The 54,042-nt window shown below is 71.6% G+C and carries 51 protein-coding genes, 2 pseudogenes and 1 riboswitch (1 of these 54 only partly in view); of the genes and pseudogenes, 11 read left to right on the top strand and 42 right to left on the bottom strand.

Translation table 11 applies throughout. From position 1 onward, the window contains the following. Positions 1-1,142: 1,142 nt before the first annotated feature. The 3 genes from GV126_RS11345 to GV126_RS11335 all read right to left on the bottom strand — a co-directional run bounded on the left by GV126_RS11345 (position 1,143) and on the right by GV126_RS11335 (position 4,260). Positions 1,143-1,811: an SCO2322 family protein gene (locus GV126_RS11345; protein WP_159665011.1), complete on the bottom strand. Its 669-nt coding sequence runs from the start codon at positions 1,809-1,811 to the stop codon at positions 1,143-1,145. Further along, entirely contained in the window at positions 1,811-3,067 is a 1,257-nt protein-coding gene (locus GV126_RS11340; RefSeq protein ID WP_159665008.1) for an SCO2321 family membrane protein, read from the bottom strand. Before GV126_RS11340 ends, GV126_RS11345 begins: the two co-directional genes overlap by 1 nt. A gap of 125 nt (positions 3,068-3,192) precedes the next feature. Then, positions 3,193-3,293, bottom strand: a riboswitch (adenosylcobalamin-variant (AdoCbl-variant) riboswitch). Between the two features lie 376 nt (positions 3,294-3,669). Beyond that, entirely contained in the window at positions 3,670-4,260 is a 591-nt protein-coding gene (locus tag GV126_RS11335; protein ID WP_159665005.1) for a TetR family transcriptional regulator, read from the bottom strand. A gap of 220 nt (positions 4,261-4,480) precedes the next feature. On the opposite strand from GV126_RS11335, the gene GV126_RS11330 reads away from it, so the two are divergent. Genes GV126_RS11330 through GV126_RS11320 form a run of 3 tightly spaced genes read left to right on the top strand, consistent with a single transcriptional unit; the run spans position 4,481 to position 7,730 of the window. Further along, positions 4,481-5,926, top strand: coding sequence for a glycosyltransferase family 4 protein (locus tag GV126_RS11330; protein WP_159665002.1), 1,446 nt, complete (start codon positions 4,481-4,483; stop codon positions 5,924-5,926). Then, a complete protein-coding gene (locus GV126_RS11325; protein ID WP_028422331.1) occupies positions 5,920-6,654 on the top strand; it encodes a class I SAM-dependent methyltransferase in 735 nt (244 codons plus the stop codon). The genes GV126_RS11330 and GV126_RS11325 overlap by 7 nt, the downstream gene beginning before the upstream one ends. Then, complete coding sequence (locus tag GV126_RS11320; protein WP_159664999.1) at positions 6,651-7,730, top strand: prenyltransferase/squalene oxidase repeat-containing protein; 1,080 nt, start codon at positions 6,651-6,653, stop codon at positions 7,728-7,730. Before GV126_RS11325 ends, GV126_RS11320 begins: the two co-directional genes overlap by 4 nt. Before the next feature lie 45 nt (positions 7,731-7,775). Here GV126_RS11320 and GV126_RS11315 read toward each other — a convergent pair whose 3' ends face one another. Next, the gene (locus tag GV126_RS11315) at positions 7,776-8,069 is read right to left on the bottom strand and encodes a hypothetical protein (RefSeq protein ID WP_159664996.1); all 294 of its coding nucleotides are present in this window, start codon (positions 8,067-8,069) and stop codon (positions 7,776-7,778) included. 151 nt (positions 8,070-8,220) lie between these two features. Here GV126_RS11315 and GV126_RS11310 point away from each other — a divergent pair, with 151 nt between their 5' ends. Then, the gene (locus GV126_RS11310; RefSeq protein ID WP_159664993.1) at positions 8,221-8,787 is read left to right on the top strand and encodes a hypothetical protein; all 567 of its coding nucleotides are present in this window, start codon (positions 8,221-8,223) and stop codon (positions 8,785-8,787) included. A 106-nt stretch (positions 8,788-8,893) separates the two neighbouring features. Here the strand turns inward: GV126_RS11310 and GV126_RS11305 are convergent, their stop codons facing one another. The 4 genes from GV126_RS11305 to GV126_RS11290 form a co-directional block, all read right to left on the bottom strand. Then, entirely contained in the window at positions 8,894-9,661 is a 768-nt protein-coding gene (locus tag GV126_RS11305; protein ID WP_185947821.1) for a DUF5336 domain-containing protein, read from the bottom strand. A gap of 161 nt (positions 9,662-9,822) precedes the next feature. After that, positions 9,823-10,836, bottom strand: coding sequence for an N-acetylmuramoyl-L-alanine amidase (locus tag GV126_RS11300; protein ID WP_185947820.1), 1,014 nt, complete (start codon positions 10,834-10,836; stop codon positions 9,823-9,825). Positions 10,837-10,846: 10 nt separating this feature from the next. Further along, positions 10,847-11,551: a class I SAM-dependent methyltransferase gene (locus GV126_RS11295; protein ID WP_159664991.1), complete on the bottom strand. Its 705-nt coding sequence runs from the start codon at positions 11,549-11,551 to the stop codon at positions 10,847-10,849. A 173-nt stretch (positions 11,552-11,724) separates the two neighbouring features. Then, the gene (locus tag GV126_RS11290) at positions 11,725-13,458 is read right to left on the bottom strand and encodes an MFS transporter (protein WP_159664988.1); all 1,734 of its coding nucleotides are present in this window, start codon (positions 13,456-13,458) and stop codon (positions 11,725-11,727) included. Positions 13,459-13,980: 522 nt separating this feature from the next. Here GV126_RS11290 and GV126_RS11285 point away from each other — a divergent pair. Next, the gene (locus tag GV126_RS11285; protein WP_201299828.1) at positions 13,981-14,724 is read left to right on the top strand and encodes a class I SAM-dependent methyltransferase; all 744 of its coding nucleotides are present in this window, start codon (positions 13,981-13,983) and stop codon (positions 14,722-14,724) included. 68 nt (positions 14,725-14,792) lie between these two features. Here GV126_RS11285 and GV126_RS11280 read toward each other — a convergent pair whose 3' ends face one another. The 24 genes from GV126_RS11280 to GV126_RS11165 all read right to left on the bottom strand — a co-directional run bounded on the left by GV126_RS11280 (position 14,793) and on the right by GV126_RS11165 (position 40,183). Then, positions 14,793-15,425 carry a response regulator transcription factor gene (locus GV126_RS11280; RefSeq protein ID WP_159673555.1) on the bottom strand — a complete coding sequence of 211 codons (633 nt, stop codon included), beginning with the start codon at positions 15,423-15,425 and terminating at the stop codon, positions 14,793-14,795. Positions 15,426-15,524: 99 nt separating this feature from the next. Then, positions 15,525-16,838: a sensor histidine kinase gene (locus tag GV126_RS11275; RefSeq protein WP_159664983.1), complete on the bottom strand. Its 1,314-nt coding sequence runs from the start codon at positions 16,836-16,838 to the stop codon at positions 15,525-15,527. 98 nt (positions 16,839-16,936) lie between these two features. Continuing rightward, positions 16,937-17,656: an ABC transporter permease gene (locus GV126_RS11270; RefSeq protein WP_159673553.1), complete on the bottom strand. Its 720-nt coding sequence runs from the start codon at positions 17,654-17,656 to the stop codon at positions 16,937-16,939. Positions 17,657-17,664: 8 nt separating this feature from the next. Then, positions 17,665-18,552, bottom strand: a complete 888-nt coding sequence (locus GV126_RS11265; protein ID WP_159664981.1) for an ABC transporter ATP-binding protein — start codon at positions 18,550-18,552, stop codon at positions 17,665-17,667. Between the two features lie 295 nt (positions 18,553-18,847). Next, the gene (locus GV126_RS11260; RefSeq protein ID WP_236569954.1) at positions 18,848-19,300 is read right to left on the bottom strand and encodes a TadE/TadG family type IV pilus assembly protein; all 453 of its coding nucleotides are present in this window, start codon (positions 19,298-19,300) and stop codon (positions 18,848-18,850) included. After that, complete coding sequence (locus tag GV126_RS11255) at positions 19,297-19,743, bottom strand: TadE/TadG family type IV pilus assembly protein (protein ID WP_159664978.1); 447 nt, start codon at positions 19,741-19,743, stop codon at positions 19,297-19,299. Before GV126_RS11255 ends, GV126_RS11260 begins: the two co-directional genes overlap by 4 nt. A gap of 14 nt (positions 19,744-19,757) precedes the next feature. After that, complete coding sequence (locus GV126_RS11250; protein ID WP_185948143.1) at positions 19,758-20,183, bottom strand: TadE/TadG family type IV pilus assembly protein; 426 nt, start codon at positions 20,181-20,183, stop codon at positions 19,758-19,760. After that, a complete protein-coding gene (locus tag GV126_RS11245; protein ID WP_159664976.1) occupies positions 20,183-20,503 on the bottom strand; it encodes a hypothetical protein in 321 nt (106 codons plus the stop codon). Before GV126_RS11245 ends, GV126_RS11250 begins: the two co-directional genes overlap by 1 nt. Positions 20,504-20,542: 39 nt before the next feature. After that, positions 20,543-21,427 carry a type II secretion system F family protein gene (locus tag GV126_RS11240; RefSeq protein WP_159664973.1) on the bottom strand — a complete coding sequence of 295 codons (885 nt, stop codon included), beginning with the start codon at positions 21,425-21,427 and terminating at the stop codon, positions 20,543-20,545. After that, positions 21,424-22,377: a type II secretion system F family protein gene (locus GV126_RS11235; protein ID WP_159664971.1), complete on the bottom strand. Its 954-nt coding sequence runs from the start codon at positions 22,375-22,377 to the stop codon at positions 21,424-21,426. The genes GV126_RS11240 and GV126_RS11235 overlap by 4 nt, the downstream gene beginning before the upstream one ends. Next, positions 22,374-23,861 carry a TadA family conjugal transfer-associated ATPase gene (locus GV126_RS11230; protein WP_159664968.1) on the bottom strand — a complete coding sequence of 496 codons (1,488 nt, stop codon included), beginning with the start codon at positions 23,859-23,861 and terminating at the stop codon, positions 22,374-22,376. Before GV126_RS11230 ends, GV126_RS11235 begins: the two co-directional genes overlap by 4 nt. Continuing rightward, the gene (locus GV126_RS11225; protein WP_159664966.1) at positions 23,851-24,675 is read right to left on the bottom strand and encodes a CpaE/TadZ family protein; all 825 of its coding nucleotides are present in this window, start codon (positions 24,673-24,675) and stop codon (positions 23,851-23,853) included. The genes GV126_RS11230 and GV126_RS11225 overlap by 11 nt, the downstream gene beginning before the upstream one ends. After that, entirely contained in the window at positions 24,675-25,379 is a 705-nt protein-coding gene (locus GV126_RS11220; protein ID WP_185948144.1) for an SAF domain-containing protein, read from the bottom strand. The genes GV126_RS11225 and GV126_RS11220 overlap by 1 nt, the downstream gene beginning before the upstream one ends. Before the next feature lie 21 nt (positions 25,380-25,400). After that, positions 25,401-26,300 carry an ATP/GTP-binding protein gene (locus tag GV126_RS11215; RefSeq protein ID WP_236569953.1) on the bottom strand — a complete coding sequence of 300 codons (900 nt, stop codon included), beginning with the start codon at positions 26,298-26,300 and terminating at the stop codon, positions 25,401-25,403. Beyond that, a complete protein-coding gene (locus GV126_RS11210) occupies positions 26,246-26,845 on the bottom strand; it encodes a hypothetical protein (protein ID WP_159664963.1) in 600 nt (199 codons plus the stop codon). The genes GV126_RS11215 and GV126_RS11210 overlap by 55 nt, the downstream gene beginning before the upstream one ends. Positions 26,846-27,236: 391 nt before the next feature. After that, entirely contained in the window at positions 27,237-28,151 is a 915-nt protein-coding gene (locus tag GV126_RS11205; protein ID WP_159664960.1) for a replication-relaxation family protein, read from the bottom strand. Then, complete coding sequence (locus GV126_RS11200) at positions 28,142-30,772, bottom strand: ATP/GTP-binding protein (RefSeq protein WP_159664958.1); 2,631 nt, start codon at positions 30,770-30,772, stop codon at positions 28,142-28,144. Before GV126_RS11200 ends, GV126_RS11205 begins: the two co-directional genes overlap by 10 nt. After that, entirely contained in the window at positions 30,748-31,401 is a 654-nt protein-coding gene (locus tag GV126_RS11195) for a hypothetical protein (RefSeq protein WP_159664955.1), read from the bottom strand. The genes GV126_RS11200 and GV126_RS11195 overlap by 25 nt, the downstream gene beginning before the upstream one ends. Continuing rightward, a complete protein-coding gene (locus GV126_RS11190) occupies positions 31,398-32,510 on the bottom strand; it encodes a C40 family peptidase (protein WP_159664953.1) in 1,113 nt (370 codons plus the stop codon). Before GV126_RS11190 ends, GV126_RS11195 begins: the two co-directional genes overlap by 4 nt. Positions 32,511-32,545: 35 nt before the next feature. Next, on the bottom strand, positions 32,546-35,293 hold the full coding sequence (locus GV126_RS11185) for a hypothetical protein (protein WP_159673543.1): 2,748 nt from the start codon (positions 35,291-35,293) through the stop codon (positions 32,546-32,548). Between the two features lie 354 nt (positions 35,294-35,647). Continuing rightward, the gene (locus GV126_RS11180; RefSeq protein ID WP_159664951.1) at positions 35,648-38,338 is read right to left on the bottom strand and encodes an ATP-binding protein; all 2,691 of its coding nucleotides are present in this window, start codon (positions 38,336-38,338) and stop codon (positions 35,648-35,650) included. After that, a complete protein-coding gene (locus tag GV126_RS11175; RefSeq protein WP_159673541.1) occupies positions 38,335-38,892 on the bottom strand; it encodes a hypothetical protein in 558 nt (185 codons plus the stop codon). The genes GV126_RS11180 and GV126_RS11175 overlap by 4 nt, the downstream gene beginning before the upstream one ends. Before the next feature lie 20 nt (positions 38,893-38,912). After that, complete coding sequence (locus tag GV126_RS11170; RefSeq protein WP_159664948.1) at positions 38,913-39,254, bottom strand: hypothetical protein; 342 nt, start codon at positions 39,252-39,254, stop codon at positions 38,913-38,915. Beyond that, positions 39,251-40,183, bottom strand: a complete 933-nt coding sequence (locus tag GV126_RS11165; protein ID WP_159664946.1) for a conjugal transfer protein — start codon at positions 40,181-40,183, stop codon at positions 39,251-39,253. The genes GV126_RS11170 and GV126_RS11165 overlap by 4 nt, the downstream gene beginning before the upstream one ends. A 536-nt stretch (positions 40,184-40,719) precedes the next feature. Between GV126_RS11165 and GV126_RS11160 the strand changes: the two genes are divergently transcribed. From GV126_RS11160 to GV126_RS36360, 3 genes are all read left to right on the top strand, one after another. Then, positions 40,720-41,349 carry a hypothetical protein gene (locus tag GV126_RS11160; protein ID WP_159664943.1) on the top strand — a complete coding sequence of 210 codons (630 nt, stop codon included), beginning with the start codon at positions 40,720-40,722 and terminating at the stop codon, positions 41,347-41,349. 338 nt (positions 41,350-41,687) lie between these two features. Continuing rightward, positions 41,688-43,130 (top strand): hypothetical protein, encoded by a 1,443-nt coding sequence (locus tag GV126_RS11155; protein ID WP_159664941.1) that lies wholly within the window; start codon positions 41,688-41,690, stop codon positions 43,128-43,130. Positions 43,131-43,458: 328 nt separating this feature from the next. Continuing rightward, entirely contained in the window at positions 43,459-44,562 is a 1,104-nt protein-coding gene (locus GV126_RS36360; RefSeq protein WP_236569951.1) for a hypothetical protein, read from the top strand. Positions 44,563-44,740: 178 nt separating this feature from the next. On the opposite strand, the gene GV126_RS11145 is transcribed toward GV126_RS36360, so the two are convergent. From GV126_RS11145 to GV126_RS11115, 7 genes and pseudogenes are all read right to left on the bottom strand, one after another. Next, positions 44,741-45,499, bottom strand: coding sequence for an adenine nucleotide alpha hydrolase family protein (locus GV126_RS11145; RefSeq protein ID WP_159664938.1), 759 nt, complete (start codon positions 45,497-45,499; stop codon positions 44,741-44,743). A 124-nt stretch (positions 45,500-45,623) separates the two neighbouring features. Further along, on the bottom strand, positions 45,624-46,967 hold the full coding sequence (locus GV126_RS11140; RefSeq protein WP_159664935.1) for a DNA cytosine methyltransferase: 1,344 nt from the start codon (positions 46,965-46,967) through the stop codon (positions 45,624-45,626). 79 nt (positions 46,968-47,046) lie between these two features. After that, complete coding sequence (locus GV126_RS11135; protein WP_159664933.1) at positions 47,047-47,907, bottom strand: hypothetical protein; 861 nt, start codon at positions 47,905-47,907, stop codon at positions 47,047-47,049. Positions 47,908-48,140: 233 nt separating this feature from the next. Continuing rightward, positions 48,141-48,398 carry a hypothetical protein gene (locus GV126_RS11130; protein ID WP_159664931.1) on the bottom strand — a complete coding sequence of 86 codons (258 nt, stop codon included), beginning with the start codon at positions 48,396-48,398 and terminating at the stop codon, positions 48,141-48,143. A gap of 29 nt (positions 48,399-48,427) precedes the next feature. Continuing rightward, complete coding sequence (locus GV126_RS11125) at positions 48,428-49,357, bottom strand: hypothetical protein (protein WP_159664928.1); 930 nt, start codon at positions 49,355-49,357, stop codon at positions 48,428-48,430. Positions 49,358-49,607: 250 nt separating this feature from the next. Then, positions 49,608-49,781 carry a hypothetical protein gene (locus GV126_RS36355; protein ID WP_236569950.1) on the bottom strand — a complete coding sequence of 58 codons (174 nt, stop codon included), beginning with the start codon at positions 49,779-49,781 and terminating at the stop codon, positions 49,608-49,610. Positions 49,782-50,285: 504 nt separating this feature from the next. After that, positions 50,286-50,837 (bottom strand): annotated as a pseudogene (locus GV126_RS11115) (Mom family adenine methylcarbamoylation protein); the annotation flags it as partial. Between the two features lie 129 nt (positions 50,838-50,966). Here GV126_RS11115 and GV126_RS11110 point away from each other — a divergent pair. Then, a complete protein-coding gene (locus tag GV126_RS11110) occupies positions 50,967-51,167 on the top strand; it encodes a hypothetical protein (RefSeq protein ID WP_159664922.1) in 201 nt (66 codons plus the stop codon). 58 nt (positions 51,168-51,225) lie between these two features. Here GV126_RS11110 and GV126_RS11105 read toward each other — a convergent pair whose 3' ends face one another. Continuing rightward, positions 51,226-51,618 (bottom strand): hypothetical protein, encoded by a 393-nt coding sequence (locus GV126_RS11105; protein ID WP_159664919.1) that lies wholly within the window; start codon positions 51,616-51,618, stop codon positions 51,226-51,228. A gap of 83 nt (positions 51,619-51,701) precedes the next feature. On the opposite strand from GV126_RS11105, the pseudogene GV126_RS37290 reads away from it, so the two are divergent. Continuing rightward, a pseudogene (locus GV126_RS37290) lies at positions 51,702-51,886 on the top strand (ISAzo13 family transposase); the annotation flags it as partial. An 87-nt stretch (positions 51,887-51,973) separates the two neighbouring features. On the opposite strand, the gene GV126_RS11100 reads toward GV126_RS37290, so the two are convergent. Further along, positions 51,974-53,062, bottom strand: a complete 1,089-nt coding sequence (locus tag GV126_RS11100) for a hypothetical protein (protein ID WP_159664916.1) — start codon at positions 53,060-53,062, stop codon at positions 51,974-51,976. A gap of 133 nt (positions 53,063-53,195) precedes the next feature. On the opposite strand from GV126_RS11100, the gene GV126_RS11095 reads away from it, so the two are divergent. Then, positions 53,196-53,732 carry a phosphate-starvation-inducible PsiE family protein gene (locus GV126_RS11095; RefSeq protein ID WP_159664913.1) on the top strand — a complete coding sequence of 179 codons (537 nt, stop codon included), beginning with the start codon at positions 53,196-53,198 and terminating at the stop codon, positions 53,730-53,732. Here the strand turns inward: GV126_RS11095 and GV126_RS11090 are convergent. Further along, positions 53,706-54,042 carry the end of an FUSC family protein gene (locus tag GV126_RS11090; protein ID WP_159664910.1) on the bottom strand. The gene runs 1,838 nt beyond the window's last position, so 337 of the gene's 2,175 nt are visible here — the last part of the coding sequence; its start codon lies beyond the right edge, outside the window; it ends in the stop codon at positions 53,706-53,708. The two genes, GV126_RS11095 and GV126_RS11090, sit on opposite strands and share 27 nt — an antisense overlap.

Here is a 54,042-nt window from a genome sequence, read left to right as displayed (position 1 = left end):
ACGGAATAGGAGATGATTAGGTGTTTTTTTTTTTCAAGCAGAAGCCGGCATGCGAGTTTTCTGCCTGTCTCGTGGGCTCGGAGTTGTGTATAAGAGCCAGCAGCGGCAGCGCGGGGGCGACCAGCGGGACGACACCGGGGTGCAGCGCCTGCGGGTCGCGGGCAGCGGCCAGGCTCAGCAGGGCCGCGACCGCCACGCCCGAACCGGCGACCAGCCACGAGCGCGGCCCCCAGGTGTCGGGGCGGTAGCGGGTGCGCGGGGTGCGCCGGCCGCCCAGCCACAGCCCGGCCAGCGCGGCGGCGAGCCCGGCACCCAGCACGGGCAGCCCGTAGGTGCCGCCCTCGGCGGGGAGCAGCCCGTACGTGCCCGCGCACACGCCGAGCAGCCCGCCCAGGGTGAGGGCGGCGGTGGTCCGGCGCACCGCGGGCGCCACCTCGGCGGTACGGCCGTAGCCGCGGGCGTCCATCGCGGCGGCCAGCGACACCGACCGCTCCAGCGCGCCCTCCAGCACCGGCAGCCCCACGTGCAGCAGCCCGCGCACCCCCCGGTCCGGACGGCCGCGCAGCCGGCGGGCCGCCCGCAGCCGCCGGGCGTCGGCGACCAGATGCGGGGCGAAGGTGAGCGCGACGACCACGGCCACACCCATCTCGTACAGCGCGCCCGGCAGGGACTTCAGCAACCGGGCGGGGGCGGCCAGGGCGTTCGCCGCGCCCACGCAGATCAGCAGCGCGGCCAGCTTCAGCGCGTCGTACAGCGCGAACACCAGTGCCTCGGCGGTGACCCGGCCGCCGAGGCGGATGCCCTGCGCCCAGTGCGGCAGCGGCACCTCGGGCAGGGTGAGCAGGACGTGCGTGCCGGGGATGGGGGAGCCGAGCACCACGGCGAAGCCCAGGCGCACCACGAGCACGGCGAGGGCGAGCCGGAGGAAGGCGCTGTAGGAGCGGGCCGCGGGGGTGTCGGGACGGCAGGTCACCACCACGTACCCGGAGACGGCCAGCAGCAGGCCCAGCAGCAGCGGGTTGGTGGTGCGGGTCGCGGCGGTGCCGAGTGCGAGCGCCCACACCCACCACGCCCCGGCGTGCACGCCGGGCGCCCGGCGCACGCGCGGGCCGGGCGGTGCCGTGCCCGTGCCGTCGGCAGGCTTACGCATGCCTGTGGCGGCGGGCCTGCCAGACGGCCGCACCGGCCAGGACGACGACGACCGCGCCGCCCGCGAGGAGCCCCACGGACGGACCGCCGTCCTTCTTCTCGGCTCCGGCCGCCTTGTCCGTCACGTTCTTCGTCGTGCCGGGGCTCGTCAAGGCCGTGTCGACCTGCTCCCCGCAGCCCTTGGCCGGGTAGCCGGCGATCGCGCACAGCAGCGCATTGGTGTCATAGCGCAGGGGCGGGGCGACGGCCGCCAGGGCCTCCGCCGTGGTGGCGTCGGCGGGGACCCGGGCGCAGACCCGGCGCGGTGCGGGCGGTGCCTCGCCGGACGGGGCGTCGGCCCGCGTGCCGAAGTCGAGGACCAGCGCGACGCGCTTGTGTCCGTGTGCGGCCGGTGTCCCGCCGCAGATGGCCGCGAACGAGGCGGTGCCGCGCGGCTCGGCCGCCTCCTGGGAGTCCTCGCTGACGGCGAAACGGAAGCCCTGCACGTCGCCGTCGGCGGGGCGGGCCGTGGACGGGCCCTGGGTGGCGTACGTCCAGTGGTCGCCGTCGCGGTCCCAGAAGGACCAGTACCGGTAGCCGACGGCCTGCGCCTGGCCGGCGCCCGTGCCCAGCAGGAACACGGCGGCCAGGAGCAGCGCGGACAGCGCGCGCGGGCGGCGCATCACGGCCGCCGCTCCGTACGGCCGGCGCGGCGCACGGCCACCAGGACGACGGCGCCGACGACCACGACCGCGCCGACACCGCCGGCGATCCAGGCGGCGGTGTGCCCGGAGTCGCCGCCGTTCTCCTCGCCGTCCGGGTCCTTCCGCGCGGGGCGCGCGGGCGCGGAGTGAGACACCGGCTTCGGGCCGGTGGCGTCGAGCGCTTTCACCAGGTCGGTGCCGCCGAAGTCGTGCGGGTCGGTGCCCGTGGCGTGGGCGGCGAAGATCAGCTGCGCCCAGGCGGCCGGGCCGCTCTGCCGGGCCCACACCGTGGCGTGCCGCTCCAGCCAGCGCAGCGGCCCCGCCGCCTGCCCGGCGCCGCCCTGGGCGGCCAGCGCGACCACCGCGTCGGCGGTGTTGCCGTAGTCGGGCTGGTCCTCGGCGCCGGGCAGGGCGGAGGTCAGGTGGCCGGTCGCGGCGAGGGCGTGCGCGAGGTAGGCCGCGCCGTTGGCGGCGGCCCGGGCGGGGGTGGCCGTACCGGAGTCGGAGCAGCGGGCGCTCGCGTGTCCGGTGCCCGCCTCGGCCGCCAGGCCCTGCCCGAGCGCGGCGACCACACCGGCGGCCGTGGCGTCGGCGTTGGCGGCCAGGGCGCCCTTCTTGTCGGGCTGGTAGGCGAACGCGCCCGCGCTCTCACCGGAGCACGGCAGGGCGAACGTCAGCAGCGCGTCGTAGGGGGACTTGCCGTCCTTGACCACGGCGGCGGGCTTCTCGCCGGCGGCGGCGAGCGCCCCGATGACGACCGACGTCGAGTTGGTGTCGCTGGGCCCGCCGGGGGTGTAGCCCCAGCCGCCGTCCTTGTTCTGCACGGACTTCAGCCAGGAGACCGCCTTGCCGGTGGCCGCGTCGTGGCCGCCGAGCGCGGCGAGGGCCTGGACGGCGGCGGCCGTGCTGTTGGTGTCGACGGCGACCTTGGCGTCGCAGGCGGCGGAGGGGTCGGCGCGGAACGCGGCGAACGCGCCGTTCGCGCACTGCTGGCCCGTCAGCCAGTCCACGGCCTGCGGGGCGGGCCGCACGCCCACGGTGTGCTGCGCGAGCAGGGCGAGGGACTGCCGCCACACGCCGTCGTACTTCGGGTCGGTGCTGCCGTACAGCCCGGCGGGGAGCGCGGGCGCCCCGGAGGGGGACGGCGAGGATCCGGCGGCGACGGCGGCCGGGGCCCCGATCACGGCGACGGCGGCGACGGCGGCCAGGGCCGCTGCGCTGCGGCGTATGTTCATGATCGGCGGATGCCTCTCCCTGCGGGGAGCCGGGCAGCAGGGGACACCCCCGGCGGCTCGGCTCCGTATCCCTCGACGGTGCCGTGCGGCGGCGGGTTCGCCGACGCACGCGAGCCGGTCACGCCCCCGCCCGGGGCATTCCGGCTCACCGTTCCCTGGGATGGGGAGCGGCATACGGTTGCGGGTCAGCGCCGGATTTTCACCGGCTTCCCCCCGAACAGGCGTGATGACGACCGGGCCACTTTACCGACCCGGGAAAACCGGGCGGCCACGAGCATCGGGCAGCAGGGAGGTATGCCCTGGTTGTCGACAAAAAATCTTGCTTCGGGGGGTTCCATCCCGATGTGAGCCGACTAACATAAAAAGTGCCTACGGGGCGAGTGAGGGAGTTCGACCGGAGTAGCCGACTTGGGCGAGACGCCGCAAGGCATCCGCCGAGGCCGACGTCGACGGTCGGGCTGAGAGGCCGGAAGGTCGCAAGACCGGAAGGCGACCCCCAATACCTGATCCGGACAATACCGGCGAAGGGAACCCGTCTCGTAGGTTTTTTCGTGCCCGGGCCTTACTCGTGCCCGGGCTCTTCTCGTACCGGGACGAGCGCCTCAGTCCACCTGTCCGATCAGTCGGCAGGCCGTCTCCACGTCGGCCTGCACCTGGGCGATCGAGGCGCGGCCCGAGAGCCAGGCGATCAGGGCCGAGTGCCAGGTGTGCTCGATCACGCGGACCGCGGACAGCTGCCCGGGCGTCGGCTCGGGGCGGTCCATCGCGTCCAGGATGATCGCCGTGGTCAGGCGGGAGACCTGATCGACCTCCCGGCTCACGCTGCGGTCCGCGAACGTCAGGGCGCGCACCATCGCCTCCGCCAGCTGCGGCTCGCCCTGCAGCGCCCGGAAGGCGCCCATGAGCGTCTGCGCGACCCGTTCGGCCGGGCCCGCACCGGACGGCGGCTTCTTGCGCAGCGTGCCGTGCATCCGCTCCAGCTGGTCCTGCATGATCGCGACCAGCAGGTGCACCTTCGACGGGAAGTACCGGTACAGCGTGCCGAGCGCCACCTGCGAGGACTCCGCGACCTCCCGCATCTGCACCGCCTCGAAGCCGCCCCGGCAGGCCAGCCGGGTGCCGGCGCGCAGGATGCGGCGACGGCGCTCCTCCTGCCGCGCGGTGGCGGTCGGCGGCTTGGCTCGCGCAGGCATGGGTCCCGTTCCGTGACGGTCGGTGAAGGCCGGGTGATCGGACAGTGCGGCAGGCGCCGGGCACCGCGCGAGCCGTGGCGCGAATCACCCGATCCCCTGCTCACAGCGGGGCTACCTGCCGGTAGATTCGGAGCCTCCTGAACGATCAAGTCTGAAACTTGTTCTAGATTAGCGTCCCCGCGTACCCTCGCGGGACAGTGCAGTCAGAAGGGGGCCCGGAGTGACCGCTGAGGCCAGTCAGGCGGGGTCCCCCGCGGACCTCGCCGCGGACGGCGGGCGACCGCTCACCATCGCGCTCCTGACCTACAAGGGAAACCCGTTCTGCGGCGGCCAGGGCGTCTACGTCCGCCACCTCTCGCGCGAGCTGGCCCGGCTCGGCCACCGCGTCGAGGTGATCGGCGCCCAGCCCTACCCCGTGCTCGACGAGGACGAGGACTACCCGGGCAGCCTGCGCCTGACCGAGCTGCCCAGCCTCGACCTGTACCGCCAGCCGGACCCGTTCCGCACCCCGGCGCGCGAGGAGTACCGCGACTGGATCGACGCGCTGGAGGTCGCCACCATGTGGAGCGGCGGCTTCCCCGAGCCGCTGACGTTCTCCCTGCGCGCCCGCCGCCATCTGCGCGCCCGCCGCGGGCAGTTCGACGTCGTGCACGACAACCAGACGCTCGGCTACGGCCTCCTCGGCGACGTCGGGGCGCCGCTGGTGACCACCGTCCACCACCCCATCACCGTGGACCGGCAGTTGGAGCTGGACGCCGCCGACACCTGGCAGCGGCGCTGGTCGGTCAAGCGCTGGTACGCCTTCACCCGCATGCAGAAGCGCGTCGCGCGCCGGCTGCCCTCCGTGCTCACCGTCTCCGGCACCTCCCGGCAGGAGATCGTCGACCACCTGGGCGTACGCCCCGACCGCGTCCACGTCGTCCACATCGGCGCCGACACCGACCTGTTCTCCCCCGATCCGTCGGTGCGGCAGGTGCCGGGCCGCATCGTGACCACCTCCAGCGCCGACGTGCCGCTCAAGGGTCTGGTGTTCCTCGTCGAGGCGCTGGCGAAGGTGCGCGCCGAACACCCCGACGCGCACCTCGTCGTCGTCGGCAAGCGCGCCGAGGACGGACCGGTCGCGCAGGCCATCGAGCGCTACGGCCTCGACGGCGCCGTCCGCTTCGTCAAGGGCATCTCCGACGCCGAACTGGTCGACCTGGTGCGCTCCGCCGAGGTCGCCTGCGTGCCGTCGCTGTACGAGGGCTTCTCCCTGCCGGCGGCCGAGGCCATGGCCACCGGAACGCCGCTGGTCGCCACGACCGGCGGGGCGATCCCCGAGGCCGCCGGGCGGGACGGCGAGACCTGCCTGGCGGTGCCGCCCGGCGACGCCGGCGCCCTGGCCGCCGCGCTGAGCAGACTGCTGGGCGACGGCGGGCTGCGGGAGCGGCTCGGCCGCGCGGGCCGCGAGCGGGTGCTGCGCCACTTCACCTGGGCGCGGGCCGCCGAAGGCACGGTGGCCCACTACCGCGAGGCCGTCGCCCGCCGCTCCCCGGGTCCGCACCGCACGGCGGCCCGGACTCCCGGCCGCCCGGCGGCCTCACCGAGTGTTGCGTCCGCGACCCCGACGAGCGTCGCCCCCGCGGCCGCAGAGGATGTCTACTCCGAAAGCAGGGCCACGTGCTGACCGTCGACTTCTCCCGGTTCCCGCTCGCGCCGGGCGACCGCGTCCTGGACCTCGGCTGCGGTGCCGGCCGGCACGCCTTCGAGTGCTACCGGCGCGGCGCCCGCGTGGTGGCGCTGGACCGCAACGGCGAGGAGATCCGCGAGGTCGCCAAGTGGTTCGCGGCGATGAAGGAGGCCGGCGAGGCGCCCGCCGGGGCCACCGCCACCGCCATGGAGGGCGACGCGCTCGCCCTGCCCTTCCCCGACGAGTCCTTCGACGTCGTCATCATCTCCGAGGTGATGGAGCACATCCCCGACGACAAGGGCGTGCTCGCCGAGATGGTCCGCGTGCTCAAGCCGGGCGGGCGCATCGCCGTCACCGTGCCGCGCTACGGCCCGGAGAAGGTGTGCTGGGCGCTGTCCGACGCCTACCACGAGGTCGAGGGCGGCCACATCCGCATCTACAAGGCCGACGAACTCCTCGCCAAGATGCGCGAGGCCGGCCTGAAGCCGTACGGCACCCACCACGCCCACGCCCTGCACGCCCCGTACTGGTGGCTGAAGTGCGCCTTCGGCGTCGACAACGACAAGGTGCTGCCCGTGCGGGCGTACCACAAGCTGCTGGTCTGGGACATCATGAAGAAGCCGCTGGCCACCCGCGTGGCCGAGCAGGCCCTCAACCCGCTGATCGGCAAGAGCTTCGTGGCGTACGCGACCAAGCCGCACCTGCCGCGGGCGGCCGCCGCGTGACCACGCCCCGCACGCAGCACCTGGTCCTGCCCGGGGTCCTCACCGCCGAGCAGGCCGCCGCCACCGTGCGCGGCATCCTCGCCGTGCAGCGCGAGGACGGCGCGATCCCCTGGTTCCGCGGCCACCACCTCGACCCGTGGGACCACGTCGAGGCCGCGATGGCGCTGGACGCGGCCGGCGAGCACGAGGCCGCCGAGCGCGCCTACGCCTGGCTGGCCCGCCACCAGCTGCCGGACGGCTCCTGGTACGCGGCCTACGCCGACGGCGCGCACGACGACGTCACCGACCGGGGCCGGGAGACCAACTTCGTCGCCTATCCCGCCGTCGGCGTGTGGCACCACTACCTGTCCACCGGCGACGACACCTTCCTGGACCGGATGTGGCCGGTGGTGTACGCCGCCGTGGAGTTCGTGCTGCGGCTGCAGCAGCCCGGCGGGCAGATCGGCTGGCGGTACGAGGACGACGGCACCGCCACCGCCGACGCCCTGCTGACCGGGTCCTCCTCCGTCCACCACGCGCTGTGCTGCGCGCTGGCGATCGCCGAGCAGCGCGAGGAGCCGCAGCCCGACTGGGAGTTGGCGGTGGGCGCGCTGCGCCACGCGATCCGCCGGCACCCGGAGCGGTTCCTCGACAAGGACCGCTACTCGATGGACTGGTACTACCCGGTGCTCGGCGGCGCGCTGACCGGCGTGGCGGCCAAGGAGCGCATGGAGGAGCGCTGGGACCGATTCGTGGTGCCCGGCCTCGGGGTGCGCTGCGTGGTGCCCAACCCGTGGGTGACCGGCGGGGAGTCCGCCGAACTCGCCCTGACGCTGTGGGCGGTGGGCGAGTCCGACCGCGCCCTGGAGGTGCTGCAGTCCATCCAGCACCTGCGCGATCCCGACAGCGGCCTGTACTGGACGGGCTACGTCTTCGAGGACGACGCCATATGGCCCCGCGAGCTGACCACGTGGACCGCGGGCTCGCTGCTGCTGGCCGTCGCCGCGCTCGGCGGACACGAGGCCACCTGCACGGTCTTCTCCGCCGACCGGCTGCCCAGGGGACTGGACGCGGACGACGCCGACTGCTGCGCCTGAGGACGCGAGGACACGCGCCCGCGCCGCCCGGCGCCCCGTGGCCGTTCAGTGCCGGTGCAGCCGGCCCGCGACGGCGTGCCCGACGAACAGGTAGACCACCGCGGCCAGACCGTACCCGGCGACGACCCGGGCCCAGGCCGCGTCGAAGGTGAACAGGTCCCGCGACCAGCCCGCGAGCCAGTTCGCCGCCTCGTGGACGAACCGCACCAGGTCGTTGGCCCGGTTGGCGTCCAGCAGGTACATCAGTATCCACAGCCCGAGGATGACGGCCATGATGTCCGCGACCACCGCGATGACCGTCCCCGCCGGGGTGGAACCCGTGCGATATCGAGAGGACATGCCCTTCGTCTGGCCCGCGGGCGCCCGCTGAAACCCGCGACGGGCACGGAAGGTGACGCCGGCACCACACCCGGTGTCCCGTTTCAGCGCCGCCCCGAAGGTTCACACGGACCCCCGGAGTACCCCCAGCAACACCCTTCGGGAGGACACCGTGCCCGTACCGATACGGCGCCTCGCAGTGGCGCTCACCCTCTGCTGCGCCCTGCTCGCCGGCTCCGCCGGGTGGTCGACCGCCCAGAGCGACGGGCAGCACAGCCGGCCGACCGCCACGGCCGTCGCCGACGAGCCGAGCCCGACCACCTCCGCGGAGCGGCAGAAGTTCGCCAAGACGCGCTTCGTGGCGAACGCGGCGCTCGCCGCCGGGGCCACCTACGAGTGGATCTGGAAACCGTACAAGGAGGGCAAGTTCAAGAAGGGCGCGCCGCACCGCAAGACCACGCTCGTCAAGGCGGGCCTGGCGGGCGCGTTCACGTACAACCGGCTCAAGGCGGCCGTGCGCAACGCCCAGGGCGACCCGACGCTGTCCAAGGCGCTGGCCCCGCTGAACTCGGCCATCGCCGGGCTGAGGGACCTGCCGTCCAAGCTCCGCAAGGGTGACGGCTCGGCGGCCGGCAGCTTCAACGACACCATCAACAAGGTGAAGGACGCGGGCAAGAGCGCGGGCGCCCCGGTCAAGGACAAGGTGCCGTCGGCCTCGCAGCTCCGGAGCGGTTCCTAGACCGGGGAGCGGTTCCTGGACCGCCGGCGCGCGGGCGCCCACGGCAACGGCCCCCCGCCCGTGGGGGCGAGGGGCCGTGGCGCCGCGGTCGGCGGCGCGGGGCGGGTCAGCCGCGCTGGATGTTCGAGGTGTCCTGCAGCACGCCGCGCCGGCCGTCCTGCATCTCGGTCAGCAGGCCCTGGCCGCGCTGCTCGACCGCCAGGTACCACACGCCCGGCGAGAGTTCGGCGATCGGCGCGGGCGAGCCGTCCTCGGCGTACAGCGGACGCGGCGCCGGCACCGCGAACCAGAACGGCGAGAACGCCGCCGCCTGCTGGGCCTGCTGGGCCTGCTGCGGCTGGGCCGCGCCGTAGGACTGGCCCGGCTGCGGCTGGCCGCCGTACGACGGCTGCGGGCCGCCCGGGTAGCCGTAACCGCCCGGCGGCTGCGCCCCGTACGGCTGCGGCGCGACCGGCTTGGGCGCCGGGATCAGGGCCGCCTGCAGGGCCGGGACCAGCGGGCCGGCGACGGCCGCGGCGGCCGCCACGAGCGCGGCGACGAAGCCGAGGATCAGACCGGAGCCGGCGCTGATCGAAGTGGGGGTGTCCACCAGGTACCAGAAGAGCACCCAGGCCGACAGGACCGTGAACGCCGTGCCCACCGGGCCCGGCTCCAGACCGGCCACCTTGCGCGGCTGGGGCAGGCACCGGCCCGCGACGACGAGCGCGGCGCCGATGACACCGCCCATGTAGACGCCCAGGCCCAGACCGAGTCCGTCCCAGGCGTTGCCGCTGGCGAAGCGCGAGTCGTACGTGTCGAGGAACGACGCGATGAACAGCAACACCGCTGCTCCGATCACCACGCCGTCGCCCCGAGTGAGGGAGCGGATATTCACGTCAGGTCCTTCGTAGGTCGTCTCGTCGTCGGTACGTCGTCAAAGGCGTCACTGTCACCGGGGCGCCGCAGGGCCCTGGTGGGAAGCGCGGGGGTGGCCCTCATCGTACGGTGACACTACCGTCCGTCAGGGCGGCACGTCCGCCGGGAGCGGGGCGCCCGTCAGGATGCGCGCAGGAACGCCACGATTCCTTCGGAGATCCCTTCCGCCGCCCGCTGCCGCCAGGATCCGCTGGTCAGCCGGGTCGCGTCGGTGCCGTCGCGCATGTTGCCGCACTCGATGAACACCTTGGGAACCGTTGACAGATTGAGACCGCCCAGGTCCCGGCGCGTGACCATGCCGGTGCCGCCGCCGAGGTAGTTGGAGGGCGGCTCGCCGGTCACCCGGAGGAAGTTGCCCGCGATGCTCGCGCCGAGCCGGCGGGAGGCGGCGGCGATCGGGCGGGTGTCGGCGCCACCGGCGTGCACGGCCGCCGGGAGGATGACGTGGAAGCCGCGGTTGCCGGGCGCCGAGCCGTCGGCGTGGATCGAGACCGCCGCGTCGGCGTGCGCCTCGTTGCCGATCCGGGCGCGTTCGTCCACGCACGGACCCCAGGGCGGCAAGCCGTCGTCGTGGGTCAGTTTCACGGTGGCGCCCTGCTGTTCGAGCAGGGTGCGCAGCCGGTGCGCCACGTCCAGGGTGAACGCGGCCTCCGCGTAACCGCCGTTGGTGGAGGTGCCGGTGGTGTCGCACTCCTTGGAGTCGGTGCCGATGTCCACCTGGCGGTTGATCTCGGCGGTGTGCCGGGAGTTGCCCGGGTTGTGCCCCGGGTCGATCACGACGACCTTGCCCCGGAGCGGGCCGGAGGCGGCGGGCGCGCCCGGGTCCTTGCCGTCGTCGCCCGCGGCGTGCGACCCGGACGGCGACGGGGACGACGGGGACGCGGACGAGCGCGCGGCGGGGGAGTGCGGCGCCGACGAGGGGGTGCGGGTGCCCGTCGCGGGTGCCGCGACCGTCCGGCTCGCCTCCGGGTCCGGGCCGTCGCCCGAGGCGCCCACCGCCGCGTAGGCCAGCCAGCCCAGCAGCCCGCCGGCCGCCAGCGCGCCCAGGACGATCACCGGCGCGCGGCGCGGCCGGCCGGGCCGCGCGGGACGCTCGGGCTGCGGGGGATCGAACTCGGGGCCTGTGTACGACACGACAGCGAGCCTAGCCCTGCGCGGGAGCGGCCGTGCCGCATCGCCGCAGGACGCGCAGCGAGCCCGTCACCGACCCCCCGGTGAACTCCCCGGACGCCAGCGCCCCCCGGTACACCCGGTACGGGGCCTGCCCGGTGAACTCGTCCACCGGGTCCGGGAACACGTCGTGGATGACCAGCAGCCCGCCCACCGCCACGTGCGGCGCCCAGCCCGCGTAGTCCGCGCCGGCGTGCTCGTCGGTGTGGCCGCCGTCGACGAAGACCAGGCCGAGCGGGGTGTTCCACAGGGCGGCGATCTGCGGCGAGCGGCCGACGAGCGCCACCACGTGCTCCTCCAGGCCCGCCCTGTGCAGGGTGCGCCGGAAGGTGGGCAGCGTGTCCATCAGGCCGATCTCGGGGTCGACCGTCTCCGGGTCGTGGTACTCCCAGCCGGGCTGCTGCTCCTCGCTGCCGCGGTGGTGGTCGACGGTGAGCGCGGTGACACCGGCCCGCCGGGCCGCGTCGGCGAGCAGGATCGTGGACCGCCCGCAGTAGGTGCCCACTTCCAGCAGCGGCAGCCCCAGCCGGCCGGCCTCGACGGCCGCCGCGTACAGCGCCAGCCCCTCGTCCGTGGGCATGAACCCCTTCGCGGCCTCGAACGCGGCCAGGATGTCGGGTGAGGGTCCCCCCTGCTCGTCGGGCGCAGCCGAGAGCTTGGGGGAAGGCGCCGCGGGCATGGGGGTCCTTCCGGTCGTGCGGGCATCTCCGGGCGCCCATGCTGCCGCACCCCCGGCCGCGCGGGCGACCGGGGGTGCGGTGGCCTCCGTCTCCGAGCGGGACGGGCGGCCGTGCGGCACGGGTGCGCCTCCGTACGCGACGGAGGCGTCGCGGTGCCGGCCGGGCGCCGGAGTCAGGCCGTGACCGTCTCTCCCGGCAGGGACAGGTCCAGCTCGACGGGACGGTCGTCGCCGGTGTGGGTCGCCGCCGCGGCGTGCGGGCCGTGCCCGGCGGCGCGGGCGGCCAGCACGTACGGGCCCTCGGCCGGCACCGCCAGGCGGTAGCTGCCGTCCTCGGCGGAGAGCGTGGCGCCCGCCTGCCGGCCCCGGCGGTCGATCAGCGTGACCTTGGCGCGGGGCACCGGGGCGCCGTGGGCGTCCAGCACCCGGCCGTAAAAGCCCCGCAGCGCCTGCTCGGCGCGGGCCAGGTTGGCCTCCTCCTCGCTGCTGGCGCGCAGCCGCGGGGCGCGGTTGGGGCGCGGCAGGCACAGGGCCAGCAGCAGACCGACGGCGACGGCGGCGGTGGCGATCAGGAAGGAGACGTGGAAGCCGCGCATGGTGGGGACCGCGACGCCGCCCGTGTGGTGCGCGGTGTCGGCCAGCACCATGCCGATCACGGCGCTGGACACCGAGGTGCCGATGGACCGCATCAGGGTGTTCAGACCGTTGGCCGCGCCGGTCTCGGAGGCCGGGACCGCGCCGACGATCAGCGCGGGCAGCGAGGAGTAGGCCAGGCCGATGCCCGCGCCCAGGATCACGGAGGTGATCACCGTCTGCCAGGCGGCGTTCATCAGGCCGAGGCCGCCGCCGTAGCCGATCGCGATGACCAGCAGGCCGATGATCAGGGTCACCTTCGGGCCGTACCGGGCGGACAGGCGGGCGTAGACGGGCGCGGTGAACATCATCGTCAGGCCCAGCGGCGCCACGCACAGACCCGCCACGACCATGGACTGGCCCAGGCCGTAGCCGGTGGCGGAGGGCAGCTGGAGCAGCTGGGGCAGGACGAGCGAGACGACGTAGAAGGCGACACCGACCATGATCGAGGCCAGGTTGGTGAGCAGTACCTCGCGGCGGGCGGTGGTGCGCAGGTCGACCAGCGGGGCGGCGCTGCGCAGCTCCAGCAGGCCCCACAGCAGCAGCACCACGACGGCGGCCCCGAACAGGCCCAGCGTGGTGGCCGACGACCAGCCCCAGTCGCTGCCCTTGGTCACGGGCAGCAGGAGCAGCACCAGCCCGGCGGACAGGCCGAGCGCGCCCAGCAGGTCGAAGGAGCCCTCGGCGCGCATCGGGGACTCGGGCACGGTCAGCAGGGTGAGGGCGATGGCGAGGACACCGAGCCCGGCGGCGCCGTAGAACAGGGCGTGCCAGTTCGTGTGCTGGGCGACGAGGGCGGCGGCGGGCAGGGCCAGTCCGCCGCCCACGCCTATGGAGGAACTCATCAGGGCCATCGCGGAGCCGAGCCGCTCGCGCGGCAGCATGTCGCGCATGAGGCCGATGCCGAGCGGGATGGCGCCCATAGCGAAGCCCTGCAGCGTGCGGCCGACGATCATGGGCAGCAGCGCACTGGTGAACGCGCTGATCAGAGCGCCGATCACCATCACCGCGAGGCTGACGGTGAGCATGCGGCGCTTGCCGTACAGGTCGCCGAGGCGACCCATGATCGGCGTGGCCACGGCGCCCGAGAGCAGAGTCGAGGTCAGGACCCAGGTGGCGTTGCTGGGCGAGGTGTCCAGCAGCTGCGGCAGGTCCTTGACGACCGGGACGAGCAGGGTCTGCATCACCGCGACAACGATGCCCGCGAAGGCGAGCACGGGAACGACGGCCCCGCTCGCACTCTTCGCGGGCCGACTGGTCGTCGTGAGCGTCATAGAGGTATGGCCTCCGGGCCGTGAAGGTCGGATAGGTGGTCATCCGTGCGGGATAAGTGCCTGGTAAACCTCGTCGTCCGAGGCAACTATTCCGATGCTTCGAGCCACTAACGAATTCTTGACCTTTCCGAGACGAAGTGACGGGTCGTCAGGGGGTGCAGGGTGGCGCGCGGGCGGCGCGAAGGGGTGAACGGACTGCGGGAATCCGGTAGTTGGGGTCTGAGGGGCCGGGCGCCGACCGCTGCGGAAAGTGGGCCCGGCGCGGCCCGGTGCGCCGCCGGTACGGCCCGTGGGGCGGGTCGGACGGGCATCTCGGACAGGGACCGGGGTGATCCCCTCCGGCGGGGGGGACGTCATCTCCGCCCCCCGGGGCGTCGTACTCGGACCAGCGGTGGGCGTCCGGCGCGAACGGCCCGCCCAGGGGCCGGGGTAGGTCGTCCACGCCGGGGATGCTGCGGTCCACGGCCATCCCCTCTCCGCTGTCCGCGGGCCGTCCCCGGGCCCGCGGACAGCGGAGAGGGGATGGCCGTGGACCGCAGCATCCGTGACGTGGAGGACGTACTCCGGCTCCTGGACGGGCTGTTCGCGCCGGACGCCGACCGCTGGACCGAGGACGCGGCCGGCTGGTGGGACGGCTTCTACGCCGACCGCGGCCGGCCGGTGCCGTTCTTCGCGGCCAAGCCCGACGAGAACCTCGTCGCCTGGCTGGAGCAGGGCACCATCGGCGGACGCCGGGCGCTCGACCTGGGCTGCGGCCCGGGCCGCAACGCCCTGCACCTGGCCGCGCGCGGGTTCGCGGTGGACGCCGTGGACCTGTCACCGGCCGCGCTGGCCTGGGCGCGGGAACGGGCCCGCGCGGCGGAGGCCGAGGTGCGGTTCCTGTGCGGGGACGCCTTCGCCCTCGCCGGGACGGAGCTGTCCGGGCCGTACGACCTGATCTACGACTCCGGCTGCTTCCACCACCTGCCGCCGCACCGCCGGATCAGCTACCTCGCCCTGCTGGACCGCCTCCTCGCACCCGGCGGCCACCTCGCCCTGACCTGTTTCGCGGCGGGCTCCATGGGCAGCGAGCTGTCCGACGCCGAGCTGTACCGCACCGGCCGGCTGCACGGCGGCCTCGCCTACGGCGCCGACGACCTGTGCCGGATCTTCGCGCCGCTCACGGAGGTGGAGCTGCGGCGGATGCGCGACGAGCCGGAGGACGCGCCGTGCTTCGGGGAGGACTTCCTGTGGGCGGCGCTGTTCCGCAGGGAAGCCGCCACCTGAGCCCGTCGTGCGAGCCCGGCTTCCCGGCTGCTCCCGGCTCCCGGCTCCGGCTTCCCGGCTCCCGAGTCCTACAGCCACCCCTGTTGCCGGGCCTCCCGCATCGCCTCCATGCGGTTGCGGGTGCCGGTCTTGCCGATGGCCGAGGACAGGTAGTTGCGGACGGTGGACTCCGACAGGTGCAGGCGGGCGGCGATGTCCGCGACCGTCGCGCCGTCCGCCGACGCCTTCAGCACGTCGCACTCGCGGGCGGTGAGCGGGTTGGGGCCCGCGCTGAGCGCGGCGGCCGCGAGGGCGGGGTCCACCACCGTCTCGCCGGTGAGCACCCGGCGGATCGCGGCGGCCAGTTCCTCCACCGGCCCGTCCTTGACGAGGAAGCCCGCCGCGCCCGCCTCCAGGGCGCGGCGCAGATAGCCGGGCCGGCCGAACGTGGTGAGGATCAGCACCCGGCAGTCCGGGGCCTGCTCGTGCAACTCGGCGGCGGCGTCCAGGCCGCTCATGCCCGGCAGTTCGATGTCCAGCAGGGCCACGTCGGGCCGGTGCGTCAGCACCGCGTCCACGATCGCGTCGCCCGCCGCCACCTGCGCGACGACCTCCATGTCCTCCTCCATGCCGAGCAGCAGGGCGAGCGCTCCGCGCATCATGCCCTGGTCCTCGGCGAGCAGCACGCGGACGGACTTGGCGGGCCGGCGGTCCCGGGGCATCTCGTTCACGGCAGAAGAGTATGCGGCCGCGGTCCGCGTGGCCGGGGTGAAGCGGGCCGGAGCGGGGCGGGGAGAAGCGGGCCGCGGTGGAGCGGGTGGTCAGCGCGCCGCCCGCGGGGCCGTGGCCGCGGCCGGCGCGGCGACCGGCGGCTCCTCCACGTTCGTCGGGAGGTCCGCGGTGACCGTGAAGCCGCCGCGCGGCGCGGGACCGGCCCGCAGGGAGCCGCCCGCCGCCGCGAGGCGCTCGGTCAGCCCCTTCAGTCCGGTGCCGCCGACACCCGGCGCGGCACCCGGCCGCCCGGAGCCGTCCGGTGTCCCGCGGCCGTTGTCGCAGACGGTGAGGCGGACCCGCTCGGCCGCCCCGGCGACGGTGATCTCGCAGCGGTCCGCCCCGCTGTGGCGCACGGCATTGGTGACCGCCTCGCGCACCACCCAGCCCAGCAGCGCCTCGGTCTGCGGCGCCAGCGGCGGCCCAAAGCGGCGGACGACCGGCTCGATGCCGGCGGCCGTCAGGGCCGAGCGGGCCCGGTCCAGCTCCGTGCTCAGGCTGCCCTCGCGGTAGCCGGTGACCGCCTCCCGGATCTCGGTGAGCGCCTGCCGGCCGACCGACTCGATGTCGGTGATCTGCCCCAGCGCCGCCTCGATGTCCCGCCCCGCCAGGCGGCGGGCCGCCTCCGACTTCACCACGATCACCGACAGGGTGTGCCCGAGCAGGTCGTGCAGGTCCCGGGAGAACCGCAGCCGTTCCTCCTCCACCGCCCGCCGGGCCAACTCCTCCCGGGCGGCGCGCAGCTCCCGCACCGCCTCGCTCAGGCTCAGGATCGCGGCCGTCACCATGGTGGACAGGAACGTCGCGTACCCGATGTTGATGCCGTCCCAGCCGTTGTGGAAGGCGGCGACCGCGCCCGCGAACGCGGCCAGCGCCGGCCCGCACCTGCCCAGCCAGGGCCCGCGCAGGATCGCCCCGGTGGCCAGGCCCAGCAGCGGGAAGAACAGCAGCCAGTTGCCGCCGTAGCCCAGGCCCAGCCCGGTGGTCACCACGCCCATCAGCAGCAGTGCGACCCGCGTGGAGACCGCCTCGCGCGTGGGCTTGCAGAAGGCGCGGAAGACGACATACACGTACAGCGAGTTGAAGACGAGCAGGCCCGCACCGCCGATCCACGGGTTCGGCGTCTTGCCCTGGAGCAGGTTCGAGAAGGACCCCAGCCCCATCAGCAGCCAGGGCAGCAGCGAGAAGCCGCTGGGCGGCGGGCCGGGGTTCTCGGGCACTTGACCGGCCTCGCGGGCCGCCTTCCACTCGGCCTTGAGCTGCTGCTTGTTCTCCTGCCAGTACCGCTGCGCCCGGCGCGCCTCGTGGACCGCCTGCCGTACCCCCGCGATCCGCGAGGACGCGCTGCGCGACCAGCTGTTCATGATTCCCTTCCCTGGGTCGGAGGGTCCCCGCGTCCGGTCGGACGGGTCCCCACGTCGGTCGGAGGGTCCTCTCGTCGGTCGGACGGTCCCCGCGTCGGTCAGACGGTCCCCGCGTTGCGGCGGTACGCCAGGACAGCGTACGAACCGAACGCCACCAGCCAGAGGGCCGGAACGACGACCGCGCCGAGCGCCGGCGCGTGCCCCCCGGCCGCCGAGACACCCAGCTCGGCGATGCGGTTCGTGGGCGTGTACACCGCCACGGACCGCAGCCAGCCGGGGAAGAGCGACACCGGGAACCAGAGCCCGCCGAGCACCGCGAGCCCCAGGTTGCACACCATGTTCACCACGCCCGTGGTCTGCCCGGTCAGCCCGTAGCCGTTGCCCAGCCCGAGCAGGGTGAACGGGATCGAGCCGAGCCACAGCAGCAGCGCCGTCAGCGCCCACTCCCACGCCGCCAGCCGTACGCCGTCGACCAGGCCGCCCGCCAGCAGCACCGCGCAGATCGCGGGCAGCACCGTCACCGCACCGGTCAGCGTCCGGCCGGTGACGACCTGCCGCGGCGTCATCGGGGTGACCCGCAGCTGCCGCAGCCAGCCCAGGGCGCGGTCCTCGGCGACCCCGCCGCCGGTGTTCAGCGCGCAACCGATCGCGCCGTAGGCGGCCATGCCCACCATGGAGCCGGTCCGCCAGTCACCGTCGGCGCCGTCGCCGATGTTGGTGAACAGCAGGTACATCAGCACCGGCAGCGCGATCCCGCCGATCACGAAGCCCGTGTCGCGCAGGGTGCGGCGCACCTCCAGGCGCAGATAGTCCACGATGCCGCGCATCACACCGGCTCCCGTTCGCCCAGGGTGCCGGTCAGGGTCAGGAACACGTCGTCCAGCGAGGCGGGCACGACCTCCAGGCCGCGGATCGCGCCCAGCTCGGCCAGCGCGATCACCGTCGCGTCCGAGTCGTCGGTGCGCAGCCGCGCCCGGTCCCCGCGGACCTCCACCGCCCGCACGCCCGGCAGCAGTTCCAGGCCCGCGCTGCCGCGCCCGGCCAGGTCGAAGGCGACCAGGCTGCCGCCCGCGGCCCGCCGCAGCTGCTCGCCGGTGCCGTCGGCGACGATCCGGCCGCGGTCGAGGACCACGATCCGGTCGGCGTACGCGTCGGCCTCCTCCAAGTAGTGCGTGGAGAACAGCACCGTCCGGCCGCCCCGCGCGTAGGCGCGCATCGCGTCCCAGAAGGCGCGGCGCGCCTCCACGTCCAGCGCCGCCGTCGGCTCGTCCAGCACCAGCAGCGCGGGGTTCCCGGCCAGCGCGACCGCGAACCGCACGCGCTGCGTCTGGCCACCGGAGAGCCGGTCCACGCGCCGCCCCGCCAGCTCGGGGATCCCGGCCAGCTCCAGCACCCGGGCGACCGGCAGCGGGTCCGGGTAGCGGCCGGCCACGAAACCCACCAGCTCGCGCACCGTCACCCGGGTCACCGCCCGCGCCTCCTGGAGCATGGCCCCGACCAACCCGGCCCGCACGGCCCGCTCGGGCGGCCCGCCGAACAGCTCCACCGCGCCCGCGTCCGGCGTGTTCAGGCCCAGCAGCAGCGAGATCGTCGTCGACTTCCCGGCGCCGTTGCGCCCCAGCAGGGCGACCGTCTCGCCGCGCCGGATCTCCAGGTCCACCCCGTCCACGGCGCGCACCGCGCCGAAGGACTTGACCGCCCCCGCGAAGCACACGGCACGCTCCGTCGGTTCCGCCCGGTCCGCCCGGTCCGCCTGTTCGGGCCACTCCGGTCATCTGGGCAGCCACCCACGCCGACGAGCAGCAGCAGGAACACGCTGCCGGTGTCCTGCCGGTCCAGTAGGTGCATGACGTCGTCGTGGGTGGCTGCCCAGATGACCGGAGTGGCCCAGGCCAGCAGCAGCGGCAGCCCGACGACCGTAACCGCCAGGACCAGCAGACTCAGCACGGCCTTGATGACCCGCACCAGGGTGCGGCCGGCGGTTGCGGCGGGGGGAGGGGTGGTGCGCATCAGTTTCCTTCGTCGGGTGCCGTGACGCCATGCAGGAGGGTGGCCTTGCCGTGGCCGGTCACCGGCAGAGAGCCGATCCCGACCACCGACAAGAACTTCGTGTCGTAGGTACCGGTGACCGTGACGGTCAGCGTCCTTCCGTCGCCGGACACGCTGACCGTGCCGGTGGCACCGGCGGAGCGCAAGTAGGCTTGGGCTGCGGCGGCCGCGGCCTGCGGATCCACATCGATCGCCTTCCCGCTGATCGCGTCGGCGGGATCGATGGCCTGCCCGCCTGCCCGGGCGGCTTCGCCGGCGATGTAGTCCGCGCGCTCCGTGGCACGCATCTTGCTGCCGCCGTCGACAGCGACACCGGTGATCCCGATTAGCGCGATGACGCACACGGCGACGAACACGGTGACGCCTCCCCGGTCGTCCATGCCCGGTCGCCGGAACATCTCACGGATGGTCATCCATCACCCCGTTGCCTGTACTGGTCCACCACCGAGGTCGCCGTCGACGTGAGCGTCTTGGCTCCGGGCACGCCCGGGAGCAGGAGGTCGGACAGATTCACCGTGCAGGTCACGGTCACGGTGACCGTGCCGACTTGCCCCACCGGCACGCTGAGACCGCCGGTGTTGATGTGGACGGAGGTCGACGCGCACTTGATGCCCTGGTCGTTGAGGGACTCGGCAGCCGCTGACTGCGCGGCACTCTGGGCGGCTGCCGCTGTGCGGTGGATGGACGCCTCCCGCGCTGCGTCCTCAGCCGCAGAGTCGATCTTCGAGCCGGATGTGACGATCCGGCCGCCGGCGATCGCCAGACACAGAAACATGATCAACGCCGGGAGGACGATCGCCGCCTCGATAGCGGCACTGCCCTCATCGCTGCGCAGTCTGCGCGACCAACGAGCCATGCATGCCACGTGAATCACTCTCCCGGGACGGTCCAGCGCTCCACGGGGCCGGACGCCGACTGCGTGACGTGCAGGCCCGACAGACCCGGGATCATCGACATGGCCGTGCCGGACACCTGCACTCGCACCCGTTGTCCGTTGCTGCTGGCGGAGACGCTGTAGCTGCGCAGGCTGTCGCCGGCGGTGCGGCCCAGGACGCTGCGTGCCTGGGCCGCACCGCCGGCCGGGCTCGACTGGTAGGCCCGGGCAGCGCTGACGCCCTCGCGGGCTGCGGTCAGGGCGATCTGCCGGGCGTAGTACCACATGGAGGCCTGGATGACGGCGACCGTGGCGAGCAGCACGAACGGGAAGATGATCGCCATCTGAATGCTGGTGTCGCCGCGGTCGTCGCGCCATCTTCGTCCCTGCCACCAGGCCAGCAGCCGCTCGCGAGGACTCATCACAGACCGGAGAGCTTGCCGTTGTACTTGGCGATGACGACGGCGATGGTCCCGGCGATGAGGACGGCGCCGGTGACGGCGGCCACCCAGATGATGACGGTCGTGGTGGAGATGTCGCCGCGGTCTGGCCGGCGGGCGGCCTCCTGAAGGCCGTCCTGCATGCGCGTGGTCAGACGCAGGACCGCACGGTTGGCGCCTGCCCATGCACGCGCTCCCCGGCGGCCACGGCCCGGCCTGCGGGACGCGGTGTACGGGCCGGTGTGCGGGTGGGTGATTGCCTGGAGCACAGCACGGCGGGCGCGGGCTGCAGTGTGCTTCATGTTGCTTACCTCTCTGGAGCGTTGAACGAGTCGGGTGGTCTAAACGGTGAGCATGCGGATCACGGCGGGGAAGGCCATCAGCAGCATCACCAAGACGGCCAAGAGGGCTCCCGGCGCGGTCATCTTCTCGCTGGCCGCGTTCGCCTCGGCGGCTTGGTCGGCCAGCAGTTCGGCATTCAGTGCCGCGGTGCGGGCCCGCAGTGCCTTGTAGACGGCGGCACCGTCGGTGGCCGAGCCGCGCATGATGTCGGCGACGTCGTCCAGGACGGGCAGGTCGTACTGAGCGGACAGGTCCGCGAGCGCCTGGTAGGGCGGGATCTTCTCCAGCCGTGCCCGGCGCAGTGCGCCCTGCAGATACAGGAACGGCCAGCCCTCGCCGACGGCGGCGGCCTTCTCCAGTGCTTCGGCGGGGCCGGCGTCGGCGGCCCGCTTCAGGGCGACCAAGTCGAGGTAGGCGGACAGGGCGTGCGCGAACTCCTCCCGCGCCCGCTTGGCCTGGTCGCGCACGGCCAGATCGGGCGTGATGAACAGCAGGGCTGCGACGATGAGTCCGACGCCGGCGGGCACGTAGAACGGTAGGCCGACGCCCGCGATGATCCACGGGATCGTCGCGATGACTGGGCAGAGCAGACCCAGCGCAGCGAGCGCGGTCTTCTTGAGCATGAACTGGCCCGGCTCCTGGCCAAGCAGTGCCAGGTTCGTGGTGGGGACTCGCACGCCGGGAAGCCGCTCGAGGCGGGCCAGCAGCCACCGGCCCCACACCTCCTCGCGATCCAGTTCCGGCTCCGGCATCGTCAAGCTGCCTGGGGCACTGCGCTTGAGGGCAGGCCCCAGCGCCGGTTGGGGCTGCAGCAGTTCCCGGATCAGGAGAGCGACGCCGGCACCGACCGTGCCACCAGTGACAACAACGGGAAGCAGGTTCACGGCGCGGCCCCTTCCGGCTCACGGGTGGCGGCCGGCTTTTCCGGCTCCGACGCGGCCACGGGCAGCCGGACGGTGCTGGTCGGGTCGGTGACCAGGAAACGGGGAATGCGACGGAAGGAGCCCAACTGCCGCATCAAGGCGAGCACTCCGACGAACCCCGCCGTCAGGAACGCGAGCACGAGCTGGCCCAGAAGCGTGGAGTACGGCTTCGTGTACGACGGCACGAAGAACCCGGCCACTACCACGCCCACGGTGATGATGGTCATCCACCGCACGGTGGTGCGGGGCTTGGCCCGGTCCGCCTCGATGGCCCGCTTCTTGGCGACCTCCTCGCGGACGGTGCCCGACAGGTCCTCCAGCGCCTGCGCCAGGCCAGGCCCGCGGTCGTTGACTGAGAGGATGAGCGCCGCGACCACCTTGTCCGCGGTGACATCGTCCAGTTCATCGGCGAACGAGCGCAGCGCCATCTCCGGCCGCCACCCCAGGCGCAGCCGGTCGGACAGATTGACGATCTGCGGCGCCAGTTCGTCCGGTGCGCCCTGACGGCTGGTCATCATCGCCTGCTCAAGCCCCATGCCCAACCTGAGCAGACCGGCCAGCCGCTGCGTCCACTCACTCAGCGCCTCCAGCTGCCCGATCCGCTCCTGCGCCATCTGCGCCGGCGTGATCAGCCAGGGCACACCGATGACGGCCGCACCCAGCAGCGCACCGCCAACGAAGTTCCCTGACACCAGCCACACGGCGACGAACACCACGACGGCCGCGACCAGCAGGGTGCGCCGCCGCAAGCGGGCGTCCTCACTCTGGTCCTTCCCACCGCGCATGGCCGCTCTCCAGCGCACGTGCAAGGAGGCCCGGCGCGGCGCCGTGGTGCCCACGAGGCCCACCACGACACCGATCAACCCGCCGACCACGGCCATCCCACACAGCAGCCCGAACAGCAGCGTCATCGGCTCACCCCCACCTTCAGCGGCAGCGGCGCCTGCCAGGCCCCATACGGCTGCTGCAGCAGCGACGAGTCGAAACCGACTCGGCGCAGATCGTCGATGCAGCCCGGCTCCATCCGCGGCACCGCACGCAGCTCACCGAACTCGCGGCCGGGGGAGAAGATCTCGTTGGTTGCGGGCCGGCCGTTCTCGCCGATCCCGGTCAGTTCCAGGACGTGGGAGACGTACCGGTGACGGCGGCCGCCGATCTGCGTCTCGTCCGTCATGTCGACGTACACGATGAAGTCCAGGCCGTTCGCGGTCTGCCGGTAGGCGAGCTGCTCGGACAGGTTCTCCTGGGCCAGCGCGTACAGCTCGGCGATCCGGTCGAAGATGATGTCCGGACGCCGCGCATGGATGGTGCACAGGTTGCCGCCGGAGCCGTTGGTCAGCGCCTGCATCATGGCGACGACCTCGGGGCCGCGGACCTCACCGACCACAATCCGCTCCAGTGACATCCGCAGCGCCGGATGCATCAGATCCAAGAGTGTGACCTCGCCGGCGCTGCGCCCGGTGACGTCCTTCTCCCCGTTGGACTCACGCCCGACAAGGGAGACAACCTGCTTGTGGTAGCCGTTGGCGTGGCAGAACAGCTCGTCCTCGGTCTGGATGGTCGCAAACCGGCACTCCGGGTCGAACTCCTTGAGCATGGCCCGCAGCAGCGTGGTCTTCCCAGCCTTCTGCTTGCCCGCGATCATGATGTTCTTCTCGGCGCGCACGCACGCCCCGAGGAATTCGCGCAGGATCGGGTCGATGGTGCCCAGCCGCACGAGGTCGTCGAGGTCGGCGTGGGAGACGCGGTGGCGGCGGATGACCGCATACGTCATCGGCCCGAGCCCGGTGATGGCCTGCAGGCGGGAGCCGTCCTGCAGGGACAGGGCGAGGGTGGGGTTCGCCGTGGAGATGGTGCGCTCGCTGTGCCCGGATCCTCGGGCCAGCTCGCGCAGCAATTCGAGCAGTTCCTCCTCGGAGTCCGCGATCGGGCCGACTCGGCGGCGTTCGCCGTCGCCGTAGTCGAGCCACACCTCGCCCGGGCCTTGGATGATGATGTCCTCGACCCGTTCGTCGTCCAGGTACGGCTGGAGCCGGCCGGCCCGGAACAGAAGGTCGTACACGGCGCGCCGCAGCGCCTCGTCCTCCTGCGGCGTCATCGCCTGGGCATCCGACCACAGCGCGACCGCCTCGGCGATCCAGTTCAGGCAGCGCTGCTCTTCGCTGGCCCGGTCCATGTCGGGCTTGGTCTTGAGCAGTTCTTCGCGCTGCTTGGCGACCTGGGACGCGATCTCCCTGGCCACCCTGTAGTCGACGGTGATCTGCGGAGCCGCCGTGCCGAGCACGCGCGGGCTCGAGGCGGCACCGGCAGGCCGCGGTGCGCCGTTGGTCTGCTGCGCCCACTCCTGGGGCGGCGGAGCCACTGTGGGGTCGGGATGCAGGGGCCTAGCGTGCATGGGTCACCTCCCCGCCTGCTGTGCGCAGGCGTGGGTCGAGGCGTGCCCGGCGCATGGCGGCCCGCTGCGCAAGCAGCGTGCTGCCCGTGCGGGCGGCCTTCATCAGCGGCGACCTGGTGAAGTGGCGGGGCTGCTCGGCGCCGTCGGACAGCACTCGAGCATCCTTCGGCGCGTACGGCAGGGTGGCGATCACCGGCACCTGCAGCACGCGCTGCACTTCACCAGCGGGATACGGGCCCTCGTTGACCATCAGCACGCTCACGTCGCCGACCCGCTCTTGAAGGGCGCGTACCCGGCCCTCCGCCGCCTGAAGGCAGCGCAGGGTGTTGCGGACCACCACGAACACGGCGTCGGCCTGCTCAGCCAGGACCCCCGAGGGCCCGTAGGCGCCGCGGCGGCCGAGGTCGATGAGGACGTCGTGGCCGCTCTCGGCCTCGATGCCACGGAACATCTGCGCGAGGATCTTCCAGACCTGGCCGAGGCTCGCTGCCTGCGCTGGGTCGGTGAGCCCGGGCAGCAGCAGCCGGTTGCGCGGGGATTCGGTCTTGCCGTCGTCGCTGCTGAGGTCGATCAGCTGCCGCCAGAATGCGTCGCTGAACTCGCCCTTGCGGGCGGCGACCGAGAGGTTGCGCAGCCCGTACCGGTCGCCGAGCGTGCCCTGCAGCAGGCCGTGCAGCACGGCTCCGCCGTCAGGGTCGCACTCGGCCAGGATCATCCGCCGACTCGCCTCCAGCGGCCACGACAGCAGTAGGGCCAGCGCGCTCGTCGTCACGCCGGGCGCGCCGCTGCAGCCTGCGAGCGCGATCACAGCCATCAGTTACCGTCCGGGGCAGCGAGGACCAGGCGCAGCGTGCCGGCCGCTTCCCACGCGGCGGCTGTGGGGCCGTCGGTAGCAGAGGTGGCCACGTCGACGACCACGATGCCCGTACCGGGGGCGGCGCCGGACGCCTTCACCACCCGGCCGTCGATGGTCTGCGGAGCAGCGTCGGACGTCTTGCCGGTATCCGTGGTGCCCTGAGCCGGGACGTGCACCAGCTGCACCTTCTGGCCCGGGACCAGCGCGGTGGCGGGGATCTGCTTGGGCTCGAGACCGATCGGCACCAGTTGTTCGCCCGCCTTCACGAGGTTGTCTTTCGTCACCTGCGAGGGGGCGAGGAGGGAGCCGGGCTTGAGTTCCACGGCGGCCCGCTTGCCCACCACCGACTTCAGGTCGTCAGCGCGCACCGCCTTGACGGCCGGGTCCAGGGCGATGGACGCCTTGCCGAGGTCGTCCTCGGTGAGGACCTGGCCGACCTGGACGTCCCGGACCACGGTCACCACATCCGTGCGGTTGCCGACCTGCAGCAGCAGGACGGCAACACCGGCGCCACCGGCGGCGATCAGCGCCAACGACAGGGCGATGACGCCTGGGCGTCGCCTGCGGGCTGACACTCGGGGCGGCGCCACCGGAGTGGCAACGTGTCCCTGCTGGGGGACGCCGTTCGGCGCTGCGCTTACTCGTTCTTCGGTCTTGCTCAACTTTCTGTCCTTCCGGCGGCGTTACCTGACGACCTGGACTTCGCCGACCGCCACCTGCACGTTGGTCTGCCGGACCTCGGTGAGCTGGCCGGCCTGTCCGCCGCCCTGCCAGTTGATCGTCCACGTCGAGGTCGCGGTCACAGGGAACTTGCCGTTCTGGGCGCCGGCCGAGGACTTGGAGTACACGTGTCCGCAGGTCGGTGACTGGGCCATGCCGTCGGACGACGTGTAAGGCGTTCCCGGCCCATTGCACGTCACGGAAGCACCGTCGCCCATCGTCCACACGATCTTCGTCACTTTCGCGGTCGCCGTGACGGTGATGCCGCCTGCTGTGGCCGATGCGGTGTTCGGCCCGTACGTCGTGGGGCTCTGGTTGACCCACATCCACATCGGGACGCCCACGGTGTACTTCCCGGCCGCGCGCGGGCTGGCGATGTCCGGCCCCAGCAGCGTCATGGAGTCGACTGCACGCTGAGCCAGCTCCCGAGGATCGACCTGCGGCACAGGAGGCTGACCGGCCGGCACGACGACGAAGCCGTCCGGGGTGTTCTGACCGCCGTCCGTGCACCCGTAGAAGTACAGGTCGTTCTTCTTCGGGTCAGCTCCCTTCCAGCCCGGCCATTCGGCGGGCGGCTTCGGGTCCACCTTGGTGTACTTGCAGTCCATCTTGCTGCCGCCGTTGTCGCTGCCGCCTTGCGAGCCGCCGGCCTGCCCGCCACTGCCGCCGGTTTCGTCACCCACACCGACGTTGACGCAGAACTTGATGACCTGGCACTTACCGGCACCAACGTCGGGATCATCGCCGGCGTGGGCGACACCCGCCGAGGCCAGGGTGAGGGCACCGGTGAGTGCGGCGAGGCGGCGAGCTAGCAGGGCTGCTCTTGAGCGGTCAACTTCGTGACCATCCACTTCGTCCCCCACTTTTCAAGCGTTGCGGTGCTGACGTATTTGATGAGCCGTGTCGTGGGCAGCGGGACCTTCTTCTTCGAGGCCTTGTCGATCAGCGTCCAGTTCGTCGTGTCGATGCAGTCCGTCACCGTGGCCGCGGGGATCTTGGTGTTGGTCACCTTGACGACCTTCGGATGGATCACCGGCTTGCCGATGGTCACCTGCCCGGCTTTCCGCATGACCTCGAGGTCGTGTTCGATATCGAACAGGGCCCTCAAGGTGGTGTTCTTCTTCAGTTCGGTGCCCGCCGAGGAAGCCTTGCTGTAGGCCTCGGTCTGTGCATCCCAGGAGCTGGTGTACGCCGCGAGAACAGCGGCGTAGACGGCGTCGACGGTGGAACTAGGCGCCGGTGAGACGGCCGTAGGGGTAGAGCTGGGCTTGGACGACGTGCCCGAATCGTGCCCGCTACACCCAGCCAGCACCAGCAGACTTCCGGCGAGGAGCAGCGCGGTTGCGTGCTTCCGGGTGCGAACAACGACGTGCTCGCGCCCCGTTGAGCGCTGTTTCGTAGCTTTCACGTTGCCTCCCCGTGCGACGCGGTGCGATCGACCGCAACTTCTGGCCCCCGACGTGCGGTGGCCCAGAACCGCGGCCTGGTCCAACTGCGGTGATGCGCTTGCGTGACCGCAAGATTACGCATATGCCAGCCAACTTCCCAGCTTGATATGTGAGTCCACTCGTACAACTCGGGATGCATCCGGTCACTTTCGGAACTGGAGGTCGATTTGTAGTTCTGTGTCTTCGCTCGTCGCGCCAGCACATCTCAGGACGTGATCGTCGGACCGATCCGGACCTCTGGCATTGCCCTGGGTGTGAACGAGATCTCCACGCGCCGGTTATTCCCGCACCCGGTCCCAGTGGCGTTGCAGGCCGCTGGAGGCCTCTCGCTGGGCGCGGTGAGACGGGGGGTCATAGTTCAGTCCACGGACGAGGCTTGTCGCCGGCCAGCGGTACCCACACGTCAGAGGTGGGGCTGTACTCGTCCAAGTCCTCCAGGACGGCCGCCCCCAGCGGCACCTCGCGGGCCATATCGGCCACGAGCGGGTGGTGGGCGACCATCGCCTTGAGGTCGCTGATCCGGTTGTCCATCGCCTCACGCCCTGTGCCGGTCAGCACGAACAACACCCTGGGAAACACCGGGTACCAGCGCAGCCAGCCGGGCCCGGCCGCCTGCCGCCGCCGGCCGACGGCCTGCGGCTCGTACGTCCACAGCCTCGCGTACTCGATGAGCTTCGCGGCCAGGCGCTCGCTGCTCATGGTGGCGCGGTCAACCTCAACAAACGCCCGTAGCTTGCGCCGCTGTTGGCCGTCGATGAGCGTGTAGTGCATGACCGCGTCGGCGACGACCCGCTCTCCGTCGCCGATCGCGTGGAACACCTCGGGAGTCCAGTCCAGGTGGCCATGCTCGTCACCGCGCCGGCGGGCGTCGGCGACGAAGGCCAGGTGGGTACGCAGGACCGTGAGGGTGTGCGGGGTTTTGAGGGAGGCGGCCGTCGCGGAGGTGATCGGATACGGCGGCCGGCCCCTCAGTGCGGGCCAGTCCCGTGTGAGGCGGGCGCCCTTCGGGGTGAGATACCAGACGCGGCTGCGATTGGACTGAGGCAGTACGACGAAGTCGACCAGGCGCTCGCCGAGCAGCTCGTTCAGCCGTTCAGAGACCGACTGCCGGGAGCGGTCGGGCCGTAGCAACACATGGAGCTGGTTGGTGGAGGCCATGCGGTGCTGGGCGAGCGTGGCCAGGAGTTGATGCTTGAGGGGCTCGACGGGGCTCGGCGTGAAGCGCGCCGCGGCCCGCTCGGCGGTAGGGGCGGTGGCTACTTCCATTCGTTCTCCTTGGACAGGCGGACAGCGGTGGCGCCAGCAGGGGCGTGCGCGGCGAGGAAGGCGGCGACCCGGCCGAGCTGCTTGGCGGCGCGGTCGGTGAGCGCCCCCAGCGGGAGCGCCTGGGCGTTGGCCTGGGCGGCCCGCTCCAGCGCACCGGCCTGCTGGGGACGGGCCTGGGCGGCGAAGACGTCGTCGAGATGGGGCCCGCGCAGCCGGACGGGTCCGACGCGGCGGCCGTGGACGTTCATGGAGACGTAGTGCTCGAAGCGCTCCATGGTGGCGACCCGGTCGGGGCCGGGGTCATCGCCCCATTCGGCGGTGATGGGTGCGATAGCGGACTTCGATCCTGCTGTGGTGGCCAGCGTGGACGCGTTCTGCACCAGGGACAGACGTACCGGCGTGGGCAGGCGGGACAGCAACTGCGTCATTCCGTGGACGTGGCACTTGTACTTGCGCAGGTCCTCGAACATCGCGGCGATCGTCTCCGGGGCCGCACCGGTCAGGGTGATCAGCTCGTCGAAGTACGGGCGGAACGGCACCCGCTCCTCTTCCGGGGTGTCGCGCCGGGAACGGGCGGCCCGCAGCAGGTCCCGGGCGAGCAGCGCGGTCAGTAGGCGGTCGGTGGGTCCGTTGCCCCCCGGGCACACCCACACGATCATCCGGGAGTCCATCGCCGCGCGGATGTTGTAGGCGCCGGCCGGCTGGCCGAGGAAGGCACGGGTGACCGGGTTGGCGGCCAGGCGGGCGATCGGGTTGAGGACGACAGCGAACGCGTCGGGCGGAAGAGTCGGAAACACCGACTGCCACCACGCGCGGGTCTCCTCATCCAGCCGGTCCGCCACCGCGGCGAGCGCTGCCTTGCGAAAACCGGGGTCGGTTAGCAAAGCCCGCACGTGGAAAATCGTGGCCTGGTCCTCGGGCTGTCCGGCCTGGCAGGCCGCCTCGTTGATGGCGACCAGCACGGTGAGCGCGGCGGTGAGAATGGTCAGCGCGCGCGGAGCGGTCGCATCGTCCCACGCCAGGGCGGAGGCGTAGGCATCGGCGATCGCCTCGACAACCTCGTGCGCCACCTGCCCGTGATGCATGCCGAGCGGATTCCACGAACTCACCCGCGGATGGGCACCCAGCCCGTTGAGGTCGACCAGCGCGACCCTTTGCATCAGGTGATCGTGGGCCAGGAACGGCAGGGCACGCGGCCACGAGTCGCGGTGCGGGTCGACGAAGACCAGCCCACCACCAGCGTGGGCCCAGCCGATCGCCTGGGCCAAGGCTCGTTCTGTCTTGCCGCCGCCGGCCTTACCGACCCCTACCTCGAACAGAGTCTCCTCGGCGTAGGTGGCGACCAGCCGCTCGCGGCCGTCCGGGCCCCGGTAGATGCCCTGCAGCAGCAGATGCGGATCGCCGAAGGTGAAGGTCGGCAGATCACCGGCGAGCACCGGCAGACGGCAATGCACGGTCGGGGGTTTGAGCAGACCCGTCAGCTCCTCCAGCCTGACCCAGTTCGCTCGGGGCGGCTGGCAGTGTCCCAGCTCCCAGCGCCGCTCGAAGCCTTTCCGGGTGGGCCAGTGGTCGGCGCCGATCCGCCACGGCCCCAGCCGCCAGCCCCGCATCGCCCACCTCGATCGGCCACCGAACACGTCCAGAGCGGCCTGCACCTGGGCGAGCCGAGCCTGGGCGCGGCCCTCGGTGTCCGAGGCGCACATCACCAGCAGCTGCACGCGCACCAGGTGGTCGTCCTCGGCGAGTTTGCCCAGCGCCTCGGCCGGCTCCACCCGCCGCGGCACCGGCGGCATCACCAGCCGCCGCCCGGCACCGGATGCAGGCTTGTCCGTGAGCATCTGCTGCAGCTGCCAGCCAAGCGAGTCCTCGATACCGGAGGCGTCCTGCCGCAGCCAGCGCGCGGCCCGCTGGGCCTCCCGGCGCTCCGACCGGCGCGCGGCACCCATCAGCTGCAGGCGGCGCGCGCGGAGCGCCCACTTAGGGGCCCGCTGGATGTCGAGCCGGATCTCGGCGAGGTCGCCGAGCTCGGCACGCAAGTCGGACACGGCATCGACGAGCGGCTGCAGCGGATCGGGGGTGAGCGGCACCTCGCGCAGCGGAGAGATGAGCTTGCCCCGCAGGATGAACTCGGCCCGCACCGTGTGCGCTCGCGGCTTGTCGACGATCGGGCCCGCCCGCTGGACGGTCACGTCCGGTCCGAACGGCGTGATCGCCAGCAACCGCTCACCGCCCGCCGGGCCCTCGATCCGGTAGCGCAGGGGCGCACTGCCGTCCGCGCGCAGCCGGATCTGCACCGCCTTCGTCCGGCGGGGAGCCCACCACGGCATGGCCGTAGACGCGCGGGCCAGCTGGACACCGCGCCGGAAGATCTCCTCCAAACTCGGATCGAAGTGCCGGGTGGAGACCAACTCAAGGGCCATCCGCTCGGCCGAAGCCTTCGCCGCGAGTCGGCGCACCACCCACTCGCCCACGCCCCAGCACACGGCGATGACCAGCGCGAGCAGATACCAGTGGTCGTAGATCCAGTCGACGGAGTCAACCACGCCGGTGACCAGAACGACTACCTGACCAGCAGCCGTGTCATCGGACCTGTGAGTCAGGTACGGGGCTGCGGAATCCACGTCGTTGCTCCCTTCTTCGAAGTCGTGCGGGTGAAATGCCAGTCGCTGATGCGGAGGTCGGTGAAGGTGCCGCCCCGGTCCATGCCGGCCCACACCAGATGGACCACCGCCCTGTTCGGGCTGCCGTCCCGGCGGGCGATCGCCGCCTGAATCCGGAAGTGGGCGGTGGCGAACGCCGGCGCCACTGCCTGGTCCGAGGCGGGGAACACCCGCGGCCACTTCGCGCGGCCAACACCGGTGGCGTCCGCGCGGAGCAGCGCGCGGCCCGCGGCGAGGAGTTGCTGTTCGTCGCCGGCGGCAAGGTCGGCGGGCCAAGCGGCCTCCAGGGAGTGCTGGATGGCCCGGTCGCCGGCCGGGCCCTCGCCATGCGGCGGAAGCGCGGGCTCGAGGGCCGACGGCGGCGATGCGGCGGATGTAGCCGAAGCCGGGGAAGGCGGCAGGGGGCCGGCTGGCTGCCTCGCGGAGGGCGCAGCAGCCATTGACGGATCCGTGGCTGCGGGGACGGCCGACGCTGACGGGGCCGGCGGCTGCTGGCCGTGCGGCACGCCCAGCAGAGTGATGGCACCGACGACGGCGAGGACGACGGTACTCAGCACCAGCAGACGTGGAGAGCGCGGGGTCGTGGTCACAGCAGCCGCGCTCCCCCCGCATAGCCGGACATGGCGTTCACCGAGTCCAGCCGGACAACGGTGCCAGGGCGGGCCGCATTGATCATCTGACCGCCACCCGCGTAAATGCCGACGTGATAGATCGTGGAATCGCGTCCCGGCGCGTAGGCGTAGAAGACCAGGTCGCCCGGCTTCAGAGCGCCCGTGCCGAGGCTGGCCGGGATCCGCCGGCCGCGACCGGCCTGCGCGGCCGCGGTGCGCGGCAGGCTGATACCGACCTTGGCGTACGCGTAGGTGGTCAGCCCCGAACAGTCGAAGCCCTTGATACTCGCGCCGCTCTTGCCACTGGGCGAGCAGCAGACCCCGTACGACGGACCCTGGGCATTGCCGCCGCCCCACGAGTAGGGCACACCCCGCTGGGAGAGCGCGGCATCGATGACGGCCCGGACCTTCCCGGAGACGTTCTTCAGGCCGGGGCCCTTGGCGGCCGCCGTGTACTGGTCGATCCAGCCCAGCACGTTCGCCACGTACTCGTCGGAGTGGTTGTACTGCAAGATCGCGGCCTTCAGCTGCGATCGTTGCGTCAGGTCACGGCCGCCACCGCAAAGGTAGATCGCGGCGCCGAGGGCGGCGTCGTCGGCGTTGTGCGGGTCGGCGACACCATCGCCGTTGGCGTCCTTGCCGATCGACTCCCAGGTGGAGGGCAGGAACTGAAAGGGGCCCACTGCGCGCTCCCCGTTCGCGGTGCCGTCCCACTTGCCGCCGTCCGTGTCGGGGAAGACGGTGGTGTTGCCGCCCTGGCCGGAGCCGTTGAGGAGCACCCCGTAGATCTTCGGGCGGATGTCGCCGTTGTCAGCGATGTTGCGTCCGATGGCGTGGTTGGACTCGACCTTCGCGATCCCGGCGAGGATCGGCCAGCGCATGCCCTGGCACTTCGGCGCGTACTTCCCGACCTGCTGGACGGCCTTCTTGTAGGCGGTCAGCATCCGAGCAGGGATGTCCGCGGCGCTGCCGCCTTCGGCGATTCCGCCGTTGTCCTGTGCGCCTGTCTTCAGCGCCACGTACGCGCTGATCGCGTTCCCTACCGGTGCCGCACAGCACACGGCGGCGAACATCAGCAGGCCCATCATGCATCCCCACCGCCTCACGCGGCGTCCCGGCGGCCTCACTCTTCCTCACCGTCCTCGTCCCGCCGCTGAGCCCGCTCCTGGCGCAGCCGTTCGGCCTCGGGCGCGGTCCTGCGCATCAACTCCTGCATCCGGGCTCGCGCCTCGTCACGCGCTCGGTTGCGGGCGCTCCCACCGCCGGGAAGAACCGGTCCGCCGAGATCGGCCCGTGGCCGCGGCGCAGGGCTTTCCCGGCGCGGCAGCGGTGCCGGGCCAGGCGGCGTCGCCGACGGACCGCCCGCCAGCGCGGTCGGCCGCGCCGGGCCAGAGGCCGGACGCCCCGCAGGACGCCCGGACGGCGCAGGACGCGCAGGCGTTGCCGGACGGGGAGTAGCAGCTGGAGTGGCCGCGGGCAGGCGGCGGCTGGCAAAGGGACCGGGTCCGCCGCGGTCGTCGGTGTGCTCCCGCATGACGCGGGAGACATGCCGTCCCGTGTCGGCCCAGGCACGGCCGTCCTCGCGCACGGTGTTGCCCCACACCCGCACCTGCTGGCGGGCGTCCTGGGAGTAGCGCGAGCCTCCGGACCGTGCACGGCGCACATTGGCCGGCAGGCCGACTGTCGCCCCGTACGCGGCCCGGCCGCCGCGGTGCAGGATCCGGTAACCACGGAAGCGGATCAGCCGGTTGTGGGCCCGCGTCGACAGCAGCGTGCGATCGGTGTTCTGGTCGTGCAGCACCTGACCGGTATTGCGGTCGATGACCTGCCCTTGCTCGTTTCGATACCGATCGGGCGGTCCAGAGGGTCGACCCGGCTCTGTGCCCCCGAAACCACCACCCCCACCGTCAGCGCCGTCCGACGGACCGCCCGCGCCCGGATCCCCGTCGGCGGTGGGCTTACGCCACTTGGCCAACTGCTCCTTGTCCGGCCGGCGACCGATCAGCAGCCAGTGCGCGCCCTTGGCGCCGAGCCGCGCGCCCAGCCCACCCACGGCCGCGGCTGCAGTGAGCGGGGCCAGACCACGCCCGGCCTCGGCCGTGGCATCGGCGAGGATCCCGCCGGTGTCCACCGGCATGCCCGCCCCGTCGAACAGGGACGTGAGCGCGCCCATCAACCGCTGGCGGGTGCCGAGCACCCCAAACCGGCCGCCACCCGCCCCCGTGAAGGCGCGCAACCCTGCGCCGTATCCGCCCATTGCGGAGGGGGAGTTCATGGCGAGCGCGGCGCCGAGCTCGGAGGTATCGCCCGGCATGTGGGTGCCGCCAACCTTGGCGTACCGCATCCGCATGGCCATCTGCCGGCCGAAGGAGGTGATGCCGGTCAGGAGCCTGCGGTGCCCGGCCGCTCCGGCGATGGCAAGGACGTCGATGAGCAGGATCCGCTCCACCACCAAGTTGGGCCCGTTCGTGATCGTGGCGTCCACAGCGATCCCGAAGAACGGAACGAACGCGCACACCCCGACGAGCGTGAGGATCGCAATCCCCCACAGCGACAGCCATTTCCACACCGACTGGCGGGCCGGGCCGGGCAGCATGCCCGAGATGAACGTGATCCCGCCCGCGGCCGCCGCCGCGGCGCACACTGCTTGGGTGCCGAGCATCACGATGGCGCTGGACAGGAGCATGCCGCAGATGAACAGGGCGGCGATCAGCAGCAGGGCAGCGCCGCCGACCCGCCACCAGGTGGGCTTCTCGGCGTAGTCCGCGCAGGACTTACCGACCGGACCGGCCTGGCGCATCTGGGCCAGGAAGTAGGTGAACTCCCGTTCCTCGTCGGTGGGCGCCAGAAGGTCGTCGGCCGGAGAGAGAGACGGCCCGTGCTCGATGTCCTTCCTACTCGGCACGCCCTCCTCAAAGCCGCGCTCGCAGTACTTCCTTCCCGGGCCGCGAATCTTGCGGCAGACGTCCTTGCCGTGGTCTGAGACTGTGACGTTGCCCGCCTTGTATCCGCCCGTGATCCATTTGAGGTGGACGGCATACGCTTTACGGTCGGATTCCTTGGCCGGGTCAAGGATGCGCCCGTACTGCAGCAGCATGTACGGCTTGACGATCAAGGCGTTGGTGATCGAGCCCTGAAGCGGGCGGGCTACCTCTGTTGAGGAGACCGGTCCTTCGCCTTCCCTCTCTTCACACTTGAGTTCGGCGTTGCCGGCCATGCCCTTGCACGGGTCGTAGCTGGCGAGCTTGCCGCCCCAGTCGTAGGAGTTGACGCTTTGCTGGGCGACCTCGGCGGCCACCTGCTGGGACTGGCCCAGGGGGCCGTTAGGGCCGAGCAGGGTGTCGGGACGGATGAGAGCCGAGGCGGCGATCGCCCCGATGAGCAGGGTGAGGAAGATTTCGCCCAGGCCGCGGCCGACCCGCCCGCGCGCGATCATGAATCCGGCGAAGACGAACGCCCAGGCCAGCAGCAGACCCTTCAACCCCAGGGTGTCGACCACCACGTTGTCGTAGGTGTCGGCGATCTTCTGCGCGGGCTTGATGAGGATCTTCAGCAGCGGGAACCGGAAAGCGAACTCGATCGCCCAGCCCGCCAGCCCGACCAGAAGCCGGATCAGGGTGAACAGGCCCGATAGAGCGAAGGCCAACGCCTGCGTCTTGAAGGCGACGATGGATCCGCCCTCGGCATTCAGGTCGTAGCCGTCGATCGGCACGCCTTCGGAGGAGGTGATGTTCAGCGGGGCGAGCAGGTCTCCGGTGTCGCTGTTGCTGCTGGCCGCGTACACCACCTGCGTGTTCACCAGAAGGAACACGCAGGTGAGAAGCACGACGAAGCCGGCCGAACGCCAGGTCGCGCGGTCTGGACGGAACACGTCAGCGCCGCCCTTGCCCAGCGATTGACCGCCGACGCCACACCACCAGGGCAGCCACACCAGCGCCGGCCGTCCCAAGCCTCCACACTCCACCGGCCACGTCCCGCTTGACGGCCGCCGTGGTCGTGACCCCCCGCTCGCAGTACGCCTTGGCAGGCCCGATGATCCGGGCGCAAGGGTCTGGGTGCGGGGTGCGGGTGTCGGCGGCGAACGCCCGTCCGGTGTGCGGCCACCACGTCTCCGGCACGCCCACCCCGAGAGCCAGGACGAACGCACCGACGGCAACGGCGATCACCGTGAGGACGCTCGCGGCCGCGGTGACGAGCCGGGAGCGGTCCCAGGAAGACGTGGTCATCAGGCGTACTCCTTCGCATGTGCCTCCACGGCGTCGCCGGCGAGCGGCTCAGGCACGGAGGGCGAGGTGGTGCCCGGGCGGCGTCCAGGCGTGGTGGTGATGGAGGCGGTGATACGTGGGATGCGGGGAATAGAGACCTTGATGCGGCCGGTGTTCTGCCTCGGGCAGGTCAGCAGGAACTCGCCCTCCCGGCCCTTCTGACCGACCGGGGACAGGCCGGTCGTCACCAGCCGCACCAGCTCGTCGTTGTTCGGGTCGAGCCCGATGAACTCCAGTCCGCGGCGAGCGCGCTCGCGGTCGGCGGTGCGGGCGAGTGCCCGGTAGGCCATCAGCCCGCGATCCGGGCCGAGTTCGTCGGCGTCGTGGGAGCCGGCGATGAGGCCGGCGCCGTGCTTGCGGCCGTCGTGGAGGATCTCGTGGACTAGGGCGGTGCCTTCGGCTGAGCTGGTGAGCCAGTACAGCTCGTCCAGCACCACGGCGGTGAACCGCTCGGGGTCCTCGAACGCGGTCTGCCGGGCGATCGCGGCGATCAGGTAGAGCACCGCGCGGCCGATCAGCGCCTCCAGCGGCTGCTGGTGCAGGACCTCGGGCTTGTCGAACGCGGCCTTGGGCGGGAGCTTCAAACCGGTCGTGGTGATCACGATCATGTCGGAGGTGCTGGAGGCGTCCAGCCGCACCGGCGGCAGGCTCGGGTCGAAGACCATCCGGGCCAGTGAGTTCGTGGCCACGACGCGGACGAGACCGGCGAGGGTGGCGGCGGCGTCCTGCCGTTTACCCGTCTCGCGCGTGGCCATCTCCTCGAGGACCTCCAGGACGCGGTGCATGGAGGGGGCGTCGCTGAGGGCGGCCTGCTCGACGGCGTGGTGGAGGACTTCGCCGCTGGTGCTCATCGGGCCGATGCCGAGCTGCAGGGTGAGGTAGGACAGGGCGTAGTGCCGTCCCTCGGGCCCGGCGAACATCCGCAGGGGGTCGATGGACACCTCTGCCTGGGCGGCGTCGATGATCTGGACACGGCCCCTGGCGGCGGAGCGGGCGAAGGTGGCCCACTCGCGGACCGGGGTGCGGTCGATGCAGATCGCGCATCCGCCGCGCGCCCACACTGCCTCCGTGATCAGCTTCTGCAGCACGCTCTTGCCTGCGCCGAGGTCCCCGACGATCCCCATCGACGCCGATGCGTCGACCTTGGGCGCATCGGCCACGTTGATCATGACGGGCCGGGTGGTGCCGCAGTCCAGGTCGATACCGAGGAACATCCCGTTCGGGTCGCCGACCTCGGCCGCGGTGAAGGCCCCGGACAGCGCCCAGTCCTCACTTACCTGATGCTGGGTGAACTCCCGCACCACACCCGGGCGCACGGTGCCGGGCAGCCCTAGGGTGAACAGGGCCTCCTGCAGGCCGGCCGGGCGCACGGCGCGGTAGTCGGCACCCGCCAGCAACGCGACCAGGGCTCGCGCCCTCGCGTCGCAGATGGCGGCGGTCGGCCCCCACACCGTCAGCACGGTCACCGACTGCACCTCGACCTCCACCGAGGTGCGGGACAGGCGGGCATCCAGCTCGCCCAGGTCCCGTGCGGCCTCGGTGAGCGACGCCGGCATGCCGGTCGGGCGGGCGTCGTACTGCTCGGCCTGGTCGATCAGCTCGTTCTTCTTGCGCCGCACCTGATCGCGGGCCTTCTCCGCGGGCACGAGGGTGAGGTCGACGGTGTAGTCGACCGGAAAGTCGAGTATCTCCAGCTGGGCGAACAGGTCAGCGGCGTCCTGGCTGACGGCGGGCGGGCACTCGGCCAGCGCCAGCTGCGCCTGGTAGCCCACCCCTGCGTCAGACTCGACCTGGAGCCAGCGCCGGCTGAGCGGTGAGCCGGTCTTCACTCGCCACCAGGCCGTGCGGCCCGACCGTGTGACGCTGCCCGTGCTCTTGAGCTCGTCGACGTCGTCGAGGTCGGGGTCGATGCCGCCTTCCTGCAGGCGGACCTGGCCGAGGTCGGCGTAGCTGGGGGAGCGCAGTACCCCGTCACGGATCTGCCCGCCGTACAGCTCACTGGTCTCGGCCTCGGTGAGCAGTGGCTCGGCCAGGCCGCGGTGGAGGGCGTGCTGGATCATCCACACGATCTCCGCCGGGCGGGCGGGCCTGAAGGCGATTCCGCCGGCGAGCGCGGCCTCCACTCGGGAGGCCTGCTCGCGGTAGGCGGTCACCTCACGCCGTGCCACAGGTGCCGGGCGCATGCCCAGCATCGGTGCGATCTCTGCCCACGCCGCACCGAGTGTGGCCGACACCTGCAGGCCGGCGTTCTCGGTCTGCAGAGGTACGGCCAGCCACAGGGTGCGGCGGTGCATCTCCTGGTCGTCCAGCAGATCCAGGGTGGCCTCGACGTTCTCCACCCACGGGTGCCGGCCCGCACCGGGTGCCTGCTCGGCCGGCTCGATGCCCTCGATCATCTTGAGGGCGATCTCACCCGGGTCGACCTGCGCGCACAGACCGAACAGCCGCGGCGCCCCGGACAGTGACCGCACCAAATGTGTGATCTTGGCGAGCTGTTCGTCGCGGACCGCCGCCGGCACGTACGTGCCCTGGACGGTCTCCTCGCGCTGTCCCTGCGCGTCGGGGCCGGGGTGCAGGCGGTAGACGGCCCACACGCTGCCGTGCGTCGACCACACCAGGTGCCCGGCGATGTGACGGATCGGAACCCTCATCGCGCACCCCCGTGCTGGGCGAGCGCGAGCAGCTGCTGCACACCCGACACCGGACCCGCGGTCACCGCAGCAGCGAGCGGCTGCGGGCGGCCGGGCACGGACGAGCGGGCTGGGGCCGGATTCGGTTGCGGCGCCCGGGCTGGACGTCGCTGAACCGCGCGGGAGGGAGCGACCTGCGCAGCGAGGCCGGGCGTGTGGGCGTCCTCGATGGTGAAGCCGCCGAGCAGCGGGTGGGCAGCGCGATCGCGGGCGGCCCGGCCACCGATCCGCCCTCCCCGGGGCTGCCAGACGAGCAGCACCCAGCCCAAAGCGGCCTGCAGCGGCGCACGACCACGGATCTTCGGCCGGCGCACCGCCCAGATGGCCAGCACCCACGCGACGATGGGCAGCGGGAACATCCACGACCACCAGCTGATGGTCTTGATCAGGAGGAAGCCGCCGCCGACGGCGAGAGCGATCTGCGCGGGCGTGTAGGGGCCGAGGGGGATCTTCCAGTCGGCGACCTTGCCCAGCACCCAGGGGTGGCGACGGGCGGCGGTGTAGAAGCGACCCATCCGTGCCGCGGCTGCCGCGCTCACAGCCGCCCTCCGACGCCCGGCGAGTGGTCACGGGAGGCGGGGAGTTCGGACTGCACGATGCCAGGGACGGCGGGTGCGCCCTTGGCCGGGTTCTTCACCTCGTCCACGAACATGTTCGCGAGACTGTCCCGGGAGTTGTACAGGCCGAGCGCGATGATCATCAGCAGCAAGGCGCCGATCCCGGCCTTGAGGCTGAACTTCTGAACCATGATCACGACGACGAGGCAGATCAGACCCGCCTGCAGGCCCTTGGTGGCCCAGTCCTTGAACATGTTGATCCACGAGGTGCCGAGGTCGTCCAGCTGCCCGGCGAGCATGAAGCTGTGCACCGTGTTCACCGCGCACCCCTGTCCTGGGCAGTCCCAGACTGAAGGGCCGCGACTTCCCACCGGCCCGAGCGGGCCTTGAGCGTGAGTTCGTAGGCCAGCGGCCACCGGCCGGTGGCGTCCCGGGCTTCCACCGAGGCCAGGACGTGCACCGTGGTGCCGTCGGCCGGTACCTTCTTGGCGGCCGCGGCCTCCTCGGTGGCCGATACCTGCTGGACGGTGACTGCCGTGTACGGGGCGGGGGAGACCCGCGTCAACGTCACGCCGGGCGCGAGGTAGCGGTCGACCTCTCCGGCACCTGTCAGGTAGGCGGCGAGGAACTCTCCGACGGCGGAGGACAGACCCCCCTCGGGGACCGTCTCGCCGTAAGGCGACTTCGGAACGGAGGCGTGGGCCGGACCGGCCACCACGCCGGGCGCACCGGTCACGGTGAACGAGGCACCCGCGCCGTCGGCGACGACCGGTACGGCGTAGTACCGCACCGAGCCGTCGGCGTACTGCGCAGCCACCGTCACCGACCACGCATCGCCACCGCGCTGCGCACTGCGCACCGCCGTCACGGACTGCGGCGCCGGGTGCGCATCGGAGCCGGGGGTGGGCAGGTCGACGCCCGGCGCCATCGACTGCGCAAGCCGCGCCTGCGCACTCGTCTCGTCGCCGGCGCTGCTGCGAAGCCAGGCGCCGAGGAACAGCTGCGCATAGCCGCTCGGATCGGCGGCGGCCGCGGCGGTGCGCACGGCCGTGGGCTTGTTCGGCGTAGCCGCCTGGACCGTGGTCGGGGTGGAGGCGACGGCGACGCACAGGGCGATGGGGCCGGCCGCGATGGCGGTCAGCACCGCTACCCGCGACAGACGTACCCGGCGCCGCATCGACTCCAGTCGGGCGCCCGCCGCCATCGGAGCAGCTGCCTCGCTGTTCGAGGCCCGCTTGCCAGGGGACATGGTCAAACTCCCAGGTCAGAACCGGATGTTGCTGACCTCGAGAAAACCCGCCGACCCCGACCCGACCACCGACCACCAGACCCCGACCAAAGTCACGATGGGGATACGAAGTCCGTGGTCGGGGTCATGGTCGGCCCGACCACAGGCCCGACCATGGCTCGACGTGCGCGGACGACGGGACATCGGGGCCCGTCCACGGCCGCCGGACCAGACGACCGTGGACGACCACATGACGCTCGCCCACCCGCCCCCCGTGATGCGCAGACGGCAGCTCCCGGGACCCCATAGGCGCCTGCGCAGTGCCCCATCCGGGATCTGCGCACCGGAAGCACAGGAATCACGAGACCGATTGCGCAGCCTGACCACGCATGCCGACTGCGCAGGATCCTCGGCCGGTTGCGCAGGGCCGTTGCGCACGGCCCGTTGGCCGCTGCGCAGTCGAGTGCACGCCTCTGCGCAAGACGTCACGAAAACCTGGCAGTTTCGGTATCGTCAGGGTTTCCTGACGGAATTGACGGGTCGAGGGGGGGGGAGTCATGGGCTGGCTGTACGCGGAAGGCGACAACGAGAGCGAAGGCGACAACCACGAAGGGTGGGTGGTGGCCGTCCTGTCGGACGGAACGGACGCCGAGCGCGACACCTTCGAGGACGCTGAAGAGACCTGGAAACGGCGCGTGAACTGGGCGTGGTCGTACAAGTACGACGGCAACGAGGGACGACGGAAGGCCCAAGGCCTGCGCGCTGTCTGCCACTGCGGATGGCGAGGGCCTCGCCGTCCGGTTGACTTCAACGATCCCGACGCCTGCGACGTGCAGCTGAAGCAGGAATGGGAACGGCACTGCGAGATCAGCATGTGGCGCATGCAGACCCAACGTATGAAGCGGCTCATCAGCGACCTGGATGAAGCGTTCGACCAGTTGACCTTCCGCCTCACCGCGGACGGCGAGCCTGCACGCCCTCTCCTTGCCGTCCACGCGGCCACCTCTCTGCTGATGAACGTCGAGGCATGGCAGCGGGACGCCGTGCGCGCGGCCCGGGCGGCCGGCTTCTCCTGGGACGAGATCGCCGGTCCGCTCATGATGAGCAAGCAGAGCGCACACGAGAAGTTCGCCAAGCACGTGGAGGCGGAGGCAGAGGAGCTGCCGACGCGAACGGCCCCTGCTTGAGCTTCTGACCCGAGCAAGGCGCGCTGATGCCCCGGCCCGCGACGGCGGCCGGGGCATCAGCGGTCCAGGCGAAGTCCCTGCGCAGTCAGCGAGTGCGCGCAGTGGAAGGGCATGGTCGGCCCGACCATGAGCCCGACCACGGCAGCTAGACGCCTTCCGTTGCCGGATCGTGACCGATGGTCGGGGCTCATGGCCGTCAGCCTGGTCGGGGCTGGCGGGTGAGCTGTCTGCATGGATCACACGTACGCCCGCGCCCCTAGGTCCGAGGCCCGCCCTATCTCGGCGGGCCTGGCGCGTTGCCCTGGCCACCACGTGCGGCCCGGCTCGGGAGCACGGCGGTGAGCCGTTTTGGGGCGGGGGTCCGCCGAGGTGTCATGGCGGGTGATCAGTTCACCCAGATCGCCAACGGCCTGTTCCGTGACAGCCGGTTGTCCTACAAGGCGAAGGGCATTTTCGGGTACATCAGCACCCACCGGGACGGCTGGCAGGTCACCGTCGCCGACCTGATCTCCGTGGGTCCGGACGGGCGCGAGGCGGTCCGCGCCGGCTTGAAGGAGCTGGAGCGGTACGGCTACCTCATCCGCGAACGTCTGCGCCGCCCGGACGGGACACTCGGCGAGGTCGTCTACGCGATCACCGACCGTCCCGCCGCCACCCTCGACATCGCCCTGCTGGAAGCCACCTCCACTCTCGCGATCGCAGACGAACACGATGCTGGCTTCGCGGCGGGCATCCGGCGTGGGGTGATGGCGGGTGATCAGTTCACTCAGATCGCCAACGGTCTGTTCCGTGACTCCAGGCTGTCCTTCAAGGCGAAGGGGATCTTCGGGTACGTCAGCACGCACCGGGACGGCTGGCAGGTCACCGTCGCCGAACTGGTACGCCGCGGCCGCGAAGGGGTCGACGCGGTCACCACGGGGCTCAAGCAGCTGGAACGGCACGGCTTCCTCTACCGCACCCGCGAGCGCAACACCGACGGCACGCTCGGCCAGGCGCTGTACTTCATCACCGACCTGCCCGCCCTGCAAAACCGCAGGTCACAACCAGAGTCGGGTTTTCCAGGATTGGATGAGCCTACGTTGGCTGATCCCGGCACTAAGAACACCAACAGAAAGAAGACCAATAAGCAGAAGACCAGACCCCTCCGTCCGTGCGGCCGCAGTGACGCCGCGCAGGAACCTGGACGGAAGGAGCAGTCGGCAACGCCGAAGCTTCCGCCGGCGTCGCCCCCTGCCGATGAGATGCACCCGGGCATCCGGTTGCTGCTCGACCTCGGGGCACAACGCCCCGAGCTGCTCCTGACCGGGCAGGCGCTGACCGATCAAGGCCGCGTCGTGACCGTGATGCTGGAAGCCGGCTGGAGCCGCGAGCAGCTGCTGCACGTCATCGCCGACCGGCCCTTGCCCCACCCGGTGCGGACCACGGTCGGCGCGATCATCGCCGCCCGCCTGCGTGCCGCTCAGGCCTACCCGCCGCCCGCCATCGTGGCCGACCACCACGATGCCCCCTCCTGGGACGACCCACCGCCGCGGCGGTCCGCCGACTCAGCCGCCGCGCGCACGGTGAGCGAAGCCCTCACTTACCGGGCCCTCGTCGAATGCGCCGGCTGCGGCGTGCCCGGCACCGCTCCCGGCGAAGATCTCTGCCCTGCCTGCCTCGGCTGGCCACTGTGCCGCACCTGCCCAGGCCCCACTCCCCGGCGCGCCCACCCCGCCGGCGACGGCCGCTGCACTACGTGCGCCTCCGCCCTGACCGACCAACCAGAAGGAAGCAGCCCGTGACCGACACCCTCCGCCCCCCACCCATCGCGCATCACGAGCATCCCTTCCCCAAAGATCCGGAGCGGTGGGAGAAGGAACGCTCGCGCGCCCTGCGCACCGGCCACATCCGCGACCACACCTGCTCGGACGCCTGCGAACTCGTCCTCGTCTACGAACGCACCGGCTGGGGGTGGTTCGCCTGGACCATTCCCGGCGACGGCAGCGCGCCCGGGACCCCCTATCAGATCGGGGTGCTCACCCCAACGGCGACCCGCGGGCAACGCCTGGCGCTGCGCTGGTTGACCAGGCGTCCCGCCCAGCACATCGCCCTGGCATTCACTCCGGATCCTTGCGGCTCTCCGCCGCCGCGGTCGCCCTCATCAGCCTGGCCGTCGGCCTGTCCACCATCGCCCAGGGCATCCCGGTCGACGTCGTCCTCCCGGCGATGCTGCTCGCCCCACTGCTCGCGGAGCACCTGCCTGGCCGACTCGACGCCCGGGCCCGCGAACACGTCCGCATCGTCGAAGGCGACGATGCCGTCCGCTACGTGCAGCGCCTCGCCTCTCTGCATACCTACCTGATCCAGGCCGCCGCGAGCGATAACCGCTACGAACTGCGCCGGTCGGCCGAGATCAGCCAGAACCTGCTGTGGGACGCCGCAGACCTGCTCCAGACCCGTGGCACCCACTCGGCCTCAGCCTGGCTCAGCGACCGCGAGCGGCTGATGCTCCAACTCGCCGGCCAGGCCGCCCAGCTCTTGAAACGCACCGCCGCCGAGCACGGCACGGCCAGCGCGGGCCAGCACCGCGGACCTGTGCGACCACTGGGCCCGCACCCGCTAGGCGTCCGTCCGCTGACACATCAGCCCAAGTCCAGTGCAGGCCCGCTGAAGGGAGCCCTCCTGATGCCCCAGACCGAACCCAACCCGGCTGTTCGCACCACGAACGTCTATCTGCTGTTCGCGCACGAGCCGTACTACCCCGGCCCCGGAACCCAGGAGATCAACACCACCGTCGTCGCCGCCGGCTCCCTGCTCCACCCCCAGGTGCTCCAGCCCGACGGCGCCCGGATCCACGACCTTCTCACGCAAGGACGCCAGCCGGGCGAGATCATCCCGCTGTCCACCCTCACCCACGAACTGAACGGCGGCGCCGACTGGCCGACCATCGGCGACTGGGAGCAAGTCACCACCGACCTGGTGCAGCTCGTCCGCTCCGGGAACTGCGATGCCCTCAGCCTCGGCCTGCCCGAGATTGCGCGCGCCCTCGTGTGCTCCGGCCCGCACAGCCACGTGCGCGCCTACGACGCCGCAGCCAACGAGTTCATCGTCTACGGGCCGACAGAGCGTGCCGCGGTGCTGACCGAGGTCGACGTGTTCCTCACCAGCCTCGTGACCGAGCACGATCTGTGGCCTGGAGACGGCCTGCACCAGCCGTACTTCCCCCACGCCTAGGGTCCCCACAAACGCTGCCCAGCCAGCCCTGGGGCACCTCATGCCTTGATGCGTAGAAGGCGGACACAGCTGCGCGCCCTGCTGCATCGACTCGTCCACCAGCACGAGCCCGGTCCGCCTGGCGCGAGAACGCCGACGCCCCAGGCTGATGGCCTGGGGCGTCTTACCTGGACTCTGCCTACCGTTCGCGCATCAGGCCCAGCGGGAGGGGCCGACTCTCACCGCCGCGGCGGGCGCGCAGGATGCTGACGTCCCCGAGCAGCTGCCGCAGTTCCTCCTCCCGCTCCTCGGCATAGGCATATCGCTCGGGCAGGACCTGCAGAAGGTGCTTCCACTGACGTTGGCCCGCGCGCACGCACGTGCCCCCGCAGTTGTTGTGGGCGAAGCCGAGCTCGTACATGCGGGGCGGTGTGACGCCCAGGGCCCGCGCCTCGTCCAGGAGCTGCTGCTTGGTCCGGGCCGGCTCCCACTTCCCGCACAGCGGGAAGCGCGTGACCCACGGCTTCCAGTTGCGGGCGATCGCCGGGATCCGGGCCCGGTCACGCGGCGTGTTCTCGATCCCCACGTACACCAGCGTGTCGGCGGGGTCGGCGTGCTCCTCCATCCACGTCCGGCACGGCACCTGCTTGAGCAGACGTGTGCAGGGCGCCAGCCGGTCGTTGCCCAGGAAGCGGACGTCGCGGAACACCTCCCAAGGGGTGCGCCCGTCGGCGACCTTCGTCAGGGGAACGCCGAGAAGCTGGCTGGTGTCGTCGGCGAACCTCCACAGGTCGTCGTCCTCAATGCCGGTGTCGGCGATCAGAAGGGTGAGGTTGCGGGTGCCGTACCTCCGTGCGACACGGACAGCGACGGCGAAGGACCCGATGCCGCCGCTGAACTGGACGACGTGCCGCCGGACGGTGAGGGGCCGGCGGCCGCGGTTGGTCTTCTGGGACATGGGCGGGGGCTTTCTCTTGTTCGGTGAGTCGGTGGACCCGTCAGCCAGGCGTTGCCGCGCCTGAAGGACGGGGGGAGCGGCGGCCCGGGATCAGAGGGCCGGACCGCCGCAGTTGCGGGACGGGTCAGGCGGCCAGGGCCAGACTCGGCAGGAGCCGTTCCCCCAGCCAGCGCGCGGCGTTGACGCTTACCGCGTTGCCGATCTGCAAGATCGCCTCGGTCTGGTTGCCGAGGATGATGTAGTCGGCGGGGAAGCGTTGGACCTGCTTGAGCTCGGCCACCGAGAGCATGCGCAGGGTGCAGTCGTCCACCGTCAGCGCCGGGATGACCAGTGAGTGGTGCGGCTTGGTCGCCACCGTGGTCAGCGGCTCGGCGGTGGTGCGGGGGGCGCCCTTGCGGCCGATCGGGATGATCAGCGCGTGGTGGCGGCCCTGCGCGGCCAGTGCGGGCACCGGGCCGGTGATCGGCAGGGCGGTGCCGTGCCTGCGCAGCATCACGATGTACGGGTCAGTGCCGAACCTCTCCAGTCCCATCGCGATGCGGGCACGGGTCGACGCAGCGTACGGGGTGAACTTCTTGCGGTCGGGCCGGCCGTCGCCCACGCGCTGCCCGGGCAGGCTCCAGTCGATGACGTCCCCGACCGGGCGGGTCACCGGTGTCAGCTTCAGGTGTCCGCACGCCCGGTTGGGGCAGCGGAAGTCGTACTGCTCGCCCCACTTGCCGATGCGGCGCGCCTTCGGGTTCTTCCACACCTGGTTGGCCAGCACCGGCCCGCACTCCGGGCAGACCGCCTCCGGCCGCACCCGCAGATCGGGCAGCGGGAGGCCCTTGCGCGTGAACACGATGTAGATGCGGTCGCGCAGCTGCGGCGGCAGCAGGTTGTCCCCACCGCCCAGGTGTGCTGACGAGGCGTTGACGATCTGCACGTTGTAGCCGAGCAGCTCCATGCCGCGCAGCCACCAGTCGAACAGTTCCCAGTCGGTGGCGAACTCGGCCACGTTCTCGACCAGGACGGCGTCGGGCCGGTGCAGCTCGGTGACCGCCAGGACGTCCAGCGCGGAGGCCCTCGTCTGGACGAAGGTTGCTGCCTTGGCGCCTTCGTCCTTGCCGGTCAGGCTCAGCCGTTCCTGGCCGCGGTAACGCTTCCTGCCGCCGGCCTTGCTGGCCTCCGTGCACAGGATGGACGCCCAGTACACCCGGGCGGACGGCAGGTTGCGCTTGTCGTAGGTGTGGATGTCCTCACACTTGTGCTCGGCGTGCGGGTGGTTGGCACGGTGAGTCGACACCGCGACAGGGTCGTGGTTCATGCCCAGGAGCAGGCGAAAGCCCGCCTCCTCCAGCCCGCGGCTGCTGCCACCGCAGCCGCTGAAGAGATCGACGAAGGGGATGAGCCCCAAGGCGGCCTTGAGGCGGGCCAGCTCGTCTGGCGGGAGAACCGGTGCGTAGCGCAGCACTGCTGCCTCCTTCATGAGTCGAGTTGGTGAGGCCGCCGGCCGGGCGTTGCCGCGCCCGGCCGGCGGAAAGAATGGATCAGGAGCCCTGGGTGAGTCAGCGGGTGTGCGGCTGCCCGGACTGGTCCGTGAGGACGGGTCCGCCGCCGTGTTTGCGGGCGCAGTCGAGGACGGCGGCCGTCAGGGCTGCGGTGTCCGCGGCACGGGTCAGGCCCTGGCGCGCGGAGCGGTAGACCTCGACGGAGACGCCGTTGAAGTCGTCCCACACGGCGAGCCAGCCGCCACGGTCGTCGACTGTGGGCTGGGAGCCGGGTGCTTGCACGTCGGCGGGCGTGCGGCTGATGGTCATCTGCGATCCGTCGGCGAGGGGGACGCGCAGGTGCGTTCCCGCCTTCTCGTGGACGGGGATCCAGTACAGGCCCGCCGTCTCCAGCTGTCCCACGAGCGAGGTCGCGTCATCGTCGGGCAGGTCGGCGAGCTGCAGCTCACGCGTGTAGTGGGTGAGCGTGATGTCGAGGATCCGCAGCGTGGAGACGTCGACGCGCACGGCCTGGGCGCGCTCCTGGTTCTTGGCGGTCCACTCGTAGAAGTAGCGGACTTCGTCGCCGGTAGACAGAACGGCCGGGCCGAACCCCGTCAGTGAGCCGTCCTCGAGCGCACGGGCGAATTTGAAGAACCGCTTCACCTCCTGCGCGCCGGCCGGGAGATCCGGCAGCGGCGTCGGTTCGCCCGCACCCGGCAGGCCCTCAAAGGCGGTGACCGTCCGGACCTGGAGGAGCGTGTGCTCGGTGAGCTCGATCCGGGCCGTCGACTGCTTCGCGGACCAGAAGTCGTGCTGCTGGCGAACGGCCGAGGCCGAGTGCAGGCCAGTCGTCCGGTTCACGGACCCGTACGTGTCGCAGACCGCCACCGTCCAGTAGACGGTGCTCTGCTCGGGGCTGAGGGGAAGGGTGATCACGTCTGCTCCTGAGTCGGCTGGTGACTGATCCAGGTTGCCGCCTGGATCTAAAATCAATTATACGCTCTTACTGGGATGCTGCAACCCCCTTGATGTGAGGGGGGTGCAGGTCAGTGGCTACTTCCCAGGGATGGCGCCACTGGTCCGAGTCGTGAGCCGGCGCTGCGCGGACTGCCGGAACTGAGTGCAGGCTTCCCGTGCGGCACACCGCGGTTCATGGCAAGGTCCGTCGGCTACAGCAAGGGCATGGGGGCTGCGTCGTCGACGCCCAGGAGGAGCACGTGGTGCCCGACGGTCTCCGGGATGCCGGCGGTGACCTTTTCGATGTCGAGACGCAGGCGGATGCGTCCGGCGCCTTCGCCGTTGGCCGCGAGGTCGTGTTCCAGTTCGTCGTCGAGGCGGTCCATGGCGGCCTCGGCCGCGGCGTAGTCGGCCAGGTCGCGGGCGAGGAGCCGGCCAGTGGCGGTATCGCGGAGCTGATAGCTGGGCATCGGGGGCCGTCCTTCTGCTGGTAGGAAGATCAGGAGGTGGGGTTGGCGAGCCTGCGTGCCGCGTTCACCGCACGCGACCAGACGTCGGGGCTGCCTCCGTGTTCGCGGGCGAGGGAGGCGGCAAGACCTCGAACGTCGCCGCGCTCGCGCAGGGCGGACAGGGCGATGGCCGCCCGCCGGTCGGCTTCGGAGCGTCGCGGCGCGGCCGCCGGGTGGTGTTTGAGGGCGTTGCGGACGGCGTACTCCCAGGACCTCTGCGGGCCCCCGTACTGGACGCTGAGCTCTGCGGCCAGCCCCGGGTGGTAGCCGTCGCGGTCGATCGCCTCGGTGGCGTACTGTTCGGCGAGCTGCGTGGCGGTGAGCGGCTCACCGCCGGCGTGGGCGCTCAGCTCGGCCGCGAGGGCCTCCTCGAGGGCGGAGGGCCGGCCGACGGGCGCCTCCGGCTGCGGCCCGGGGCGGCGGCCGGCCTTGCCGAGCTTGTCCCCGGTGCGCTTGCGGTCGAAGTCCTGCAGGTCGCCGACGCGGAAGCCGGGGATCATGCGGCCGGTGGGGCCCTGGACCGGCTCGTCGACGGGCTCTGGAAAGTAGCCGGGGTTCGCCTGCCGGTACTTGCGGATCACCGAAGGCCCGCTGAACTTGAGCAGTTCGGCGGCCTTGTTGATGGAGACGACGTCCTCGGGGTCGAGCTCGTACAGCTCGGGATCGGCCTTGAGGACCTTGCTCGCCTTCTCCTGCTGGAACCAGGTGTAGAAGTTGCGGAACTGCTGCTCGTCGTAGAAGTCGGTCCCGTCGATGCGCTCCTTCTCCGGGTGGCGGTGCTCCTCGGGCTGCTCGAGGCGCAGCTTGTACCAGCGGGCCGCGGTGCCGGCGCTGGCGCCGGTGAACTCGCGGATCCAGTCACGGTTGACCACGGCGCGGTCGCCGATGACGCGACGCTGCGGGTTCAGGGCCTTGGACATTGCATTCTCCGGTTCGGGCCGCGGCCCTATACTGAGGGCCTGCTCCTCTTGTTCTTCCGGCGCTCAGGTGCCGGGGGCGAGTCGAGTTGGTGATGGTGGTCGGCGGGACGTTCGGCCGGGGTTGCCGCTCTGGGCCGACACCCCCGTGAGGGGGTGCCTTCCGCCGTCCACCGCTTTTGCCGCTTGTTTCGTGTAATCAATATGACGCTCTTGATGGGAGGCTGTCAATCTCGCCGGCACCCAGACCGCGTCACGACCTGTCGCGGCGGTGCGCCGCCCACTCCCGTTCGAAGTGCGGCACCTGCTTGTCCCGGACATGGAACGGGGCGGTGACCATCAGTTCCTCCACCGTCGGAAGAGTCGGCCCGCGCCGCTGGACCCACGCCCGCACCCGCCCGTAGCGCTCGTCGACCTCGACGGGCACACCGTGCCGCTCCGAGACGCTCCGCAGCCTCTGGCCGAGAGCGGCTGCCCGGCCCACGTCGACCCGCTCCACCGAGCGCGGCGATCAGTGCGTCGCCGACCTCGCCCTTGGCGTGCAGGCTGCAGATCCGGATGCCGCCCTGCTGGGGAACGGTTCCATTGGTCTCGTACTCGTCCCACAGCTCCCACGGTCCGCGCTGGACGATCCGCTCCGGTCGGCGGGAGTCGTCCATCACCGCGATCGCCAAAGCGCGGCTGGACCGGGAGACCTGAACGAGCCGGACCTGGTGCTTACGAAGGAGCGGCAGCACGAACTGCTCGGCGTGGGCACGGGTGGTCGGCCACTCGCTCCCGGTGAGCTGGTGGATCACCATGGTGCGGGCCAGGTCCACTCCGTGGGCGGCCGGGTCGTCCAGCATCTTCACGAGGTACGCGGTCGAGTCGACGCCCAGGCCCCAGGAGATGACCAGATCGACCCCTTCGCGGCCAGGGCGGAGTGCGGCAGTCATGCGACAGCACCCCCTCGGTCGGCCTTCGGATACGGGTAGGAGGTGGCGGCGAACCGGCGGCCGGCGCGCGGCCCGATGTAGGCCGCATAGCGATGGTTGCCTCCGTGGGATACGACCCGCGCCCCTACGGCCTGCAGGGCCTCCTCCAGCCACCCCCGGCCCGGCTCACCCTCGCTGCGGGGGCGGGCGCCGAGAGCGACCAGACGCCGCTCGACTCCGCCGCGGCCGCACTCGTCGTTGCGGACCTTGGACATCGCGCGGTCGTGGAGGACTGAGCCGTCAGGCAGCATGGTCAGGCGCCGCGGTCGCGTCTTGCCCAGGTAATCCATCCCTTTGGCCTGGTAGATCGTCCCGTGATGGCCAGGAAAGATCACCTCGGGTCCGTGGGCGGTGAGGCGCGTCCTGGGCTCGGGGTCGCTGTGCGCGACGATCCCCCGGACGCCTCGGGCGGCCGCCAGTCGGAATACGCGCGCCTGCGCCCACGTCTCCGCGTTCGCCGGTACCTCGTCGAGCAGCACCAGCCGGTTCAACTCCAGCGACTCCTCGTACGGGACCTTCTGCGCACCGTACGCAGCCGTTGCTGCAGGTCATGCCGCGTTGAACCTGTGGGTCGATGCGTTGATGAACTGGGGATACGTCGCCTGCCGAGTGCCGGCTGGCCTCCGATCGCGAAGGCAATGCAGTACGTCGCCGTCCGCGACGGCGACGGAGTGGCCCGCACCCTGCCGGAGATCGGCACTGTCAGCGGCGGCGGGAAGCTGTACGAGGTGGGCCTGGGATTCGCCGCCGTCGCCCGCCACGTGCTGCCCGAGAGGAGGTTCGGCCGGCACGGCGGCGTGTGGCGGTTCGACGCCGTTGTTAGGCAGAACTCTAGGTAACCCGCCAGTAGCCTCCGACGTTGGACCCGGCACGTGGCAGTGAGTGGCGATGTCTTGATCAGGCCGGGGTGTCGGATACGGCCTGGGCCAGTGGGCCGAGGTCGCCGTACAGTGCCGCGTGCAGTGCGGCGGCGAGTTCGCGCGCCCGGTTCTCGTTCTCCAGGTCGTATAGGACGAAGTAGACCGGTCCGGCGGAGAAATCGGGACGGATCTCGCGGGAGCGGATTAGGCGGATGAGCGCGTTCCGGACGGCGTCGTACACCGTGGCGTCGATGTCGTGCTCGAAGGCCGTGAGCGCGTCGGCCTTGACCGTCCAGCGCTGGGCCTGGCACTCGACGGCAACGAATACGGCACGCTGCTGCATGGCTGACCGGTATGCGGCGTTGAAGGCGTCCTGGCCCGTGGCGTCGGGGACCAGGTCGGCGGGGCAGGGTGTGGGCAGCGGCTGCATGACGAGCATCGTGCCAGGGCGAGCTGGCCGGGCCCCGGCGGCTCGCTACGGGGTGTCGCCCGCGGGGCCGCGGCGGTCGGAGTGCCCGATCGCTCGGCCACGGCGGGATCTGAGCGGTCGCTCGTGCCGCCGGCGTCCGTGAAGCGACTGTGTCCCTCGGCGTGCGGGAACTCGACTGCGGCCAGGCGCCAATGGGACGGGTCCGCAGGGCGGCGGTGGCCGCAAGCCGCACCGGCGCCTTGTCCACAGCGCTCCTCGGCAGCAGCCGTATGAAGGCGAACCCGCTCGACACGGCCAGGCAGGGCAGTCGTAACAGCACGATCCACCAACCTGACACTGCGCAGCCGAGGGCTCCTCACCTGGACCGGTCGCGGGCCTCGGTCAGCTGCCGCTGACGTTTCCGGTGGCGTTGCCCGTACGCGGCGTCGCGCCCCTCCTCGGCGTTCTCGAGTCCTGTCCCGAAAGCACCGCCGATCATGGAGCTGGACGTGACGAACCAGCTCAGCGTGAGGTAGTCCGAGGCATCGACGGCGTGGTGCACGATCCGGCCGAAGACGGATGGGGTCACGACCAGGAACGAGACCGCCACGAGGGTCACGAACAGCGCAGCGTAGAGGAAGAACACCCCCAGCCCGATGGTGAGGAGCGTGACCAGGTTATAGGGGTACAGCGGCGCGTGGGCGCCAGGCAGGTCCCCGGCGCGTTCCCACAGCCGGTGGTCGATGATGATCCACGCGGTGAGGGCGAGGGTGGACAGCACCGCGATGAGCATCAGCTGCGGGATGCCTAGAGCGGTGGCGACCTGCCAGGTCGTGGCGTTGATGAAGCCGACGGCTGCGGTGGCGAAGACCCCAGCCATGGCGCGGGAGAGGCTCGCGAACAGTCGCCAGGGACGGTTGGCGCGCACCATGCCCAGGACCAGACGGACGTGGCCGCGTAGCCCCGGCACCACGTAGCGTTCGCGGTCGGACTCCTCCGCGGGTGCCGGACGGCCGACGGAGGAATCCAGCGGTTTTTCGTCCTGCGCGGTCAGTTGCCTGACGGCGCCGACCACCACCTGCCGCACCCGGCGCCGCAGACGCCGGGAGCCGAGGGCGGGCAGTGAGACCAGCGCGATCCTGTGCTCCGGGTCGACTTCGATGCTGACCGGGTTGCGCTCCGCCCGGCGCGGCAGATCGGTGAGCAAGACGCCGATGTCCCAGTCGCCGTCCTCGAGATGGGTGCCGACGATTTCGGCCACGTCGGACACGTCGACCTGCTCGTTTGCCACCAAGGGCGCCGTCACAGTGTCCACCTGCCAGCGGATGCCCCTGCCGATGCGGCGGCGCAGATGCTCCGGCAGACGGGGGGCGAGGTCTCGGGCGATTTCGGAGGGCAGGCCCGGGTCGGCGACCAAGACAAGCCGCAGGTTCCTGACGGTCGTGTCCGCGTCGGGCTGTCTCATACACCCTCGTCCTGCCAGGTAGGACTGGTGACGTCGTGCCTCATCCCTTCCACCAGGCTGCCATCACAGGGAGGGCTGCGCCCGTCCACCCGTTCGGCAGCACGCCGCGCCCGCGGGCGGGGGCACCCCTAGCATGCTGAATGTGCGACCCATTCTCCCGAAGATCGAGGGCGGCCGGGTACAGGGCCTCCTACAGCTCATCGAGGACGGCATCCACCTCATCGTCGGGGCGCTCCTCGTACTGCTCGCGGGGATCCTGACCGTCGGGGTCGTCCATGACGTCATCAGGTCGATCCAGGGGCCGTACCGCGAGGAAACGGTCATTCTCTCCGCCCTGGACAGCAGCCTGGTGCTGTTCATCGTGGCCGAGCTGCTCCACACCGTCCGCCTCACCATCAGGAACCAGACCCTCGACGCGGAGCCGTTCCTCGTCGTCGGCCTGATTGCCGGCATCCGCAAGGTGCTCATCGTGACGGCCGAGGCGGAGAAGTCCTTCCGCTGGAACGTCGAGGGGATCGAACTGCTCATCCTGGCGGGGCTGATCCTCGTGATGGCGACAGCGGTGTACGTGTGGCGGCGCTCGACGCGGCCGGGAGATTACTTCCCGCTCCAGGAGGCGGGGCGCTCCCCATCGCCGACTTCGTCACCCACTCCGGTGCGCGGCTCCTGATCCGTCACCTTCCGCCGCCGCGGCCGCCCGCACTCTCTGCTCCTCGCGAGCAGAGCCGACGTCCCGTTCCAGGGGCGTGCGGCTCACGGCCGTCGCGAGGTCCTCCAAGGCTTGCTTCTGCAGTTCCGCCTCGCGCCGCAGGACCGGGCTCCGGTCCCCGGCGGCGCCCTCCCACGCGTGGAGCGCCTCCTCCACGCGCCCCCAGTCCGGATTCCTGTGCTCGCGCACGTCGGCTGCCGCTTTCGCGGTGTCCGCCTCCAGGGCGTCGGCGAACCGCTCCGCCTCGGGGACGACACGGCTGTCGGCCCGC

The organism is Streptomyces mexicanus (genome assembly GCF_902506575.1).
Lineage (GTDB): Bacteria > Actinomycetota > Actinomycetes > Streptomycetales > Streptomycetaceae > Streptomyces > Streptomyces mexicanus.
The sequence above is the reverse complement of the archived record's forward strand: the minus strand, read 5'-3'. Positions and strand labels throughout refer to the sequence as shown.

Bases quoted from the DNA above. Each gene is read 5' to 3' on its own strand.
- GV126_RS11110 (WP_159664922.1), top strand. From the start codon at position 50,967: ATGCAGTACGTCGCCGTCCGCGACGGCGACGGAGTGGCCCGCACCCTG.
- GV126_RS11280 (WP_159673555.1), bottom strand. From the start codon at position 15,425: ATGCCCCGGGACCGCCGGCCCGCCAAGTCCGTCCGCGTGCTGCTCGCC.
- GV126_RS11180 (WP_159664951.1), bottom strand. From the start codon at position 38,338: ATGAGGGTTCCGATCCGTCACATCGCCGGGCACCTGGTGTGGTCGACG.
- GV126_RS11140 (WP_159664935.1), bottom strand. From the start codon at position 46,967: ATGAAGGAGGCAGCAGTGCTGCGCTACGCACCGGTTCTCCCGCCAGAC.
- GV126_RS11165 (WP_159664946.1), bottom strand. From the start codon at position 40,183: ATGTCCCCTGGCAAGCGGGCCTCGAACAGCGAGGCAGCTGCTCCGATG.
- GV126_RS11345 (WP_159665011.1), bottom strand. From the start codon at position 1,811: ATGCGCCGCCCGCGCGCGCTGTCCGCGCTGCTCCTGGCCGCCGTGTTC.
- GV126_RS11105 (WP_159664919.1), bottom strand. From the start codon at position 51,618: ATGCAGCCGCTGCCCACACCCTGCCCCGCCGACCTGGTCCCCGACGCC.
- GV126_RS11260 (WP_236569954.1), bottom strand. From the start codon at position 19,300: ATGACCATCCGTGAGATGTTCCGGCGACCGGGCATGGACGACCGGGGA.
- GV126_RS11235 (WP_159664971.1), bottom strand. From the start codon at position 22,377: ATGACGCTGCTGTTCGGGCTGCTGTGTGGGATGGCCGTGGTCGGCGGG.
- GV126_RS11285 (WP_201299828.1), top strand. From the start codon at position 13,981: ATGGCCGTGGACCGCAGCATCCGTGACGTGGAGGACGTACTCCGGCTC.
- GV126_RS11190 (WP_159664953.1), bottom strand. From the start codon at position 32,510: ATGATGGGCCTGCTGATGTTCGCCGCCGTGTGCTGTGCGGCACCGGTA.
- GV126_RS11205 (WP_159664960.1), bottom strand. From the start codon at position 28,151: ATGGAAGTAGCCACCGCCCCTACCGCCGAGCGGGCCGCGGCGCGCTTC.
- GV126_RS11095 (WP_159664913.1), top strand. From the start codon at position 53,196: ATGCTGAATGTGCGACCCATTCTCCCGAAGATCGAGGGCGGCCGGGTA.
- GV126_RS11340 (WP_159665008.1), bottom strand. From the start codon at position 3,067: ATGAACATACGCCGCAGCGCAGCGGCCCTGGCCGCCGTCGCCGCCGTC.
- GV126_RS11230 (WP_159664968.1), bottom strand. From the start codon at position 23,861: ATGCACGCTAGGCCCCTGCATCCCGACCCCACAGTGGCTCCGCCGCCC.
- GV126_RS11245 (WP_159664976.1), bottom strand. From the start codon at position 20,503: ATGAAGCACACTGCAGCCCGCGCCCGCCGTGCTGTGCTCCAGGCAATC.
- GV126_RS11335 (WP_159665005.1), bottom strand. From the start codon at position 4,260: ATGCCTGCGCGAGCCAAGCCGCCGACCGCCACCGCGCGGCAGGAGGAG.
- GV126_RS11295 (WP_159664991.1), bottom strand. From the start codon at position 11,551: ATGCCCGCGGCGCCTTCCCCCAAGCTCTCGGCTGCGCCCGACGAGCAG.
- GV126_RS11290 (WP_159664988.1), bottom strand. From the start codon at position 13,458: ATGACGCTCACGACGACCAGTCGGCCCGCGAAGAGTGCGAGCGGGGCC.
- GV126_RS11160 (WP_159664943.1), top strand. From the start codon at position 40,720: ATGGGCTGGCTGTACGCGGAAGGCGACAACGAGAGCGAAGGCGACAAC.
- GV126_RS11315 (WP_159664996.1), bottom strand. From the start codon at position 8,069: ATGTCCTCTCGATATCGCACGGGTTCCACCCCGGCGGGGACGGTCATC.
- GV126_RS11125 (WP_159664928.1), bottom strand. From the start codon at position 49,357: ATGTCCAAGGCCCTGAACCCGCAGCGTCGCGTCATCGGCGACCGCGCC.
- GV126_RS11250 (WP_185948143.1), bottom strand. From the start codon at position 20,183: ATGAGTCCTCGCGAGCGGCTGCTGGCCTGGTGGCAGGGACGAAGATGG.
- GV126_RS11275 (WP_159664983.1), bottom strand. From the start codon at position 16,838: ATGAACAGCTGGTCGCGCAGCGCGTCCTCGCGGATCGCGGGGGTACGG.
- GV126_RS11145 (WP_159664938.1), bottom strand. From the start codon at position 45,499: ATGTCCCAGAAGACCAACCGCGGCCGCCGGCCCCTCACCGTCCGGCGG.
- GV126_RS11100 (WP_159664916.1), bottom strand. From the start codon at position 53,062: ATGAGACAGCCCGACGCGGACACGACCGTCAGGAACCTGCGGCTTGTC.
- GV126_RS11225 (WP_159664966.1), bottom strand. From the start codon at position 24,675: ATGGCTGTGATCGCGCTCGCAGGCTGCAGCGGCGCGCCCGGCGTGACG.
- GV126_RS11175 (WP_159673541.1), bottom strand. From the start codon at position 38,892: ATGGGTCGCTTCTACACCGCCGCCCGTCGCCACCCCTGGGTGCTGGGC.
- GV126_RS11255 (WP_159664978.1), bottom strand. From the start codon at position 19,743: ATGGCTCGTTGGTCGCGCAGACTGCGCAGCGATGAGGGCAGTGCCGCT.
- GV126_RS11130 (WP_159664931.1), bottom strand. From the start codon at position 48,398: ATGCCCAGCTATCAGCTCCGCGATACCGCCACTGGCCGGCTCCTCGCC.